This window comes from Streptomyces sp. Xyl84 (assembly GCF_059731885.1).
Map to the genome: position 1 here is coordinate 1 of NZ_AP029184.1, position 57,671 is coordinate 57,671.

Annotated in this window: 51 protein-coding genes and 3 pseudogenes (1 of these 54 running past the window's edge); 28 read left to right on the forward strand and 26 right to left on the reverse strand. The window is 68.5% G+C overall.

Annotated elements, in window-relative coordinates:
- Window positions 1-204 (forward strand): hypothetical protein (locus tag AC6I72_RS37965; protein WP_498006490.1); only part of this gene is annotated, 204 nt, incomplete at its 5' end.
- 1,380 nt (window positions 205-1,584) lie between these two features.
- On the opposite strand, the gene AC6I72_RS37970 is transcribed toward AC6I72_RS37965, so the two are convergent.
- The 5 genes and pseudogenes from AC6I72_RS37970 to AC6I72_RS37990 form a co-directional block, all read right to left on the reverse strand.
- Window positions 1,585-1,950 (reverse strand): hypothetical protein, encoded by a 366-nt coding sequence (locus tag AC6I72_RS37970; RefSeq protein WP_498006492.1) that lies wholly within the window; start codon window positions 1,948-1,950, stop codon window positions 1,585-1,587.
- 795 nt (window positions 1,951-2,745) lie between these two features.
- Complete coding sequence (locus AC6I72_RS37975) at window positions 2,746-3,384, reverse strand: AAA family ATPase (protein ID WP_498006494.1); 639 nt, start codon at window positions 3,382-3,384, stop codon at window positions 2,746-2,748.
- Window positions 3,385-3,521: 137 nt separating this feature from the next.
- A pseudogene (locus AC6I72_RS37980) lies at window positions 3,522-5,095 on the reverse strand (TnsB C-terminal domain-containing protein).
- Between the two features lie 715 nt (window positions 5,096-5,810).
- On the reverse strand, window positions 5,811-6,545 hold the full coding sequence (locus tag AC6I72_RS37985) for a hypothetical protein (RefSeq protein WP_498006495.1): 735 nt from the start codon (window positions 6,543-6,545) through the stop codon (window positions 5,811-5,813).
- Window positions 6,546-6,588: 43 nt separating this feature from the next.
- Window positions 6,589-7,077 carry a hypothetical protein gene (locus AC6I72_RS37990; protein WP_498006497.1) on the reverse strand — a complete coding sequence of 163 codons (489 nt, stop codon included), beginning with the start codon at window positions 7,075-7,077 and terminating at the stop codon, window positions 6,589-6,591.
- Between the two features lie 938 nt (window positions 7,078-8,015).
- Between AC6I72_RS37990 and AC6I72_RS37995 the strand changes: the two genes are divergently transcribed.
- From AC6I72_RS37995 to AC6I72_RS38015, 5 genes are all read left to right on the forward strand, one after another.
- Window positions 8,016-10,154 (forward strand): hypothetical protein, encoded by a 2,139-nt coding sequence (locus AC6I72_RS37995; RefSeq protein WP_498006499.1) that lies wholly within the window; start codon window positions 8,016-8,018, stop codon window positions 10,152-10,154.
- Window positions 10,151-10,636 carry a hypothetical protein gene (locus AC6I72_RS38000; protein ID WP_498006500.1) on the forward strand — a complete coding sequence of 162 codons (486 nt, stop codon included), beginning with the start codon at window positions 10,151-10,153 and terminating at the stop codon, window positions 10,634-10,636. Before AC6I72_RS37995 ends, AC6I72_RS38000 begins: the two co-directional genes overlap by 4 nt.
- A 530-nt stretch (window positions 10,637-11,166) precedes the next feature.
- Window positions 11,167-12,759, forward strand: coding sequence for a hypothetical protein (locus AC6I72_RS38005; RefSeq protein ID WP_498006866.1), 1,593 nt, complete (start codon window positions 11,167-11,169; stop codon window positions 12,757-12,759).
- A 215-nt stretch (window positions 12,760-12,974) separates the two neighbouring features.
- A complete protein-coding gene (locus AC6I72_RS38010; protein WP_498006867.1) occupies window positions 12,975-14,117 on the forward strand; it encodes a hypothetical protein in 1,143 nt (380 codons plus the stop codon).
- Between the two features lie 55 nt (window positions 14,118-14,172).
- Window positions 14,173-14,721 carry a hypothetical protein gene (locus AC6I72_RS38015; RefSeq protein WP_498006502.1) on the forward strand — a complete coding sequence of 183 codons (549 nt, stop codon included), beginning with the start codon at window positions 14,173-14,175 and terminating at the stop codon, window positions 14,719-14,721.
- On the opposite strand, the gene AC6I72_RS38020 is transcribed toward AC6I72_RS38015, so the two are convergent.
- A protein-coding gene (locus AC6I72_RS38020; protein ID WP_498006504.1) for an IS630 family transposase occupies window positions 14,713-15,791 on the reverse strand; the annotation gives its coding sequence in 2 pieces (ribosomal slippage) (window positions 14,713-15,290 and window positions 15,290-15,791; 1,080 coding nt in all). The genes AC6I72_RS38015 and AC6I72_RS38020 overlap by 9 nt on opposite strands.
- 88 nt (window positions 15,792-15,879) lie before the next feature.
- On the opposite strand from AC6I72_RS38020, the gene AC6I72_RS38025 reads away from it, so the two are divergent.
- The 3 genes from AC6I72_RS38025 (at window position 15,880) to AC6I72_RS38035 (ending at window position 17,210) form a co-directional block, all read left to right on the forward strand.
- Complete coding sequence (locus AC6I72_RS38025; RefSeq protein WP_498006505.1) at window positions 15,880-16,323, forward strand: hypothetical protein; 444 nt, start codon at window positions 15,880-15,882, stop codon at window positions 16,321-16,323.
- Between the two features lie 135 nt (window positions 16,324-16,458).
- On the forward strand, window positions 16,459-16,734 hold the full coding sequence (locus AC6I72_RS38030) for a hypothetical protein (protein WP_498006507.1): 276 nt from the start codon (window positions 16,459-16,461) through the stop codon (window positions 16,732-16,734).
- Between the two features lie 338 nt (window positions 16,735-17,072).
- Window positions 17,073-17,210, forward strand: a complete 138-nt coding sequence (locus AC6I72_RS38035; RefSeq protein ID WP_498006508.1) for a hypothetical protein — start codon at window positions 17,073-17,075, stop codon at window positions 17,208-17,210.
- 70 nt (window positions 17,211-17,280) lie between these two features.
- On the opposite strand, the gene AC6I72_RS38040 is transcribed toward AC6I72_RS38035, so the two are convergent.
- Window positions 17,281-18,107, reverse strand: a protein-coding gene (locus AC6I72_RS38040; RefSeq protein WP_498006868.1) for an IS5 family transposase whose coding sequence is annotated in 2 segments (ribosomal slippage) — window positions 17,281-17,756 and window positions 17,756-18,107 — 828 coding nt in all. Because the reading frame shifts where the segments join, the coding sequence is not laid out codon by codon here.
- A gap of 552 nt (window positions 18,108-18,659) precedes the next feature.
- Between AC6I72_RS38040 and AC6I72_RS38045 the strand changes: the two are divergent.
- Window positions 18,660-18,916 (forward strand): annotated as a pseudogene (locus AC6I72_RS38045) (helix-turn-helix domain-containing protein); the annotation flags it as partial.
- Between the two features lie 29 nt (window positions 18,917-18,945).
- Here AC6I72_RS38045 and AC6I72_RS38050 read toward each other — a convergent pair.
- Window positions 18,946-19,428, reverse strand: a complete 483-nt coding sequence (locus AC6I72_RS38050) for a transposase (protein WP_498006510.1) — start codon at window positions 19,426-19,428, stop codon at window positions 18,946-18,948.
- A gap of 82 nt (window positions 19,429-19,510) precedes the next feature.
- On the opposite strand from AC6I72_RS38050, the gene AC6I72_RS38055 reads away from it, so the two are divergent.
- Window positions 19,511-19,948: a GNAT family N-acetyltransferase gene (locus AC6I72_RS38055; RefSeq protein ID WP_498006511.1), complete on the forward strand. Its 438-nt coding sequence runs from the start codon at window positions 19,511-19,513 to the stop codon at window positions 19,946-19,948.
- Window positions 19,949-22,059: 2,111 nt separating this feature from the next.
- Here the strand turns inward: AC6I72_RS38055 and AC6I72_RS38060 are convergent.
- On the reverse strand, window positions 22,060-22,332 hold the full coding sequence (locus AC6I72_RS38060) for a YrhB domain-containing protein (protein ID WP_498006513.1): 273 nt from the start codon (window positions 22,330-22,332) through the stop codon (window positions 22,060-22,062).
- A 58-nt stretch (window positions 22,333-22,390) separates the two neighbouring features.
- On the opposite strand from AC6I72_RS38060, the gene AC6I72_RS38065 reads away from it, so the two are divergent.
- The 4 genes from AC6I72_RS38065 (at window position 22,391) to AC6I72_RS38080 (ending at window position 25,233) form a co-directional block, all read left to right on the forward strand.
- Window positions 22,391-23,161: a transposase gene (locus AC6I72_RS38065; RefSeq protein ID WP_498006515.1), complete on the forward strand. Its 771-nt coding sequence runs from the start codon at window positions 22,391-22,393 to the stop codon at window positions 23,159-23,161.
- Between the two features lie 197 nt (window positions 23,162-23,358).
- The gene (locus tag AC6I72_RS38070; RefSeq protein WP_498006516.1) at window positions 23,359-23,829 is read left to right on the forward strand and encodes a hypothetical protein; all 471 of its coding nucleotides are present in this window, start codon (window positions 23,359-23,361) and stop codon (window positions 23,827-23,829) included.
- A 187-nt stretch (window positions 23,830-24,016) separates the two neighbouring features.
- The gene (locus AC6I72_RS38075; protein WP_498006518.1) at window positions 24,017-24,214 is read left to right on the forward strand and encodes a DUF6207 family protein; all 198 of its coding nucleotides are present in this window, start codon (window positions 24,017-24,019) and stop codon (window positions 24,212-24,214) included.
- A 317-nt stretch (window positions 24,215-24,531) separates the two neighbouring features.
- Window positions 24,532-25,233 (forward strand): HNH endonuclease family protein, encoded by a 702-nt coding sequence (locus AC6I72_RS38080; protein WP_498006520.1) that lies wholly within the window; start codon window positions 24,532-24,534, stop codon window positions 25,231-25,233.
- Window positions 25,234-25,468: 235 nt separating this feature from the next.
- On the opposite strand, the gene AC6I72_RS38085 is transcribed toward AC6I72_RS38080, so the two are convergent.
- The 6 genes from AC6I72_RS38085 to ku form a co-directional block, all read right to left on the reverse strand.
- Window positions 25,469-25,972, reverse strand: a complete 504-nt coding sequence (locus AC6I72_RS38085; RefSeq protein WP_498006521.1) for a hypothetical protein — start codon at window positions 25,970-25,972, stop codon at window positions 25,469-25,471.
- 15 nt (window positions 25,973-25,987) lie between these two features.
- A complete protein-coding gene (locus AC6I72_RS38090) occupies window positions 25,988-30,472 on the reverse strand; it encodes an RICIN domain-containing protein (protein WP_498006523.1) in 4,485 nt (1,494 codons plus the stop codon).
- 800 nt (window positions 30,473-31,272) lie between these two features.
- Window positions 31,273-31,896: a hypothetical protein gene (locus tag AC6I72_RS38095; protein ID WP_498006525.1), complete on the reverse strand. Its 624-nt coding sequence runs from the start codon at window positions 31,894-31,896 to the stop codon at window positions 31,273-31,275.
- Between the two features lie 2 nt (window positions 31,897-31,898).
- Window positions 31,899-32,531, reverse strand: a complete 633-nt coding sequence (locus tag AC6I72_RS38100; RefSeq protein ID WP_498006527.1) for a sigma-70 family RNA polymerase sigma factor — start codon at window positions 32,529-32,531, stop codon at window positions 31,899-31,901.
- 3 nt (window positions 32,532-32,534) lie between these two features.
- Window positions 32,535-32,735 (reverse strand): hypothetical protein, encoded by a 201-nt coding sequence (locus AC6I72_RS38105; protein WP_498006528.1) that lies wholly within the window; start codon window positions 32,733-32,735, stop codon window positions 32,535-32,537.
- A gap of 614 nt (window positions 32,736-33,349) precedes the next feature.
- Window positions 33,350-34,252, reverse strand: a complete 903-nt coding sequence (gene ku, locus AC6I72_RS38110) for a non-homologous end joining protein Ku (RefSeq protein WP_498006530.1) — start codon at window positions 34,250-34,252, stop codon at window positions 33,350-33,352.
- A 182-nt stretch (window positions 34,253-34,434) separates the two neighbouring features.
- Here ku and AC6I72_RS38115 point away from each other — a divergent pair, with 182 nt between their 5' ends.
- Entirely contained in the window at window positions 34,435-34,974 is a 540-nt protein-coding gene (locus tag AC6I72_RS38115) for a DUF6233 domain-containing protein (protein ID WP_498006869.1), read from the forward strand.
- Window positions 34,975-35,026: 52 nt separating this feature from the next.
- Here AC6I72_RS38115 and AC6I72_RS38120 read toward each other — a convergent pair whose 3' ends face one another.
- The 3 genes from AC6I72_RS38120 to AC6I72_RS38130 all read right to left on the reverse strand — a co-directional run bounded on the left by AC6I72_RS38120 (window position 35,027) and on the right by AC6I72_RS38130 (window position 37,420).
- Window positions 35,027-35,224 (reverse strand): hypothetical protein, encoded by a 198-nt coding sequence (locus tag AC6I72_RS38120; RefSeq protein ID WP_498006532.1) that lies wholly within the window; start codon window positions 35,222-35,224, stop codon window positions 35,027-35,029.
- Window positions 35,217-35,633, reverse strand: a complete 417-nt coding sequence (locus AC6I72_RS38125) for a hypothetical protein (protein WP_498006534.1) — start codon at window positions 35,631-35,633, stop codon at window positions 35,217-35,219. Before AC6I72_RS38125 ends, AC6I72_RS38120 begins: the two co-directional genes overlap by 8 nt.
- A 185-nt stretch (window positions 35,634-35,818) precedes the next feature.
- On the reverse strand, window positions 35,819-37,420 hold the full coding sequence (locus tag AC6I72_RS38130) for an outer membrane protein assembly factor BamB family protein (RefSeq protein ID WP_498006536.1): 1,602 nt from the start codon (window positions 37,418-37,420) through the stop codon (window positions 35,819-35,821).
- Between the two features lie 97 nt (window positions 37,421-37,517).
- Here AC6I72_RS38130 and AC6I72_RS38135 point away from each other — a divergent pair.
- The 3 genes and pseudogenes from AC6I72_RS38135 (at window position 37,518) to AC6I72_RS38145 (ending at window position 39,710) form a co-directional block, all read left to right on the forward strand.
- A protein-coding gene (locus AC6I72_RS38135) for an IS630 family transposase (RefSeq protein WP_498006538.1) occupies window positions 37,518-38,602 on the forward strand; the annotation gives its coding sequence in 2 pieces (ribosomal slippage) (window positions 37,518-38,043 and window positions 38,043-38,602; 1,086 coding nt in all).
- Window positions 38,603-38,788: 186 nt separating this feature from the next.
- Window positions 38,789-39,393, forward strand: a pseudogene (locus tag AC6I72_RS38140) (winged helix-turn-helix domain-containing protein); the annotation flags it as partial.
- Entirely contained in the window at window positions 39,375-39,710 is a 336-nt protein-coding gene (locus tag AC6I72_RS38145) for a hypothetical protein (protein ID WP_498006540.1), read from the forward strand. The pseudogene AC6I72_RS38140 and the gene AC6I72_RS38145, both read left to right, overlap by 19 nt.
- Here AC6I72_RS38145 and AC6I72_RS38150 read toward each other — a convergent pair.
- Together AC6I72_RS38150 and AC6I72_RS38155 are read right to left on the reverse strand one after the other, a co-directional pair.
- Entirely contained in the window at window positions 39,686-40,558 is an 873-nt protein-coding gene (locus tag AC6I72_RS38150; RefSeq protein ID WP_498006541.1) for an IS3 family transposase, read from the reverse strand. The two genes, AC6I72_RS38145 and AC6I72_RS38150, sit on opposite strands and share 25 nt — an antisense overlap.
- Window positions 40,555-40,863, reverse strand: a complete 309-nt coding sequence (locus AC6I72_RS38155) for a transposase (protein ID WP_498006543.1) — start codon at window positions 40,861-40,863, stop codon at window positions 40,555-40,557. The genes AC6I72_RS38150 and AC6I72_RS38155 overlap by 4 nt, the downstream gene beginning before the upstream one ends.
- Between AC6I72_RS38155 and AC6I72_RS38160 the strand changes: the two genes are divergently transcribed.
- Window positions 40,862-41,191, forward strand: a complete 330-nt coding sequence (locus tag AC6I72_RS38160) for a hypothetical protein (RefSeq protein WP_498006545.1) — start codon at window positions 40,862-40,864, stop codon at window positions 41,189-41,191. The genes AC6I72_RS38155 and AC6I72_RS38160 overlap by 2 nt on opposite strands.
- A 489-nt stretch (window positions 41,192-41,680) precedes the next feature.
- On the opposite strand, the gene AC6I72_RS38165 is transcribed toward AC6I72_RS38160, so the two are convergent.
- Window positions 41,681-41,878, reverse strand: coding sequence for a hypothetical protein (locus AC6I72_RS38165; protein ID WP_498006546.1), 198 nt, complete (start codon window positions 41,876-41,878; stop codon window positions 41,681-41,683).
- 196 nt (window positions 41,879-42,074) lie between these two features.
- Between AC6I72_RS38165 and AC6I72_RS38170 the strand changes: the two genes are divergently transcribed.
- Entirely contained in the window at window positions 42,075-42,311 is a 237-nt protein-coding gene (locus AC6I72_RS38170; protein ID WP_498006548.1) for a hypothetical protein, read from the forward strand.
- 78 nt (window positions 42,312-42,389) lie between these two features.
- On the opposite strand, the gene AC6I72_RS38175 is transcribed toward AC6I72_RS38170, so the two are convergent.
- Window positions 42,390-42,599 (reverse strand): hypothetical protein, encoded by a 210-nt coding sequence (locus AC6I72_RS38175; RefSeq protein ID WP_498006550.1) that lies wholly within the window; start codon window positions 42,597-42,599, stop codon window positions 42,390-42,392.
- 855 nt (window positions 42,600-43,454) lie between these two features.
- Between AC6I72_RS38175 and AC6I72_RS38180 the strand changes: the two genes are divergently transcribed.
- Both AC6I72_RS38180 and AC6I72_RS38185 read left to right on the forward strand, forming a co-directional pair.
- Entirely contained in the window at window positions 43,455-44,696 is a 1,242-nt protein-coding gene (locus AC6I72_RS38180; protein WP_498006551.1) for an IS4 family transposase, read from the forward strand.
- 880 nt (window positions 44,697-45,576) lie between these two features.
- Window positions 45,577-46,500 (forward strand): ISL3 family transposase, encoded by a 924-nt coding sequence (locus AC6I72_RS38185; RefSeq protein ID WP_498006552.1) that lies wholly within the window; start codon window positions 45,577-45,579, stop codon window positions 46,498-46,500.
- Here the strand turns inward: AC6I72_RS38185 and AC6I72_RS38190 are convergent.
- A protein-coding gene (locus tag AC6I72_RS38190) for an IS630 family transposase (RefSeq protein WP_498006504.1) occupies window positions 46,492-47,570 on the reverse strand; the annotation gives its coding sequence in 2 pieces (ribosomal slippage) (window positions 46,492-47,069 and window positions 47,069-47,570; 1,080 coding nt in all). The genes AC6I72_RS38185 and AC6I72_RS38190 overlap by 9 nt on opposite strands.
- Before the next feature lie 184 nt (window positions 47,571-47,754).
- On the opposite strand from AC6I72_RS38190, the gene AC6I72_RS38195 reads away from it, so the two are divergent.
- Complete coding sequence (locus tag AC6I72_RS38195; RefSeq protein ID WP_498006554.1) at window positions 47,755-48,318, forward strand: transposase; 564 nt, start codon at window positions 47,755-47,757, stop codon at window positions 48,316-48,318.
- 44 nt (window positions 48,319-48,362) lie between these two features.
- Here AC6I72_RS38195 and AC6I72_RS38200 read toward each other — a convergent pair whose 3' ends face one another.
- A complete protein-coding gene (locus AC6I72_RS38200; protein WP_498006556.1) occupies window positions 48,363-48,950 on the reverse strand; it encodes a hypothetical protein in 588 nt (195 codons plus the stop codon).
- 374 nt (window positions 48,951-49,324) lie between these two features.
- Here AC6I72_RS38200 and AC6I72_RS38205 point away from each other — a divergent pair, with 374 nt between their 5' ends.
- The 4 genes from AC6I72_RS38205 to AC6I72_RS38220 all read left to right on the forward strand — a co-directional run bounded on the left by AC6I72_RS38205 (window position 49,325) and on the right by AC6I72_RS38220 (window position 53,501).
- Window positions 49,325-49,888 carry a DinB family protein gene (locus AC6I72_RS38205; RefSeq protein ID WP_498006558.1) on the forward strand — a complete coding sequence of 188 codons (564 nt, stop codon included), beginning with the start codon at window positions 49,325-49,327 and terminating at the stop codon, window positions 49,886-49,888.
- Between the two features lie 269 nt (window positions 49,889-50,157).
- A complete protein-coding gene (locus AC6I72_RS38210; RefSeq protein ID WP_498006559.1) occupies window positions 50,158-51,651 on the forward strand; it encodes an NF041680 family putative transposase in 1,494 nt (497 codons plus the stop codon).
- Window positions 51,652-51,672: 21 nt separating this feature from the next.
- On the forward strand, window positions 51,673-52,002 hold the full coding sequence (locus AC6I72_RS38215; RefSeq protein WP_498006561.1) for a hypothetical protein: 330 nt from the start codon (window positions 51,673-51,675) through the stop codon (window positions 52,000-52,002).
- A 122-nt stretch (window positions 52,003-52,124) separates the two neighbouring features.
- Complete coding sequence (locus AC6I72_RS38220) at window positions 52,125-53,501, forward strand: IS1380 family transposase (protein ID WP_498006563.1); 1,377 nt, start codon at window positions 52,125-52,127, stop codon at window positions 53,499-53,501.
- Between the two features lie 301 nt (window positions 53,502-53,802).
- Here the strand turns inward: AC6I72_RS38220 and AC6I72_RS38225 are convergent, their stop codons facing one another.
- Complete coding sequence (locus tag AC6I72_RS38225) at window positions 53,803-54,213, reverse strand: SCO4402 family protein (protein WP_498006565.1); 411 nt, start codon at window positions 54,211-54,213, stop codon at window positions 53,803-53,805.
- Window positions 54,180-57,671, reverse strand: partial view of an ALF repeat-containing protein gene (locus tag AC6I72_RS38230; protein WP_498006567.1) — the 3' portion only. Its footprint extends 15 nt past the window's final position; only the last 3,492 of its 3,507 coding nucleotides appear in the window; its start codon lies beyond the right edge, outside the window; the stop codon is at window positions 54,180-54,182. Before AC6I72_RS38230 ends, AC6I72_RS38225 begins: the two co-directional genes overlap by 34 nt.

The following is a 57,671-nucleotide window of genomic DNA, read 5'->3' on the forward strand; positions in this document are numbered from 1 at the left end:
GGCGGAACGACGCGCCGCCGCTACGCGGCGGATGGATCGCAGCGCTCCGCGCTGCTGGCCGGCGACTCCGTCGCCGGTGTGGCCAACTCCGTTGGCCCACGGCTCGAATTGCTCCGCAATTCGGCCTGCAGAAATTCGCTCCGCGAATTTCTGGGGCTGGCTACGGGACAGGACGGGGTCTGTCCGGGCAGGGATTCAATCTGAACGAATGTTCTGGCTCTTTGGTTCCTGGCCAACCTGATTGGTCATCAACTTCCTTGTAAATCGAGAGAGTTGAGAGGATCTCTGCGCGAGTTCTACCTCAAGGTACTTCTTTTCCTGGTCCCCTACTCGGCCCCAATTGATAGTGCGAAAAGCAGGTCTGGATGAAGCATCGGTCTCTGCGGAGTCGAGAGGGGGTCCAGCAGACGCCGCCCCGTGAGATCAGCCAGGAGGTCCTCGCTGACCGAAGCAAGTGGACGGCGGGGGTCGAGGTGATGCTGCAGGGTCTCCACAACGGGGACCGCCTGGTCGTGCGGCAGGGCGATGTCGGTCGGCGGACCGATCGCGGTGAGCAGATCGGCACGTTGGTGCGTGCTCAACAGGCTTGGCCGAGGGACGAGTTGAAGGTTCCCTTCGATGGGTGGGCGATGTTGGTCGGTCGATGCGGGCGGCGGGGTGGCATCGGCCCTCGGACGGGTGCAGCGGGCGCGGTGGTGCCAGTCGGGCCGGGCTGAAGGGGGCCGAGGGCGGGGACGTTCACCGCGGCATCATGGGCCAGATCTGTGAGCCGGGGACCGAAGGAGCTACTGAACAGCAGGAAGTGATCTTGTGCCTGCTCTGAGCGGCGGAAGCAGAGAGCGGTGCGCAGTGCGGGGCGGGCGCGGGGTGGGACGGCGTAGATCACGGCGTGGTGGTGGAGTGGGCGAACCGTGTTCGGGGTGCCAGACGTCGGGGACTGCTAGGCGTGTGCAGCGCTCGTCGAGGGCGGCGACGGGGGTGTTGTACAGGGCATCGGGGTGGGTTCCTGTGGTCAACAGAGCTGTCAGTGCGGCTAGTTGGGGTGGGCGAGGGATGCCCGGCTGATGCGGTGGGCCATATATGGAGTGAACGGGCGTGTGGTGATGCCCGGCCCCGTGGCCGTGTCGAGGCTGTCGGGCACGTCCAGGAGGAGACCGGCGCGTAGGAAACCGGCCTGGGCACCGCGCAGCCGGGTCAGGGTGTGGCGCGGGCTGGGGCTGCTGGTCGTCAGCCGGGACAGGAAGAACTCCAGGTCCGGCTGGGCGGGCAGACCGGATGGCGGGCGAGGTAGGTCCTGGCCGCGTACAGGCCGGCCCGGTACTGGGCATCGGCCCGGGCGAAGTCCGCGGTGGGCAGGCAGCGGCGCAGTTCGGCGCGGAAGTGGTGACCGGGAGGCGCGGCAGGTCGGGCAGGGGCGTGGTGCGGTCGGGGGCGGGCTGGGGGCGGTGTGGGGCGGGCGGGCCGAGGAGATCGAGGGCTTGGCAGCTGTCGGTGATCTGCTGCAGGTCGTGGTCGAGGTGGTGGCGGGCGAGCCGGGTGCGCAGCCGGGCGGCGACGGTACGGGTGGGCGGCTGGCGATCAGGATCAGGTGGATGCCGGTGTCCTGGCGTAGCTGGGCGATGTGGCGGGTGCGGGCCTCGGCGAGGTGGTGGGCGCGCAGGATGACGAGGTGGCGGATGCCCAGGACAGTGATCCAGCAGGCGCGGCCCGCCAGGCGGGTGCGGCGGTAATGGGCTCGGATGCGGTGGACTGGTAGTCGGTACGGCCCAGGGCGCGCAGGATGTCCCGCGGCAGGTAGGCGGTACGGGGCGTGTGCGGGGTGAGGTCGACCGTGACACGGCCGGCCTGGGGGTCGGAGCTGGCCCGGGCCGCCTGGAGCACGCGGGTGTCGTCGTCCACGTCGATGATCAGCGTGACGGGTGGCGGCGTCGGAGGTGTCGAGGGTGTCATCGAGGTCTTCGTGCGGCGGGAGACAGCTGTCGAGCGTCGTCTCCAGCAGGGCGCTTGCCGGGGCGAGGCGTGGCGTTCGAGGCGCAGGTGTGTGGTGGGTGATCTGGGCCCAGCGGCGGAAGTTGCCGTGCCCGTGACGGGCGTCGAGGCGGTCGAGGACGTCCTTGTCGCGTCGCGCCATCGCGGGTGGAGCTGCGGGATGGCGCGACGTACCTCGCCGGGGGTGAGCGGGTGGATCTGCAGCCAGCGGGTGGTGCGTGTGGCCAGCAGAGGCTGGCGGCGCAGCATGCGGAAGCCTTGGTGCTGGTAGCGAGGATGAGGGTGAGCTGGGTGGTGGGGTCGTCGAAGAGGTAGCAGAGGTACTCGACGCAGCCGGTGGTCAGGCGGCTGGCCTCGTCCACCACCAGCAGGTGCGGGTGCGCGGCGAGCTGGGTGCGCAAGGCGGTGTCCAGGACGCCTGGGTCCCGCGTCGGCGGGATGGGGAGACCGGCAGCGAGCAGCAGTTCGGCGCGCAGGACGGTTGGGGTCGGAGCAGGGCGTGGGCTGAGATGACAGATGCGTACGTCGCCGGGCAGTTCGGGGCGGGAAGGAGCGCAGTCTGCAGGGCGTGGGTCTTGCCGCAGCCTGCGTCGCCGTAGAGGCACATGGCGGCCTGTTCTGCCATGGTCTGCTCCACAGCGCGGGCGACCTCGTCGAGGGCGGGCACCGGGACGGTCCGGGCACCGGGGAGCGACAGGAAATGCTGCGGGCCGAGGTCTGGCGAGGCGGACCTGTGCGTGCTGCTGGCGGTGGGGGTCATGCCTCCCCCAGGCGGGCGAAGGCCCAGCGCAGCACCTCTTGGTCGACGCGTTGCCTGCCCAGGCGCTTGAGGCCGAGGCGTACCTGGGCGGTCAGCCAGGCCCAGTCGCGGAAGCTGCCGTGGGTGGCGTGCGTGTTGGCGAAGAGGATGTCGTCGGGTTCCGCGTTCTCCCACACCGGGTGGAACAGCGGGATGACCTCAAGGACTTCCTCGGGGGTGAGGCGGGAGAACTTCTGCCAGATGAAGATCCGCGAGGCGAGCATCGGCTCCTTGCGCAGCACGGTGTAGCAGCCCTGGCCGCCGACGAAGACGATGGCCAGCTGGGTGGCGTAGTCGTCCCACAGGTAGCGGAAGTACTCGAAGGCCTCGGAGTTGAGCCACTGGGCCTCGTCCACGATCAGTGTGCGCGGGCGGGCCGCGAGTGCGTCCTTGAGGAGGTGGTCGAACTCCGACGGGTGCGCGGGCGGGGTGCCGGCTAGGTCGAGCGCGGCGAAGATCTCGTGGCGCACCGCGCGGGCGGTAGGGCGGGAGCGGAACGCGATCCGGCGCACTTCCTCGTCGGGTTCGAGCTCGCGCAGGCAGGTGTTGACCGAGAGGGTCTTGCCGAAGCCCGCGCCGCCGTAGACGCACATCATCGCCCTCGCCTCGATGGTATCGGCGAGGTTCTCCCGTGCTCTGAGCAGGCGCGGGTGGCCACGATGTGCGCGCCGGGCAGCTTCAGGTACTGGTCGCCCTCGGCCGGGGGCAGGGTGGTGGTCACTGGTGTTCCTCCTTACGTTGGGTCGGGCCCGTTGGTGGGGCGTGGCGCAGCGGGGGTGCGCCAGTGGCTCGGCGCCGTGGGGGGTGGGATCAGGTCGGGCAGGGCGAGTTGCGCCGCATCGGTCAGGTGGGCTGTGGTCAGGGCTGGTCGGCCTCGGCCGAGGTGAGGGCGCCAGGCGTTTGGGCTGTTCGGCCCGGGTCACCGCCGCGTACTTCGGGCGGGTACGCCGCGAGGCCTGGGCCAGCGCGCGAGCCAGACGCCGCTTCTCGGCGTCCCTTGCTGCGGCGCAGCGCCCGGCGCTGCTCGTCGGTGGCCGCATCGGCCAGGTGGGCCGTGCCCAGGTGTTTGCCCGTAGTGGCGTCGAAGACCTCGATCTCGTGGTCGTGGTGCGGCAGGCAGCGCACCCGGACCTTCGTGCCCGCGTCCGCGCCGCCGGCCATCCACTCCCCACGTAGTATCGGTTGTTCCACCGCACACCGCTGGTGGTCAGCGTGCGGATACGGCCGTCGTCTTTCGAGGGTGAACGCCCACAGCAGGGAGCGATCGACGTCGTGGATCGGGGTGGGGTCCTGCTGCCACGCCTCAAGCGGCGTACGGCCGCCAGCGCCTGGGAGGAGTGTTCGGTGTTCCACCAGGCGATCCACTCCAGCAGCTGCTCGACGAACACGGAGAACTCCATCAACTCGCCCACCGGCACACGGCGCCCCGCGTGGTGTCCGGGCGTACCGAGGCGGTCGGGGCGTGGGTGTAGCCGGGCAGGGCGGCGAAGAACATGCGCTGGGCGCAGCGGTTCAGGTTCTCCACCGTGCCCTTCAGCTCCGGCCGGTAGGCGGGCAGATCCTGGATCGGCACAGCGAACGCGCCAGGGCCTGGGCGACGGTGTGGGAGAGGAAATCGGAACCGCGGTCGATGCGTACCAGGGCGGGCAGGCCCCCGATGGGGCCGAACGCGGTGTTCTCGTCGTTCTTGTCGCGTTGCAGGGCCATGCGCAGTGCGGCCAGGATCGCGTCCCTGGAGGGCTGTTGCGGAGTAATGGCCGCCCCCGTGATCGCCTTGGTGGCGCAGTCGATGAACCACGTCACCCACGGGAACACTCGCTGGCCGTCGAGGAGCACGGCGACGGGGATGTGTTTGTGATCGGCTTCCCAGCAGGCGTTCCGCCACTGCTTCGGGCGGCGCAGATGAACGTCATGCTGTCGCCTCGCGCGTTCTCCCCCGGCCAGGGCGGCGCGCTGGCCGGCGTTCAGGTCGAGGCGGATCGCACGGTGCAACGTCGCCAACGACGGCAGCTCGCTGGTTGCCCGGCCCTCGGTGATGGCTTGGGCATGCTCGGCCACCAGGTCCCGGTGCACCGCGGCCGCGTTCCCGCACCACGCGGCAAGACGGGCATGCAGCTCAGGCGTGACCGTGAAACGAGACCGCTTAGCCGGTCCCGTGCGTCCCTCGACGCGGGCGGCCTCAAGCCACCGCCACACCGTCCTCAGCGACACCCCCACCGACGACGCGACCAGCCGAGCGTGCTCGGTCGACAGCGAACCAGTCTTATCCAACGCCAACAACCTGGAGACGGCCTGCTCCCGGCCCAACAACCGCGACACCGGTGGGCGTCCTCCCGGCTACGGCTGGACCACCCAGGCCATGTGTCTGGTGGCTTCGATGCCCCGTGCTCGTTCATACCGGGCACTGTCACGGCTGGCTCGCCCTCAACACCATTGAAAACACCGGTAGTTCACGCCATCAGGGGGCACATAAAAGATCTTGAAGCGTGCAGGATCACCGAGCGCTACACTCCCCCGGCCCCGCTCAGCGAGCTGCAGCCCGACGACACCGGACAACCAGTGAAACTGCAGCAAGCCGTCACCGGTACGACGTCACCTCATCGACACCACTCACAGCCCGTCACCCCAGGCCAGACAGAGCACGCCCCCAAAAAGCGGCACCAGTGACATCACCTGCAGCCCCAGTGACACCCACACACACATTCACAGCCCCGGGCCCGAACTCGCTCCGCGATTCGGGCCAGAACGGGATTCGCTCCGCGAATCCCTCGGGCTGGCTGCATAGGGGCGAGGCAGTTTTCTATCTCCTTCTTGCACTCCTGAAGGGACGTCAGTAGCAGCGCGCTCCAGCCTGTTATCGCTCCCCCGGATCCGGGCTCGCTGGAATAGGTCCTCACTTTAAGGATCGTGAAGGCTGTAGCACAAGGGCTAAGGAAGCAAAAAACTATGGAACTTCCGAGAGATCGTCTCCCTCCTCCGTGGGCACGAGGCGTCTCGGGGAGATAGAGGCCGGCTCGTTCCATCAGGCCAGACCAGCCCAGTTCAGCCTCCAGGACCGAGGAGAGGGAGCGTCGCCCAGGTGAACCCAGGTGGCCGCCCTGGGTGCTGAGGCTCCCCAATCAATGCCAGGTGGTCTGGCCTTTGTCTGCGAACGGTGCGTCAATTTAGCTTTATGGAATTTCCTTTGATGCTGACGGGACGCGCTTCCTGTAGTCACGGTATTTGGGGTGTTTGGCTGCTTGTGGCATGTCGCCTTGCAGCTCCTGTCACGCTGGACGGCCGTCGGTGTCGGTGTGATGGGTGCGGCCAGCATGCGGTCCATGCGGTCTTGGTAGCGGTGGAGGTCTTCGGCCCAGTCAGGGACGAGGAGGTACTGCATCGTGCTCAGGGCGATCGCGGCCTCCCCCAGCCGACTGGTGGGGGCGAAGCCTCCGACACGCACCCACTGGTCCCACATCACGTCGTCCATCAGCACGGTCAGTATCTCGGCGTCGGCGCGTTCCAGGAGCAGCTTCATCAGGGTGGAGGAGGCCTTGGTGCATGCGCGGACCGCCTCGCACAGCAGGCGTGCGTCTACCCGTTCAAGGGCGCGGACCAGCCCGGGCAGTCCGTGTGCCAGCGGGGAGAGGCAGCGTAGGTCGGTTCCGGCTTGGTCGGCGGCGAGGTGGGCGGCGGTGATCCGGTCGAGGTGCTCGGGCGGGTCGGCCCATACGCTGCGCCAGGCATCGGTGAGTTCTTCGGGGCTGACGTCGGCCATGCCGCCGGTCAGCAACCGGGCACCGACGCGGATCAGCGTGGTGTCAAAGGGGTTGGGTACCGTGCGGGGTTCGGGCAGGGCGATGCCCGCGGTGGCGGCGTGGGGCGCGCAGGAGGCCGTCCAGGTCCCTTCCGATGGCGCGCCGCCCCTGCAGCATCCGGGTAGCGAGGTCCTGGCGGATTTCGAAGGCGGTGTCGCTGTCGCCCTGCGGGACCTGGAACAGGGCGATGCCCGCCTGACGCAGGGGCAGTTGGATGGTCCGGATCAGGGCCTGGCGCAGCAGTGCGGCGGTCTGTTCAGTGTCGTCGATCGCCCAGAACGTCCAGCCGACCCAGCTGATGCTGCGGCCTGGCCTGGAGAGAGCGGCGAGCCACGCAGCCCGGTGGACGATGTCGGGGCGCAGCGCGCCAGTTGCGGGGTCGGTCCACTGGCTGGTCGGAAGTAGCCAGCATCTGGCGCGCCAGCGTTCGAACTGGTGGGGGGTGGCAGTCAGTCCGCAGCGGCCGACTTCGGCGGCCAGGGCGAGTTCCACGGCGGTGGGCGGAGTGCGGGTCACAGCCGGCTCCCGCCGTCCGGGCCGGCGACGGCGTAGACGGCGGTCGCCGTGGTGAGAGCGCTGGCCCACTGCTGGCTCCGGGCGGCCAGCAGGGCTGTGGCGGTCATGAGCAGCCACAGTAGGGCCCGGTGGGTGGGCCTCCGGCCCGGGCCGCCGCATTCTGTTCACGGTCCAACTCCCTTCCTGCCGGTCCCGGGGCGGGAGCGGCAGTTCTATCTGGTCATACCGGTCGGGCGGGGACGGGAAGAACCTCGCGGGGCACGCCGGTGCCGGGGTTCGCCGCGCTGTGGGACAGATCCGCGCGCTGGATGAACTTGGGTCGCGCAGCGGGGCTAACCGACAACATCACGGTGGTGCCGGGACTTCGGGGTGTGGGACACGGGCGGGCGGAGGCAGAACAAGGTGGATCCTGCCAGGGCGTTCGCCGGGATCGCGCTGGGCTTGCCGTGTCTGATGAACCGGCCCCCGGACAATTGGTCTAGACCCTGACTTGAGTTGGAGACGGCGTTGCTGAACTGACCGGACGGTCCTGGTGGTTGTGATCGGTGCTTTCGAAATCCGTTTGGTCCAAGCGGAGATGGGCGTAGTATCGGATGCTGCCGGCGCGGCTTGCTGTCGTCGGCTGCGCACCGCTCTGGCTACATGGAACTGCATGCCGCAGGGTTCGAACTGAGGCATGAAGAGCGGCTGGCACCCGTCGTCGACGGGAGTTCGGTCCCCTGGGGATCCGACTGACCAGCAGCTCGCCTAGGACCGTGGAACGCCGGTCGGCACGGGACATCGCGGAGACATGAGCCGCTGGTGGAGCGTGACGGCGCTCGCCGCCCCCTGTGGACGGCGCGCAGTGGAGGCAGTGGCTCACGCTCTGCCCGCGGGTATTTCCTGCTGCGCGCGATGCCCAGGAGGGCAAGATCGTGACTTCTTCGTTCGACGATTTCGACGGCCTGGACGGGCAGGAGCCCGACGAGGACCTGCCTCCCCTGCTGCGCCGCCCCGAGCTGGTCGCGGACCCGCTGCCGGTGACCAAGCTCCGCAGCACCCGCAAGGAGCTGCTCGCGAACCCCGAGGCCTCGCTGGACGAGGCCGCGGCGAACGCCGTCACCTCGGGTGCGGTGGACCCGGAGCGGCTGCAGGCCCTCGTGGCCCATGAGCCGATCAACCTGCTGACGGCCAAGCCGGTCGTCGGCGGGATGCTGTACGTGACGGCACCGCACTACCGCTACCTCGACCTCGACGTCCTGCCGGACTTCATCAACCAGCGGTGGGCGGACCAGTTGCACACGGCCATGGACGTGGCGCCGTCCACGTCGGTGGTGCCGACGTACGAGACCGTGGCCGACCCGAAGACCGGCAAGCCGCTCGCGGTCTTCACGGTCCGCATGCCGGACCGCAAGGCGCTGGCCAAGGCTGTCGGCGAGAGCATGCGGAAGACGTACGGGGCCCAGAAGGGCGACAACGTCTACACGTCGAGTGTGCTGCAGCAGGGAGTGAAGGAGCCGCTGACGCTGTTCGTCATGCGGGTGGTGTTCGATGACGGCACCGGGGACACCTTCCTGGTCGCGGGCGACGGCAACAGCCGGCTAGTGAGCATGTGGCTGGCGCGCACCGGCGGCGACATCGAGAAGGCGATCTCGGCCTGCACCGCCTCCGTCATCGGCTCCACCGAGCGGTCCGGCGGGCGCAGCCGCGCGGAGCAGGCGGCCGCGCGGCGGCGGGTGAAGGATCTGACGGAGCGGACCCGTAAGAACCTGGCGGTGCCCACGCTGACCGAGGCGACGCGCCGCGATGGCCATACGCTGGTTTTCCCCGCCACCGTCGTGGTCGGCGCGCAGGCGGACGGGGGTGGGCCGCTGGCGGATCTGGTGGCGGCGCGGGACGACCTGCTGGCCACCCTGCACGTCCGCGTCACCGCCTGGACGCTGGGGGCGCAGAACACGCAGGGCATGCAGCGGGTCTACCGGCACGCCCTGCGCGAGGGCCTGGTCACCCCGGACGTGCACCGGGTGCTGTCGGGGACGGTGGGTACGCCGGCTATGCATGAGCTGCTCGGGGTGCCGGCGCACCGGCTGTGGTCGGCTGCCGTCCACCAGCACGCGGTGCTCGCCGGACCGCACGCGGACGCCATGAACCTGCTGATCAAGCAGGAGTTCGGGATGCGCAAGGCCTTCCGTCAGCAGATCAGCGAGCGGCTGGCGCCTATGGCGCTGTCGGCCTACCGCAGCAAGGAGGGCATCGAGCAGTCGCTGCGGGCCTTCGGCAACGGCGGCACGATCACCGACCGGGTGTGGAAGCAGCCGTGGGAGCTGACCAAGGGCGACGACGCCTTCGAGGTGCTCGACGACGTCCTCAAGCGTGCCCTGGTCGGCGAGGAGGACGCCGTCGCGGAGCTGACCGTGCTCGGCGGGACCGCCGCGATCCTCGACGGGTACATCACGCGGGACCGCGGCTCGAAGGAGGGCACCGACCGCGACAGCCGCACGGCGCCCTTCCGGGCGACGCCGGTCAAGCTCCTGACGCTGCTGTCGAAGACCTCCGGCGGACTGAAGATGCTGCACTCCATCGCCGTCGCCCACGTCGCCGCCGACCCGACCGTGCTGCCGAAGCTGTTCCACACCCAGGACCGCAAGGTCGAGGGCGTGGTGGTCCACGACGGCGAGCCCATGCGGGACAAGTCCGGTGTGCAGGAGATCCTCGACTACGAGTGGGACCTCGTCCACGCCGCCGACCCGGTCAAGGCTCTGGAGACCATCGCCACGAACCGCGTCAAGGCCAAGGCCAAGACGAACGTCACGTCGGAGGCGCCGGAGGCCGAGGACGCGCGGCAGCGCCGGCTCCTTGAGCAGGGCATCACTGGCGCGGCCAAGGCCGGGCGGGCCCTGGCCCGTATGAGCCAGAAGCGCGGCAACCAGGTCTTCGGTGCCTTCGAGGCCGTCGCGGCGCTGCGGGTGCAGCTGGGCCAGCTCGACGGGATCCTCTCGAAGTTCGGGCCGGCCGATCCCTCGATCTTCGTGGTCGACGAGGACATCGACGGGGACGAGGAGGACGCCGAGTGAGCACGGCTCTGACTGTGCCGGCGGCGATCGGCCAGGCGCTGCGGCCGGTCCTGCGGCTGCTGAGCCCGGTGCTCGACCTCCCCGCGGACGCAGAGGGCCGCACGGGCTCGCCGGTGGTGGTGTGCCGGGCCAGCCCGCCTGTGGTGCGCCGCCGGGTGGCGGCGAACTGCGCGGTGTATGTCGCGTGGGACAACCGCCGTGGGTGCCGGTACGTGGGCAGTGTGTGCCGCCAGGGCCCGGGCGCGGTCGGCGACCGGCTGGCCGAGCACTACGCCCACCGCACGGCCGGGGCGTCCCGGCGGACCTCCTGGTGCCTGCTGACCGTGCTCCCGCTGTCGGACGGGACCGGCCTGGAGGCGGTCCGCGTCGCCGAGGGGTGGACGGCCCGACTGCTGAACCCGGCGGACGGCTCGGCCCACCCGGGGGTGGATCTCACGCAGACGCCCGCGACGCTGATCTCCGTGCCCGTCCGGGCACGGTAGGAGACAGCCGCTGTCCTGCGGTGGCCGGCTTGGAGGGCCAGGCGCCGTCAGTGAAGGGATGCCTCCCGGCCCGCTGCTTCCAGGCGGCCCGGGAGGCATCCCGAACGGCCTACGCGGCCGCGCTCGCCTCCAGCCCGGACCGCTGGCGGACGAGCAGGCCGTCCGTGAGCAGCTCGCGCACCACAAGCTCACCGGCGACCGGTTCTCACCGCCTACGCCGAACCCGTGTCCCCCTCCTGACACCGTCCCCCGGCCGCGGAGGGCCCCGGCCCGCCTTGTCTTCTGGCGGGCCCGTCCCGGTCGGCGGCGACAGGTGTGGCCGCTCTTTCGACGTCCCGGTGGACAGCCGGCCGGCGGCTGCCGACGCGGTGGCGCCCTTGGCCAAAAGGGGCGTCTGGATGGTGAGTTCGACGCGCTGGGCAGGGTGTGGTGTCAGTGGGGGTTCGTAGGGTGGGCCTGTGGTGAGAGTTCCGTGGGAGAGGCTGGCCGAGAACGCCCGGCTGTCGGAGTCCTTGGTGACCTTGCTGGTGATGCGGCTACGGGAGCAGGCGCAGCCGGTCGACGGGACGGGCGGTGACGGCGGCCGGGATTTGTTCGAGTACACCGACGACGACAAGTTGGTCGTGTACGAGGCAAAGTCGTTTACCGGCCGCATGACGCCCGGCCGCCGCCAGCAGGTACGGAAGTCTCTGGTGTCGGCGGCCCGTCACCAGCCGGATCACTGGGATCTGCTCGTACCGATCGATCCGAACCCTGCCGAGCAGGCCTGGTTCGACGGCCTGCGCGGCGAGTTCGAATTCGTGCGGCACTGGCGGGGACGCAGCTGGCTGGACGAGAAGTGCGCGGCTCATCCCGATCTGGTGCGCTACGCGTTGCAGGAATCGGCCGACTACATCCTGGAGCGGATCGCCCAGGCGCGTGCCGAGCGCGACGTGCTGCACGGCGGGATCAGCGACTACCTCGAGCGGGCCCGCGCCCTGCACGGGAGAGTCCAGGAAATCTCCCCGCACTACGCGGTGCACACCTTTCTGGATGCCGACGGCCGCACGGTCGTGCACCTGTCGCCCCGCGGGCCCGACCCGGACGGGCAGGGCGCGATCCGGCTCACCGGCCCGGTCCGTTTCGCCGAGGACGACCCGCAGGAGGCCCGCCGAAGGCAGCGGTTCGAGGAGGTCATGCGCTTCGGCGGAGAGGTGGAGCTGAGCGCGGACAATCTCGCCGAGTCCACGCTGTCGGGTCCCGCAGAGCTGGGGCTGGAGCGCGTCACGGTGGGTGGTGTGCGCATCTCCTCGGCCCGGCAGGAGGTGACACCGCCGCTGCAGGGGCAGGTCGCGGTCCAACTACCCTCGGGTGTTCCGCTCGCTTCCCTGCCCGTGCGCTTCACACAGCGGGTGAGCGGCTCGGACGGCGGCATCCTGTACGGCAGCGACATGACCGGGGTGATGCGCGTGCGGCTGCGCTACAGCCATCGCGACCGCTCCGCCCAGCTGAAGTTCACCTTCCAGCCGCCTGAGGCGGCGATGCCGCAGACGCTGGTGCCCGCGCTCAGACTGCTCAGCCAGGCCACGGCCGGTCATGTCATGGAGCTCGCCTTCGCCGGCGAGCCGGCAGACCGGGTGCGGGCACCGGTCAGCACCGGGATGACGCCTGCGGGCTGGGATGCGGGCGAAGCCCGACTGTGGGCCGACGCCTTCGACGACCTGAGCCAGCTGCAGAGCAGGACGGGCCGCTTCTTCCCGGTCCCCGACAACTTCACCCGACACGATGCGCGCGAGGTCAAAGACATTCTCGCCCTTCTCGACGGTGAGAAAACTGTGCTGCGGGGCAGCACCGTGTCCGTGGGAGTCGACAGCATCGACGCCCTCGACGAACTGGGCGACATCCGCGCCGGGATGTTCCGCGTCACCGCCGACTACCAGGGCATGCTCTTCACCCTCGGCGAGCAGCAGATCGACCTCGGGCCCTGCACCGAGATCTACACGATGGACAAGATCCTCAACATGAAGGAGGCGCGGCGGGACCTCGCCGTGCACGGGCACGCGACCGTGACGATGCGCGTCGCCAAGCGCTTCCCGCCCGTGCGCTATCTCGGGCCCCTGCGCGACAGCGGCGCCGAAGGCTGACAGGCGAGACCGCCGCGCCGGCCCACGGGTACGAACGGGGAGTGGTCGTGGCGGCCCGGCACTCGTACGGGACGCGGCCATGGCGGGCAAGCCCTCCCACCGCTTCCAGGCGAACGGTGGCGCGGGAGGCAGATGAGAAGACCGCGGGAGACGGACTCTGGCGGCCGCGTTGTCGGCGGCCGACGTTGTCCTGGAGGATCACGACAGGGGTGGACATGGAGCTGACGGCGTTCTTCAGCAGCGGCGACGGGTGGGCGCAGCCCTGGGTGCTCGACATCGAACTGGTCGAATCCTTGCGGTTCGGTCCGCCGGCCGGGCACACCGACCTAGACGTAGCGATCGCGCTGACCCAGCTGCTGCACCACGACTTCGTCTCGCACGGCACCGACGGCCAGGGCTGGCATCTGAACGACGAGAACGTGCCCCTGATCATCAAGGCGCACCGCGCCGTCCTGGAGCGCCTGGCCCTCGAGCCGCCCGCCTGGCCGTTCCGTACCTTCGACGGACCGCGCGGGTTCGGCACCTACTGGCGCGCCAACGATATGAGCGGCAGCGGCGGTTGGAAGGCCCGCCGGGACTGCATCGAGCAGATCCTCGGCCCCACGCGGGACGCACTGGAGAACCTGCAGGAGCTGGAGTACGAAGCCCAGTTCACCAGGGGGCCGTCGGGCAGCTTCAAGAACCTGATCTTCGCAGCCGACGGGGTGAAGCCGGAGATCGTGCTGCGGGACGCGGTGAACAACGAGGTCGAGATCGTCCGTCACGCCGACACGTGCCTGGTGTTCACCGACCCCCTGCCCCCTCACGGGCTCACCTGGCGGCAGATGGTCGCCTGGTGGCAGAAAAACCACCAGCCCGGCGCCGACGAGAAGACTGCCGCCGACGGCCTGTACCGGCGTCTGTACCGGTCGCTGGACTCGAAGCCCGAGCAGCTCCTCATGATCACCTACTGTGCCCGGTACGCCGAGGAAGGTGGCCTCGACCTGCCCGCGCTGATCCCCCAGGTCTACCTCCACTACGACCCCTACACGCGCAAGAGCGGCAAGCAGTCAGGCGCGCTGTACCGGCAGCGGATGGACTTCCTGCTCCTGGCCCCGGACCGCTCCCGCATTGTCATCGAGGTCGACGGCGTCCAGCACTACGGCCGGCCCAACGCGCCCGACGAGCAAGGGCGCATCACGCATACCGCGGCGCCGCGGCTGTACGCGGAGATGGTCGCCGAGGACCGTCGGCTGAGGCTCGCCGGATACGAGATCTACCGCTTCGGCGGCTGGGAGCTGAAGGAACCGGGCGGCCGGCAGCTCTTGGAGTCCTTCTTCACCAGCCTCCTCGCACGGCACCAGAAGCCGGCCCTGTGACGCGGGCCCGCCGCGGTGAAGCTGCCCCTTCGGGGGGACGTGTACGGTCGCCAAGGTGAATCCAGATGCAGCATCCGATCCGCGTCGGCTCGGCGTGCCCAAGGAAGTGGTGGACGAGGGCGCGCGTACGCTGCGGCATGCCGCTCAGTCCCTCGACGCCTTCGTCGCGAGCCTCACCGGGGGCACCGTGGTCGAGGGGATGTCGTCCGCCGATGCCGGCTGGGTCAGTTCCTCACATCACCGGCACCGCACGGCACGTTCCCGGTTGTGGGCGTGGGCGGGCTGGAGCACTCAGCTCACCCTCGGGAACATTCTCGATCACGTCCAGGCGATCGAGCGGACTCTGGTGGGCGAGCCCGTGGCCGTATGGTCGCTCGTCTCGCTCTCCCGCGTCGTGCAGGAGGGCGCCATCCGCGTCTGCCACCTCTACGAGCCCGGGCTCAGCCCGGAGCAGCGTGCGGTGCGCATCGCGGCCGCGTGGCTCAACGGGGCCCGGCAGCACCAGGTCGCGGCCAAGGACGTCGGCGTGCAGGCGGTCCCGGAAGCGGAGAAGATCTGGCAGGTGGCCGAGCGGACCGTTACTGACTTCGGCTGGTCAAGGTGACGCGGGTTCGTCGAGGGTCAGGCCGGTGCCGGCTATGAAACCGTCGAGGGTGCCGGGCCGGTACTGAAGGCGCTTGAGCCGGTTGCGGACGAGGGCTTCGAGCCGGTCGAGCGCGACCACGGCGAGGTTGGCCAGGCTGCGCTTGACATGTGCCCATACCCACTCGACGGGGTTGAGGTCGGGCGAATAGGCGGGCAGCAGGAACACCGTCAGCCACTCACGCTCGGCGATGAGCTCGCGCATGGCGTGGGAGACGTGGGTGTTCAGCCGGTCCCAGACCAGCACGATCGGTGCCTTGACGAGTTGGTGGACGCCGTCGACGAGCGCGATGAAGTCCCGCTCGCCCATGCTGCGGCGTGCGCTGCTGCCCGTTCGGTGAGTGCGCAGACGGTGGCACAGCCGGGTGCGCGAGCCCGGCCGTACCGCGATCAGCCCGGCCACCGACAGACGCCCCGAGCGGCGCCCGCTGACGGTCACGACCGGGGTGCTCCCTCGCCGGCCCCAGGTTCGTCCCCGGGGCGGCTTCCGGGTGAACCCTGCTTCGTCCTCGAAGCAGATGTAGCCCCCGCAGGCCGCCCGGGCCCTTTTACCTCCGCCCAGGTCCCCTCCTTCCACGCGGTCACGGCCTGCTCGTCGCGCTCGGCGACCCTGCGTGCGGGGACCTGCGGGCTGAAGCCGAGCCGGTGCATCAGCCTCGTCGCGCCGGAGACGCTGTAGGAGACGTGGAACTTCCTGCCGATCAGCGTGGCCACCCTCGATGCGGTCCACACCTGGTCCTCCACCCAGCCGTGTGCAGCCGGGCCCTCATCGAGGTACGCAGCCAGTTTCTCCAGGCAGCGCGGGGACAGCCGGCAACGGGATCCGCTCGGGCCGCGAGAAGCAAGTGCTTCACGACCGCCATCCCGCCATAACTGGTGCCAGTGGTACGCCGACTTCACGCTCACCCGCAGCCGCCGTGCCACCCCCGGCGGCTTGATCTTCTGCTCGAACAGCTCGGCCGCCTGCATTCGCACCGATTCCCGGCGCCGACGTCCCGCAGCGGTCAGCCCGCCCCCATCCGCATATCTCACACACCACGGAATACAGGCACCGCTCCAGGCCCTTCAGAAACTTCGTCAAGATTCACCCTGATGAGCTGAAGTCAGTAAGCGCGCCGGAATGAGCATCGGCCTGGACAAGCGGGGTCATCCGAGCTCGGCCGTGCTGGGGGCGGTCAAGGCTCCGTTCAAGGTGGACCTCACCAGCATCGCCGCGAAGCGGCCTACGCATCTTCCTGCCTGGTACCGCATATCCTCCGCGGCCTCCCACAGCACCGTGTGGATGGTCGCTCAGGCCTTCGCCTCCGACGAGGACGACCAGCCGGTCATGCGGGCCGACCCGGAGATCGTCACCGCGGCGGTGCTGGCCGTTCTGGGAGCGTTCGAGGACTTGGTGCAGACGCTGGGCGACTACCACGGCAAGGACTCCCACCAAGCGCTGCTGACCGTCCGCCGGCGCACCGTGGCGGTCCTCGACCGTCAGCGGACGTGGCGGCGGCGAGCACAGGACGATGCACGCCTCCTGCTCGGCGACTTGTCACCGAGGCCTCGCAGCGGATCCTGAAGGAGCTGCCGGCAGGTCCGCACCCGCGTACGCAGCCGCTGCCGGAAGCGGTCACACGCCTGATTCTGGGACTGGAATCGGGAGACCCTCACCTGGGCCGCCCTGAAGGCACAACTGGGCCCTGCCCTGACCGACATGACGGACCGAGAGCACCAGCGTCTGATCGCCCTGGTGGATGCGGCGTCGCATCGGGATGAACCGCTGCTCTCCAGTGTCCTTACGGTCGGCGATCCCCAGCTGGCCGAGGCGTACCGGCTGTCCGCGAACCTCTTCGGCGGCTATCTGCCCGCAGACGATCGCGAGGTGTGGTTGCGGATGTCCACCGACCGTTCCAGCGTCGCCGTGTGGACCATTGAGCAGTGGTGGGCCTTCTCCGGAGAGTTGCCCGGCGCGACGCCGCCGCCGGTCTGAGACACGAAGCCCCACGACAGATTCGCCCGGCGCACGGACTGCAGAGGGCGGGGTGGCTCCGGCGGGCCCGGGTAGTTGAGCATCCGGCCGCACCGCAGGCCCGGTGGCGGGGCGCTGACCGACGTGCCAACAGCAGCGGGCAGCCCGGACACAGTGACCAGCCCAGGGTGGGGCGACCACAACCACCGGTCGCCCCACCCTCCCGGAGCCACAGCCACCAGAGAGGGGACCTGCTGGAGACGCTCGGGCTTGAGCCCGCACCGGCCCTGGAAGCGGGACCAGGCCCGCGCGGTCAGCCTCGCCGGCGCGCGGCAGTTCCATGAGCGGGAGGGGCATCTGTGCGCAAGCACGTGGAGGTGCTGCCGGACGGGACCGAGGTGAAGCTCGGCGCTGCGGTCGACAACACCCACCGGCGCGCCGCCGCCCTGAGCGACGAGCAGCGCGCGGCCTGGACCGCCCTCGGCATGCGCGGGTAGGCGGGTAGGCCAGCGAGGGCGGCCCAGTCGTTTGATGACCGCGCCGCCCTCGCTGTGCTAAGAGGTTGTCTCACGTGGTGAGTTTGGCGAGCTTCTTGTAGCAGGTCAGGGCTGCTGCAAGGCCGAGGAAGGCGAGGAAGTGGTCTCCCTTGCGTTCGTAGCGGACAGTGAGGCGGCGGTAGCCGAAGAGCCAGGCGATCGACCTCTCGATCTTCCAGCGGTGGCGGCCGAGGCGTTCGCCGGACTCGATGCCCGGCCGGGCGATGCGCGGCACGATGCCTCGTTTCCGCAGCCAGGCCAGATGCGCGGCGGAGTGGTAGGCCTTGTCCGCCCGGAGCCGGCCTGGTTTTCTGCGGCGCGGTCCGCGCCGGGAGCGGATCGCCGGTATCCCCGTCACCAGCGGCCGCAGGGCGTGGGTGTCATGGACGTTCGCGCCGGAGACGCCGACAGCGAGAGGGATGCCCTGAGCGTCGGACAGCACGTGCAGTTTGCTGCCCTTCTTGCCGCGGTCAACCGGGTTCGGCCCGGTCAGCGGACCCCCCTTTTCGCCCGCACGCTCGCCGCGTCCACGATCGCCGACGTCCAGTCGATCTCGCCCTTCGCGCCGAGTTCGTCCAGCACCGCACGGTGCAGCCGCCTCCATACGCCCGCCTTCGTCCAGGCCGCGAACCGGCGGTGCGCGGTGGCCGGCGAGACTCCGAACTCGCCCGGCAGGTGCTGCCAGGCACAGCCACTGGTCAGCACGTACACCACCGCGGCGAACGCCGCTCGCTCGTCCACCGGCGCCGTACCTCCGCCCTGCGGACGGGGCTTGAACACCGGCAGCAACGGAGCGACAAGCTCCCACCACCCGTCCGGCACCAGCCGGCTCGATAGATCAACCCCCACAGCCCACATCATGCCGCAACCGGCTCACCCCACGTGAGACAACCTCTAAAGCTCTGCTGAATGCTGATCTATGAATTCGGGGGGACCCATTGCGTCGAACCGTTTGTGCCTGCGCTGTGGCCGTCATTGTGCTTACCTCCTGCTCGTCTTCGGCCTCCGCCGAGAAGGCGCGTGCAGACTCGGGGGTGCCCATGTCGAAGGCCTTGAAGTTCACCGGCGCAGTTCGGGGCTCCCTGACGACTGGGTTGAACTCTCAGGGCGTCATCACAGGGGAGCCCATCCCGACCGCCGGCGAGGACAAAGTGTTCGCCCAGACCAGCTGTGCCGAATTCAAGGTGGGCGACGACAACGAGAGCGTCCAGGCGTGGGAGGCGGACGTCTACGGCAAGGTAGGGGGGGCAAGAGGTCAACGTCCGTCTGTACTTGGAGGACAAGGTGAAGCCGGGGACGTACAGCGTCTTCAACAGTTCCCTGCCCCCCGGAACCGCCTTCGCGTACTTGGAGACAGCCACCGCTAAGCGTTGTCCCGTAACTGCTGGTCACAGGTGAGATGATCTTGGTGTGGCTGGTGTGATCACGGCGTCGGAGCCCTCCTGGATAGCCCCGTTCACCGGGCTGAGTCCGCGGCAGTTCGGCAAGCTCGTCACCGCGCTGCGGCGCGAGGGTGCGGACCTGGTGCGCAGGGGCCGACCGTGGAGCCTGCCGCTGGAAGACCGCGTGCTGCTGGTCGCCGCTTACTGGCGGACCAACCTCACCCTGCGCCAACTGGCCCCGCTGTTCTCGGGGTGTCCAAATCCGCGGCCGACCGCATCATTGAAGTTTCCCCATGATCTCGGACACGTGATCGTTATGCCGCAAGGACGTGCTGATGCCGCTGCCTGGTCTCGGCCGGGGTGAGGTAGCCGAAAGTCCGATGCTTGCGCAGGCGGCGGCGGTTGTAGAAGGTCTCGATGAAGGAGATGACCTCGGCTCGGGCGGTGGCCCGGTCGGGCCAGGTGCGGGTGCCGACCTCTTCTTTGAGCAGGGCCCAGAAGCTCTCCGCGGCGGCGTTGTCGAAGCATGATCCGGTTCGTCCGCAGCTCTGCCGCAGCCCCAACTCTCTTATCCTCTCTCGGAACTGGGTCGACGTATATTCGCTGCCGCGATCGCTGTGGATCACGCAGCCGGGTTCCAGTCCGCCCCGGCCGTGGGCCATGTCGAGGGCGTCGACGACGAGCTCGGCGCGGTGGTGGCCGGCCGTCGCGTAGCCGACGACCTCACGGGTGGCCAGGTCCAGCCGCGGACGGCGGGCGGAGGTGGGACAACACCCGGCGGGGGGCGACAAGCTCACCCCCGAACGACGCGATGCGCTGGACCAGCTGGGCATGCGCTGGTAACCCCGACCGGACATGGAATCGAGAAGGAGGTAACAGGTGGTTGACCGGGTACGTCTGGTCCGGGTCAGCGCAGACGCGCCGCGTCTGGTCTGGGAGTTGCACACGCAGACCGAGCGGGTCGCTTACCTCGACGCCCTGGACGGCGACCTGCTGTGGGTGAGCCACATCGGAGTCGATCCGCGCTACCGGCGCCTTGGGTACGCCACCCGGCTGCTGCACGCCGTGCTGGCGCACGCGCCAGCCACACCCGTTGGGCTGGCGGCAGCCCCCTTTCCCTCCTGGCGGGAGCCAGGACTGCTGCACGACGACCTGCGCACTTGGTACACACGACACGGCTTTCACCCCGAGCCCAGCTCGCAGGATCCCTACCGCATGATCCGGCCCGCCATGTCGCCTGGGGCGGCGCGCGACGGTTGCGGCTGCGGCGAGAAAGAACGCATCGAACTTCGGGCCGGGGAGCGAGGGCGGGCGTAAGCCGCCGGGCATCGCGGTGCGCGCCGACCGACGCGCGACGCGGACGGGACAGCGGTTTGGCCGGCAGCCGGGGCGCGGCCCGGCAGGCCGCGGGCACGGACGGGCAGCCGCAGGACGACGGCCAGGAGCCGGCCTGATATGAAGGCGCGGTCGAAGCGGCGGGCGCGGGCCAGGAGCAGCGGGCGGCCGGGGCACGGCGGACGGACGGCGGCGCCCAGGGAGGCGGGGGCGGACGGTGGAGGGGCCGGACCGTACGCGGCACGGCCTCCCGGCACGACACCGCACGCCCCGCCCGGCACAGCGCGGGCGGGACAGCGGCACACGGCCCGGCCGGCGAGCGCAGACGCGGGCACAGCGGCCGGACGGCGGGGGGCGGGCAACCGGGCGACGGCCGACGGGGCCGGTCAACGACCAGCAACGGAGCAAGCACCAAGGGAGCGGCGCGTCCTGGGTGTGCACACTCGGGTGCCCCCTCCTCGCGGCCCTCCGGGCAGACCCGCACAGCCGGCGCGTGCCAGCGCCTGCCGGCGAGCGCTCCTGATCGGGTCCGAAGACGTCACCGAGCGCAGAGGAACAGCGCCCGGCCCGGGCCGCAGCCGATGCCGTCCGCGGCGGCGGGCGCGCGCGGGGACCGCGGATGAGGCCACCGCCCGCCCGGGCCTGCGGAGCTCACGCGGCCGCACGACCGACTGCGGGCGGCAAAGGGGCGGCCCACCTTCTACTCCATCGCACGACCAGACGACCCCCGGGGCCACGGGCCAGACCCAGCTTGCCAGAGACGGCCGGGTGCCCCCGGCGGGCGGCCGGGGCCGGGACGTCAGCGCGCGGGGCGCACGACGAGCAGCCAGATGGGCGCGGGCGGCCCGACCGCAAAGCCCATCCCGGCGGGACGAGGCGCGCGGGCCGGCACAACGCGGCAGCGACACTGCGGCCCGGGCGCGGCCGGATGCGAGGCGCGGGCACGACGACCGGGCGCGGGGCGCGGGCGGGCCTGGCGCGAGCGCGGCGTGGCCGGGGGGCGACAGGACGGCAGGCACGGGAAGTACGGGAAGTACGGCGGCGGGCGCGAACGCGGCCGGGCCGGGCAACGGGCGGCCTCCGGGCACCGCACCGCACCGCACGGCCACCGGGCGCAACGGGGGCGGGGTCAGGACACGCGCGAGCCCCGGCCGTGATCACCGTGCGCGTCTGATACGACCCCTGTGACCCTCCGCCAGCAGCCCAAGTACCTCGCGGGCACCGGGAAACCCGTCCCGTCAGGGCGGCACTACTGGACCAAGCACCGAAGCCGCCGACGACGCCGCCTCCCACACTGACGCTGCCGCCACGGACTGCGTCGCGAAAGTCGTCTCGGCAGCGTAGGCGGTCCGGGCCTCGACCGCCGCCCCTCCCGCACGGTCACTCCGCCGAACCCAGCTCGATCGCTGGGCGTTCCGCTGCTGTGCTGGCGCATCGCTCTTGTACGACGATCCCCGACCCGCACGGCGCCCTGACCAGCGGCACCTAGTCGAGGGGCAGGCCCGATCCAGCCCTGGCACCCTCTTCGCTTCGCTACACAGGAGGTCCCGCCCGAGTTTCATGGGCGAAGCGGGTTGTTCATCGCGACGGGACAGGTGCGTCTCCGTCGCCAGCAGGTGTAGGGCTGCGGCCCGCTGCCGCGCGAATGACAGAAGGCAGGGTGCGGCCCCCTGCGCTCGCACGGGCCCGCGAGGTGGCCCAGCAACGATGATCGACAGGGAGAAAGAAGCATGGGCTTTACAGAGCTTACGAGCGACGCCCGCCGCGCGTCGACGCCACGTTTTACGAGCAGGGAAGAGCTGCCAGCTTCAGTGGCCTCGTCCCGAAGCGGATCTCCCGCTGCCCCTCCCGCCGCCAGGCGACAGCGGTATCTGCGGTCACTGAGCCGCACGGCAAGCCACGGACTGGTCTACGGGCTGGCGTCAGCAACGGGCGGAGCCATCGTGACCGGGCTCGTCTGGTGGGGCCAGCGATAGCCGTCGGGCCCGCCGCCCCGGTGGGCGGCGGGCCCTGGTCTCTTGGATCCGCTGGACAGTGAAGCAGCCAGGCTAAGGGCTGTCCCGTAACTGCGCTTGCGGGCAGCCGCGGCCTCGTCAGGTGCTTGGGTTTTTCCACAGGTGTCGCTCCTCCAGGGTCCCGAATCGCACGTCTCCGCGTTCCAGGTCGACGAGGATGGGCCAGCAGTCCAGCAGCTGCTCTCTCGGATCACGTGAGGCGAGGTACTGCACAGAGTTGTAGGGCACGATGAGGAGCCCGTTGCTCTCCCGGACCCGCTCTGCGTCGATGGCGAGAGGCGGCTCGTTTTCACGCTGGCTCTGCACGAGGAACGCCACCGCGAGCTGCAGGGCCTGGTCCTGCTCCATCATCCGTCTCCAGTCCGTTGGCTCGAAGAATGCACCCTAACTGGCCTGGGATGATCTTGGTGTGGCTGGTGTGATCACGGCGTCGGAGCCGTCCTGGATAACCCCGTTCACCGGGCTGAGCCCGCGTGCTTTCGGGAAGCTGGTGACGGTGCTGCGGCGCGAGGGTGCGGACGCGGTCCGCAAGGGCCGGCCGTGGAGCCTTCCGCTGGAGGACCGCGCCTTGCTGGTCGCGGCGTACTGGCGCACGAACCTCACCATGCGGCAGCTCGCCCCTCTGTTCGGGGTGTCGAAGTCGGCGGCAGACCGGATCATCGACCACCTCGGGCCGATGCTCGCACTCCAGCCCCGCAAGCGGTTCGCCAAGGACGCCGTGCTCATCGTGGACGGCACCCTGGTGCCCACCCGCGACCACACGATCGCCGAGCGATCGAAAAACTATCGGTACTCCACCAACCACCAGGTCGTCATCGACGCTGACACGCGCCTGGTCGTCGTGGTCGGCCGGCCGCTCGCTGGGAACCGCAACGACTGCAAGGCGTGGGAGGAGTCCGGCGCCAAGGCCGCTGTTGGCAAGACCCTCACGATCGCCGACGGCGGCTACCTGGGCACCGGACTTGTCATCCCGCACCGTCGCGAGCGCGGCCAGAGCGCACTCACGGCCTGGAAAGAAGAACACAACAAGTCCCACAAGCAGGTCCGAGCCCGCGTCGAGCACGTCTTCGCCCGTATGAAGACCTGGAAGATCCTCCGCGACTGCCGCCTCAAAGGCGACGGCGTCCACCACGCCATGCTCGGCATCGCCCGGATGTACAACCTCGCCCTCGCCGGATAGCTGGGCGGGGCTGAACGATAACCCACCACGTCCGAGGCGACCCAGAGATCATTTACGGGACAGCCCTTAAGGAGATCCGCCGAGTTATCACCCACCGGGCTCGGGCGGGGGGGGCTCGCGCCCTCTTTTTGTCCGCGTCGACGCCAGTTCAACGGAATCCGTCCCACTGCTCCCGCTGGTCCGCTAGAAGAAGGGGCATGACGAACCCGAGTGATCCTTTGCTGGTCGACGCGATGTGGCGGGCGGCGGACCTGACGCGGGCCTACCTCGCCCAGGACCGCGCCCGGGTCGCGGACTGCCTCACCGGCCTGGACACCGGCCTACTGGAACGGATCGGGTCCTGGCTGGTCCTCGACCACGACCAGCTCTTCACCAAGCTGGGAAAGCCGGCCATGTCGGTGTCCCGGCTCAAAGCCGTGGCAGCCCTGGCACCGGCCGAGACCGAGTTCGCGACAAGCACCGCCATCCACCGGGTCGCCGCAGGAGAAACCGGGCTCACTCGCGCGCTGGAGAGCCTGGCGCTGCCGGACCAGATCCACGCCCTCACGATCTGCATCGTGGTCATTCTGCTGGAGACCTACGGGCGCACCCGGTCCCTGGCAGAGATCGACGACATGACCACCGACTACGAGCAGAGGGGATATCCCCGGCCCTACCCGGTCCTCTGACCGGACCAGCTGACACCGCCCGGCGGCGGCAGGTTGCACGGCTTCGCCTTGACAGCCTCGCGCCGCAAGGAGCCACACCCGACCACCACTCCGGTCACCCGGCACGCCACGGCAGGGGCCGTTCGGGTGAAACGCCACCGCTCGCAGAACTCCCGCCCGCCCCGAGCACGTCGTGTGACCCGTGGACGTGATCAACGAAGTACACGTGTCAGAACCCGGCCTCGTCGTCGTGGACGTGGCAGCAGCCGACGACCAGACAGCCTTCGCCTTCCAGACCGCGCTCGCATCGATGTGGGCCACCACCCTCGTCGAACGCTCCACCCGCGACCCCGGCCAGCCCGGCGTACGACTGCGCTGCTACCTCGACATGCGCCAACAGCCATAACCCCCGGACCGCAGCGTCCGATCACGTGCCGGACCCGGCACTCCCCCCTTCAGGAGACCGCTCCCCCGCGTCCGAGTCCGTTCCCTCGACCGCCACCACCGCCCGTGGCCCCACACGCTGCGGGCAACCGGCCGGCGCCGAACTCCGCTCCACCACGTGACGGTTCGACGTTGCGTGGGGGTGAGGGGCGGCCGGGACCTGCCAGTGCGATTTACCCGCCCCGAGGGTGACAGGGAGCTGGTTCCCGGGCGTGCCGCATCAAGGCAGCGCTACGAAGATCACGGCCTGTCCGTGACCCTCAAAGGGGGAAGTTCCTCATGCGTCTTGCCCGTAGCGCTGCCCTGCTCGCCTCGCTCACCGGTCTCCTCCTGGCCGCGCCCGCCACCGCTGCCACCAGCCCCGGCACCACTGCGGTGCCGCACCACCAGGTGCGGGTGCCAGGACAGACGGTGACCCTGCCCGTCCGCGACGCCCTGGCCCAATTGCCCGTGCGCGAGGAGAACCGGACCGGGTATGAGCGCTCGAAGTTCAAGCACTGGATCGACGCCGACCACGACGGCTGCAACACCCGCGCCGAAGTCCTCAAAGCCGAAGCCGTCACCGCCCCCGAGCAGGGCCCGAACTGCCGCCTCACCGGAGGCGTCTGGTACTCCCCCTACGACGACCGCTACATCGAAGGGCCCAGCGGCCTGGACATCGACCACCTCGTCCCCCTCGCCGAAGCCTGGGACTCCGGCGCCAGCACCTGGACCCCAGCGGAGCGCGAGGCCTACGCCAACGACCTCGGAGACCCCCGCGACCTCATCGCCGTCTCCGCCGCCTCCAACCGGTCCAAAGCCGACCAGGACCCCTCCACCTGGCTCCCCCCGGCCGCCGGCTACCACTGCACCTACGCCACCGACTGGATCGCCGACAAAACCCGCTGGAATCTGACCATCGACACCCCCGAGCAGACCGCGCTGGCCGAGGTCCTCGAACAGTGCCCCGACACCCCGATCACCGTCACCCTCGCCCGGTAGAAACCCCGGACACCTGCCACCCTGCGGGTGCCCCGGCACACCCATGCCGGGGGCCTGCAGCACGATATGCGCTGTTCACACGCCACATACGCTGGACGCCGCCCAGCTCGTCAGGCACTGTCTGACTGGGGCGGCACCAGCAGAGGTGGCCTGGCCTTCAAGGCGTTCGGACGACGCCTACAGGCCCTTTTCAAGTGGCTTCTCTACGGCGCACTCTTGTGAGTCAGTTCCGATTTCACCGTGCATGAAATGTCGGCCTTAGCGCGGGAGGCAGATCAGACATCGCACCGAACACCAGGATATGGTCCGGGTTATCCGCATCGTTTTCTATTGTTGCGACAATCCCCTCTGACAGGAGAATCTTGATCAGCGCAGCCTGCATGTGGCGAGCGATTTCCCCGGGATAACGGACAACCGGCGAGTCGGAGACGCCAGCAGTCAGGCTGTCTACCGCGGCTTGAAGGGCGCCGGGGGCGCATCTCCATCCTACGGAGACGGGCGCTGAGGCTGTCTCAGCATCGCGGTCGACGTAAACCACCGCACCTGAACCATCCTCAGTACCAGGTTCTCCTTCACAGAAGGCGGGCAGCCCAGCGCGCAGAAGTGCCTGAATCACCTTGTCCGCTAGCTTTTTCCTGATGGCGAGAACTTCGTCTGTCGCACCAACAAAACCGTACTCTGACACGACGTTTCCCTTTTCCTGGTCGGGTGTGGTGGACACAATGATAGAGCCCACCACACCCGAACCTGCTTGTTACTCCTCAGTGGACCGAAGGGCTGCCCTTCCTCCGAATGCGTGGATCATCCTGTAGAGGAGATCCGCGGAGCCGGGCCCGTCGGGGACAGACCAGGATATCGGAGTCCCCGGGGAGAGATTGTCCTCCAGCAATGGCGTGCACACCCCGCACGGCTTTCGCTCGCTGTACAGTTCGGTGATTTGGGACGGCTTGAACCCTTTTGCAGCCAGCTGGTCGAGAATGTGATTTTCCGAGTGATAGCCGCTTCCCTTGCTGAAGCCGACCACCAGGTCGCCAGTCTTAGGGTCATTCCAGCCAGGAACCCTTGCAACCGCCACGTTCCGGCCGGACGTGAATCCAGCTGCCGTTCTCGCCCTATATGCTGTGCGGCCGAGCTCGGTGCTTCCGTAGACGATCATCCCTTCACAGGGATTACTGTTAACGACTCGCATGTGAAAAGCTGCGGCCCTGCAAGATTTGACCAGGCCATCCAAGATCCTGGCGCCGACGCCTTCAATGGCAACCTCAGTAAGGCCAGCGGCGCGCAAGGCTTTCCATGCGTCGTCGACCCCAATTCCGGTCTTCACGGCGGCATCGAGGGACTTTACCGCGTCCGCGATGGGCCTGATGATCTTGCCCGCGAAGAGCGAAGCGACGTCTACGGCTGCCCAGGCGCATCCGCCCCAGCTGCCGTCCTGGCCGCCCGGGACGATCTTCTGGATGCACTTGATCCAGCTCCCGAAGAGGATGTCCACCGGGTCGATGCCCTGGTTGAACTCCGCCATGGAGATGGTGTCGGTGACCTCGCTGGTGAGTTCTTTGGTCGGGTAGGCGCCGAGGTACAGCGTCGAGCCGGCGGGGCAGGTGAACTTCGACAGATCCAGGTCCTGAGCGGTGCACATGTACAGGTCGAGGACTGCTGTGAAATGGATCCGGGCGGTGATCTTGCAGTCGCCGGTGTGGATGATCGGGTTGCAGTTCTCCTTCTTGATCACCTCCGGATCACCGGTCGTCTCCGTCTTGTCGACGACGTAGAACACACCGCCGATGGCAGTCCCGTTCTCGTCCGGGACGGTTCCCGTCTCGATCTGCTGCGCCTTGTCCTGCTTCTCGGCTCGCTCGGCTGCTGCCTGCGCGTCCTGGGCTGCCTGTGCGGCGTCCTTGGCCGCTTGTTCGGCTTCTGTGGCAGCGGTGTCGGCGCGGTCGGCTGCGGCGCGGGCGTCCTGGGCGGCCTGTTCGGCCTCGGCGGCGGCTGCGCGGGCGGCTGAGGCGTCGAGGGCTGCCTGGTCGGCGGAGTCGCGGGCGTCCTTGGCGTAGCCTTCGGCGCGGCCGGCGGCCTGGTCGGCTGCTGCGGCGTCCGCGGTCGCCTGGCGGTCGTATTCGACGGTGCGGGCCTGGGAGGCGGCTGCCTTGGCGGCGGCGGTGGCCGCCTGGGCGGCGTAGGTCAGGGCGTCCTTGGCGTAGGTGCGGGCGTCGGCGGCGTAGCCGGCGGCGTTCGCGGCGTGCTGGTAGGCCTCCTTGGCGTCGCCCTGGGCCTGTTCGGCGAGGGCTTTGGCGGCGGCTGCTTCTTCCTGGGCGTTCTTGGCGTGGGCGTCGGCGACGGCTTTTTGTTGTTCGGCGATCGTCTTGGAGCTCTGGGCCGTGAGGACGACGAGGCCGGCGGCGGAGTCGGTGGTGATGTAGGGGGAGCCGAGCTGTATGGCGTCGTTGGCCGGGTCGGCGACCTGTTCGGCGGCGTGGCCGGCGTCGACGGCGGCCTGGGCGGTGACGTGGGCGAAACCCGCGGCCTTGGCAGAGGCAGCGAGGGCCTTGCCAGCTTCGGTGTTGGCCTGGTCTGCCTGGGACTTGGCGTCCTTGGCGTGTGCTTCGGCCTCGTCGGCCAGTTCGACCGCTGTCTTTGCTTCTCCGGCGGCGTCCTTGGAGGCCTGGATGGCGTCGGCGGCGGCGCTGGTCGCGGTCGTGACGGCGGCGTCGGTCTTCAGCTTGGCCGCCTGTGCGGCATCGGCGTCGGAGCGGGCTCGTTTGGCGGCCGCCTCCGCGCGTGTCGCTGCAGCGTCGGCGTCGGCTGCCGCCTTGGTCGCCGCGTCGGCTTCGGAGCGTGCCTTGGCGGCGGCCGTTTCGGCTGCGGTGGCGTGCTGGTCGGCCTCGTCGGCAGCGGCGCGGGCTGCGGTCGCCGCGTCGCCGGCGTCGAGGGAGTCGGCGTAGGCGGCTTTCGCGTCGGCCTTGGCGCGGGCCGCGTCGGCTTTCTGTTCGGCCTCCCAGGCGTCGTCGCGTTTGGCTGTGGCGTCGTCGCGGGCCTTGACCGCTGCGTCGCGTCTGCTCTGGGCGGTCTTCTCCGCGGCCTCGGCCTTGTCCTGAGCGTCCTTGGCTGCTGATGCCTGGGTTTCGGCGTTCTTCTTGTGCTGGGCGGCCTCGGCCTGTTTCGCGGCGGCGGTCTCCTTCTCCGCCTTCGCCGTCTTCTCCTCGGCCTCCGCGGCGAGCCGCTTGGCGTGTGCGTCGGCGGCGGCCGCCTTCGCGTCCGCCTCGGCCTTCACCGCGACCGAGAGCTTGGCCTCCGCGGTCTCCTTGTCCTTCTTCGCGTTGTCCCGGTGGATCTTCGCAGCGTCCGCGGCGGCCTTCGCCTGCAACTCGGCCGCTTCCGCGGCCTCCTTGCGGAACTCCGCCTTCGACTGCGCTGCCTGCGCCAGCGCACGCTGAGCGATCGTGGCACTGTCACCGGCGGAGGCACGGGTGGCGGCCAATGCCGTCTCCCCCGCCTTCACCATCGCATCCAGCGCTGCCACCGCACCCTTGGTGACCTGCGCCTTCTGCTGCCCCACCAGCAGACCCCGGCCCCGCGGCGCACCATTGGTGTCCGCGATCGCATAGGCGGCCTGCTCCGCACTGTCCGAAGCAGCAGCGGCCCGCTTCGCGGCGTCCCGGTAGCCAGTGAGGCTTACCAGCGCCCTGGCTGCAGCGTTCTGGGATACGAGGAGCCCGGTGCGCGCTTTGTCGAACTGGTCCTTGGTCGGGTAATCCGGGTTGTCGGTGCCGTGGTGGCCGGTGGTGACAATGTCGAACTTCTGCGTGTCCGTGTCGTTGCAGGTCTGCAGCAGGGCGTCCTGGCTGTTGTCAGGAGTGTGCAGATCGACGCACTTGCCGGTCCCCGGGTTGAACAGCCTCGTCGTGCCGCGCGTGGCGTATTCCCACCGCTGGCCCGGGCTCTGGTTGCAGGTCCAGATCCGGATGATCGTGCCGTCCGCGGAGTTGCCGCCCCGAACGTCCAGGCACTTGCCCGAGTGGACGTTGACCAGCGTGTCTCCTCTGATTTCCCACTGCTGCCCGGCGCTGTCGTGGCAGTCGTAGATCTGGACCAGCGCGCCGTCCTTGTCGCTGCCGCCAGCAACTTCCAGGCACTTGCCCTTGTCAGCATGCAGATGCACGATCAGCGGGCTGTCGCCGATCCAGCCTCCACCGCCGGCAGTCCACCAGTCCTGCCAGCGCGTGAGGTGGTCGGCAACCCAGGAGTTGCCCAGCATCTGGCCGAGAACCTTCGCTCCGGTGGCGAGGGCCCGGGTCGCGTCTCTGTTGGCGTCCAGAATCTGGTTGCGCTGTGTGGCCTGCGAGGTGATCTCCCGCTGCCACTCGGTGGCAGCGGTAGCAGTGGCATCGGCCAGTGCCGTATCCGGGTCGAGGGGGTCCCGCCATGCGCAAGCCGCGAAACGGTTTTTCACGTCCTCGACGGCGATGCGGTACTCCGCCGTGCCTGGTTGCGGGACTGTGCGGGGGAAGCCGCCCGAGGAGAGGAAGATGCGGGCGTCGTCGGCGCCGGCGTTCGCGCCAGGGACACCGTGCATCCACGTGAATGCGTCGTGCTCGGCGAGTATGCGCCCCCACTCTTCCGGTGTCGTCCCGACCGGGTCGGGCTCTTTACCGTAGAGCGGCGCGCCTTGCTCGTCGACTGCCTTCAGCGTTCGGTCGTCGGTCTTCGGAGTGGGATCTTGGTAAAAGTCGCTCTCGTGCTTCCAGAACCGATCGGCGACCCAGTCGACCAGGCCCGTCTGCTCGTAGAAGTTCTTCCTGTCGTCACCTGGCACGCCCGGCGGCTGGTAGAAGTCCCCGTCGGGGAACCCGCCCGGGATCGGCAAGCCCTTCAGCGGCTCCGCCCAGCTGTCCCTCAACGCGAACAGGTCGTCCAGTTCCCTACCTGCCGCGTCCTGGTCCTGCTGAAAGGCGGTGGCAAGCGGTGAGTCCTCCCAGTGCTGCCGGTTGGCCAGGGCATGCAGCTGGTCGGGAGTCTGGTTGAGGCCGTTCTGCGCGACTGCGGCCATAGAGGAGCCGCCCAGACGCAGGACGTCGGACATGAGGCACTGGTCCTGCCGCAGCTGCTCAGCGGCCGTGTCGGTGTACCAATCGTAGGAATTAGCTGCGGGCTTCGCTGACAGGTCATGGGCAGGCCCGGACTGGACCGCCAAACCACCCAGGACGGACAACACCACGAGGGAGGTGACCGACGAGGTCATAGCCCGTGATCTTCGTGAACCGATCGTGCCGAGCCGCGATCTGAGACGGGGTCGCAAAGGAGCATCCCTTTCTTCGTTCCACCAGAAGGGAGCGACCCAGGAACATGGTCACAGCCACGCAAGGCAGGTCCCACTGGCGGAACTCAGAAGGCAGCCCCCTCCATGAGCCCGTCTATCGAAGCGGCCGGTAGAACCGCATGACGAAGCAACCCTCCCCACGAGCGACACTGTTCCCCCGGCCGCCCAATGACGCACGCAGACCAGAACGGTCAAGATCTAACCCGCGCGGCGACACCCTAGGTACACACCGTTGGCGTCGGCCAAGGATTCGGTTTCTGTGGAGGGAATCCGTGGCTTGAACTGAGCCACCGCCCAGCCTGCCAGCAGATCATCCCAACTCGCACACAACACGAGGAATCTGTGCGCTTCCTGTATGCCCGAGCGTTCAGACTGGCGCCAGAGCGGCTCGGCAGAAGTTGGCTGAGTTGTACTCCCGACCGACACAGACTCAGCCGGGACCACCGCGTACTTGCCCCGTCCGGTGGGAGAGAGTCCGCGCTCCCACCGGGGACCGGACCTCGACCTGTGCCCCACGATGTGACCAGCTCACAGGGCAAGACGCCCTCACCGGGCCTCGGACACGGGCTCCACACTCCGATCACCGTTTCGCCGCTGGCACCCCCAGCCCAGCTGGCCTGCCCACGCCGGCGACTACACAATCAGCCACCACAGCGCGGAGAAGCAGCCGCGGCCGCGTCCTGGCTGCACCCCAGTCGGCAGGCCGCCATAGCAGTGGAGGGTCAGCAGGGGGCCGCGAGTTCCTCGATCTGGTCGGCCAGCCGCTGGTCGGGATGGTGGAACTCGCCGCAGACCTCTTCGACTTTGAGGCGCTCCACGGCTTGGCGCAGAGTGGCCACCTGGGGGGCCCGCGGCCTGTTCGGCCGGGTGCGGTGGTGGGCGTGGACGATGTCGAAGTCCAGGTCGAGGGCCTGGCGCATCCAGTGGTCGGCGTCGCGGAGTTCGCCGCGGCGCAGGTGGAACAGGTGGAGGCAGTAGGCGGCGGTGGCATTGCCCGCGCCTGCGGCGTACTGCCACCACCACAGTGCTCCCTCCGGCTTCATGGCCAGGCTGAGCAGACAGCCGAAGTGGAGGGCGCCGTCGATGTCGACTGGGTCGTCCGCGATGCCGGCCAGGTGCTCGGCGGCCTGGCTGCTGCGCAGGAGATGGCACGAGAGCGCCTTCAGGGACGTGTCGGCGCTCTCCATGCGGGTGGGGTGGTGGCCTTGCGGCGCGGGTTGGGCGCCGAACATGAGGGCGGCGGTGACGTCGCGGACGATCTCCTGCTTGAGGTCGTCGAGTTCGTCGTCGGTGACGGTGTCGGGGATGGCCGCCTGGCCGAGGATCCTGTCGATGTGGCGTGGCACGTCTACTCCTTCTCCTCGTCGTCACTCAGGTCGATACCGAGTTTGGCGGCGATGCTCTGGCGGGCCACACGCCGGTGCGTGCGCACCGTCCCTTCGTGAATCCCCATGATCTTGGAGACCTTCTTCACCGGGTAGCCCAGAACGAACAGCAGGATGATCACGTCGAACTGGCGCTCCGGGAGGGCGGCTATGGCCGTGTAGAGGCCGATCGGCGATTCCAGGTCCGCCATCTGGGTCCGCATGACTGACAGCGTGGCACGGACCGCCTCGTAGACGGCGGTGGTTCGGTCATTCGCTGACGTGGTCGTGGAACGGCCGTCGGCGGTCGGGGTGGTCGTCATGCGGGCATGGGTCTCCACCCGCAGCTTCAGCTCCCGCCACGCGTACGCCTCGGGACCGCCTTCCTCGAGGAGGATGGTCTCCCAGTTCAGGGCCAGGTGGCTGTAGAGGTGGCGCACCACCGCCTTGGCGGCTTCCTTGCTGCCCAGGATGGTGGCGGCGTAGCGCACCTGCGGCCGGGCGTACATGCGGTAGAAGGCGTCCAGGGCGGTGGGCATCTCGTAGTGGATGCCGTGCAAGGCGTTGAGTTCCTCGAAGGTGGTGGGAAGGGTGTGGGCGTCGCTGTCGTCGTTCATCGGTCAGGCCTCCGTGTCCCGGGCGGCGACCGTGGTGGACGGCTCGCCGGCGGCCAGGTGGCTCTGCTGGGTGTGCAGGAGTTCGGCTACGCCGACCCGGGCGCTGGCGCGCAGCAGGCGGCGCATCCCCGTACGCAGGTCGGGGAGGAAGACGCGGATCGCGGTGATCACCGCCGTCAGCGCGAACAGAGTGTGGTGGGACACGGGCCCTTTTGTCCTTCCTGCCAACGCAGCGTCAACCCGCCCTGCCTCAGGGGGAGTCGCGCTGGAGAGCACTACGGTGTGCTCTGGGCGGCAGCATTTCGGATCAGGTGCCCCAAACGCACAGTGCCGCCTCGTTCATTTTTTGACCCAAGGTGATCACGCGTGTACGAACAGATATTTACCTGCCGGTAAGTTACCGTTCAGGCACAGTGCGTGATCAGCGGGTTCACTCTTCGGGCGCCGCCGCAAGGGGGTGCGGGAAACGCTATGAACTGCCTATCTGGCGATCGAACGTGTGATGGACGTCACATACGTGCATCGTTTCGCCTGTGAACGCCGGACGCTTCAACTCCGTATCCCGCCAGCCAGCCTGCACACTTCGCCGGACCGTCGCCAGGAGCCACACGCCCAGCCGGCAGTCGACCGCCGCCCGCAGGGAGGCGCGCAGGCAGCTTCGCCCCCGGCGCAGCACCGCGCACCCCGGTCCGCCCGCCAACCCACCCGCCCGACAGGACCTGCTCCGACGTACTCCGTCCGCACGATCCCCCGCCCGGCGGATAGCGGCCAGGAACAGCGCTCCGCCACGGCCGTGCCCCGCCCCGCTGGCCCGCGGCCTATGCGCTGCGGGGCTGGCGGCCGGACGGCTTCCTCCCGGCCTTCCTGGCTGTCTGTTTCTTCGCGGTCTTCTTCGGCGGGCGTATCTCGTGCACGTCCGCCTCCCCCTTGTCCTCGCCGCGGCTGTGCCGGGCGCGGGCCACCGATTCGTTCAGCGCGGCCATCAGGTCCAGCACCTGGCTCGGCTCGGCCTCCGGCTCGGGCGCTTCGACCGGCTCACGATGCTCGCGCTTGGCCTCGATGATCTTCTCCAGGGCCTCGGTGTAGGTGTCGCGGAACTCGTCGCCCTCCAGATCCTCGCAGGCCATGGTGTCCATGAGGGCGAGGGCGCCCTCAATCTCCTGCTCCGAAACCGCGACGGCAGGCGGGGCCACTTCGGCCGCATCCCGTATCTCATCGGGCCAGCGCATCATCTGGAGCACGAGCACGTCGTCCTTCACCCGCAGGATCCCCAGGCGTTCCCGACCGTGCCACGCCCACTTCGCGACCGCCACCCGCGACGAGCGGCCCAACGCCTGCAGCAACAGCTTGTACGGCTTCGCGGCCACCTGCCCGTCCGGTGCCAGGTAGTAGCCGTCCCCCAGCCGGATCGGATCGATCGAATCCAGCGGCACGAACGCATCGATCTCCACCGCACGGGCGGTCGGCAGCGGCAGATGGTCCAGCTCGGCGTCACTGATCGGGATCACCTGATCCCGGCTGACCTCGTAGCCCTTGCCGATCTCCGACTGCTGGACCTCCCGGTCCTCCAGCTCGCACACCTTCCGGTACCGGACCCGGCCGCCGTCGGCCAGGTGGTACTGATGGAAATGGACCGAGTGGTCCTCGGTCGCCGACTGGACATGGATAGGGACCGTGACCAGGCCGAACGAGATGGCACCGGACCAGATCGTCCGAGGCATACAGACAGCCCTCTCTCATCAGCCCCGAGCACCTCCAGGCTACGAGCCCACCCGCCCCACGGCACCCAGACACCTCCCCCTCGCAAAGGGCGGCTGCTGACATGGGCGGCACACACGGCCCGGGAACGGCTGCGTACGGTGAGAACGTGACAACGCCCCCTGACCCTGGTGCGCCCGGCCCCGTGCCGGTGCGAGTCGTGCTGCCTGCCGACCCGGTCCTGGGACATCCCGAGCAGGAGATCACGGCGCGGCTGTGGAGGCGGCGGCAGACCCAGACCGGCTGGGTGTTCCAGGTGGGCCTGCCGTCCTACGAGGGCAGCGAGGACGGAACGGTGCAGGCCGCGGAGTACCGGGTGTGGGTCCGGGCCCCGGAGCATGTGCGGCCGGTCGACGGCGTCGACTACGACCAGGTCCCCACCGACCGTCTGGAACCGCCGGCGCCACCGTCAGCCGTCCGCGAGATCCTCGGAGAGCGCCGGCCCACCGGATGGGTCGTGCAGAAGGTCCGAATCCGGCGAGGCCCCGGCCGGCGCGTCCTGCACGCCCCCGACTGCACCGAGGCGCCGCAGGATGCGCCGGTCCTGGACCTGGAGCACGCCCTGGACGTCGCGGAGAACCCGGCGACGACCTTGTGCACCCTGTGCGGGGCCGCGCAGGAGATCACGCCGGTGCTGCGCGGATTCGACCACACCGGAGACGAGACGGACCCTTCCGGCACGTAGGGCGGAGGGTCTGCGTCCCGTGCCTGTAACGCGGTCCCGTCCGGAGAGGCGGTCACGGCTCCTTGGGCCAGGCCGTCACCACGGCGCCCGTGGTCTCGTCGACGAGGGAGACGCGGGCCTGGGGCAGGCTGCCGTACTCGCCCACCCAGACGGTGAACTTCCGCCGCGCGGTCTCCTCACTCGCCCACCAACCGTGCGCGGCCGGGCGGCCCCCGGTGATCAGGGTGAGGTGGAAACGCTGGTCAGACACGCCCCCAGGATGACAGACCGGCACCATGCTGCGCCCTCCCCGCCTCCCCACCACCCAGCGGGATCCGCTCCACCAGCTCCCAGGTGATCGTCTTCCCGCTGGCGGTCGTGGTGGCGGTCACGTCGACCAGATCCACCGCGGTGACCCACAGCGGGGCATGGCCGGGACGGACGCGGCGCAGGAGCCGCTGGGCCTGGTCGGAGTCGGCCTCACCGTGGGCGTAGGCGGTAGTGAGGTGGGGCACGCCGAACGGGTACCGCCAGGCATCCTCCCCCAGTACGGCGCGGGTCGCGCTGCGCGCGAGCCGGTGGAGAGCGTCCAGGTCCTCGTCGGGGTGGAGGTCTGCGATTACACCCGTCGGGTAGGACAGCAGACTGCCCACCATCACCGTGAACGTCGGCAGTGCCATCGTGGCGTACGGCGGCGTCTGGCTGAACGCTCGCTGAGGCCTCCGTTCAGCGTCGGCGATCAGAGGTTACGCATGGAGGCCAGGCGACGCTCGGAGTAGTGCTGGGCGAGGCGGCAGGTGCGCCTTTGCTACCACAAAATTCGCCGCTGTGGTGAGCCGAGGATCCACTGATGCCGATAGACGATTTAGCGGCGCAGGGCGTACAGGTGGCCCTTACCCGAGAGGCTGTCGTCTCCCTCGTCGCCGTTACTGCAGGTGGCGATGAAGACGGTGTCCTTACTGACGGCCGGACTGCCCACTACTTCGCCCTCACTGGTGTACGTCCAGTGTTTCCTGCCGGTAGCTGCGTCGACGGCGCGCAGTTTGCCGTCCCAGCTGCCGAAGTAGACGACGCCGTTGGACAGGGCGGGTGAGGAGGAGATGAAGTCGCCGGTGGACACGGACCAGCGCTTCGTGCCGGTGGACGCATTGAGAGCATAGAATTTCGTGTCGTGGCTGCCGAAGTAGACCAGGCCGCCGGAGACCACGGGCGTGGAGGAGATTTCCTCTCCGGTGCCCTCGGTCCGGAACTTCCAACGTTCCGATCCGTCGGCGCTGTTCACCGCGAAGAAGGTGCCTTTGGTGCCGCCGATGAAGACTGTGCCCTCGGACACGACGGGCGAGGAGCTGTAGAACGGCTCACCGCCGGGAAATGCCCACAGCTGTTTTCCGGTTGCCTCGTCCAGCGCGTAGAGGTGGCCATCGCGGCTGCCTACGTAGACGACGCCGTTGCTGACAGCTGGAGATGAGACGATGCGGTCCTTGGCGGTGAACGACCAGCGCTTCGTTCCGGTGTCAGCGTCCACGGCGTGGAGGACGTGGTCCCAGCCGCCGACGAACACCATGCCATCAGCAGCCGTGGGCGCCCCGAGCGGTTCCTGAAGAGGGCCGCCGGTGGGGTATTCCCAGAGCATTCCCTTGGCGTTGCCGGCGTGGAGAACGCCGTCGCCGTCGATGAGATAGAAGGTCCCGCCGGATACGGCCAGAGCACTGGGCGGCCCGATCAAATCATCCATGTGCAGCGTGGACTCAACGGTTTTGCCGGAGGCGTCGACCACCGACAGGTCAATCTCGCCCGTCGAGTGGCTGGAGCTCAGGTAGTAGACCTTGCCCTCGCTAACGACGGGAGAGGCGAACGCCCATGGCCTCTTGGGAATCGACCACAGCACGGCTGCTGTCGACGCCGCAGTCGGCGCGGACGACGGCCTGTTGGCCGGGCCCCCGTGGCCGTCGGCAGTGCTGCCGGGGGCCTCGCCGGTCATCCCCTTCCCGCTCGTCGACGGGGAGTCCCTGCCGATGACGAGATGCACACCGCCATAGCCGGCGAGTGCCAGAACAAGGATGACCAGGGCGAGCAACGTCAGCGTCCGTGCATCGCCCTTGCGAATGTTGTTGATGATCTGGTCGCGGCCGGCGAAGTTTCCCCGGGCCTTGTTGCCCGTTCCTTGAATGGTGACGCCCCCACCGGAGGCGAAGTTGGTAGCCGGAGCCGGGCTGGGCTGAGGAGCCCCTTCAGCGGCAGGCATGGCGCTGGTGAGCTGGACGACGAAGGTCTGGTCGGTGGCCATCACGGATACGAGGGCGCTGTGGAGGCCGGCACGGGCTGCAGGCTCCTGCGGGGCCGCGTCGAACGTGTCCACAGTCGCGCTTTGCCCGGCGCCCGTGAGCCGGTTGCGAACCAGGTCGCCTACCGACGAGGCGGCGGCGCTGCCTACGCCGGTGGCAGCCGCTGTGGCGGCGGTTGCCATCAGTTGGACCACGGCTGAGGCGAGATCGTCTACTGAGTTTGTTGGCGTGTTGTCGTTGGGGGCTGACGGGGTGTGATCGTCGCGGTATGCCGGTTGTATGAGGTATCCGCAGGGTGGTGGGCTGACGCCTGAACGGCAGGCGTTTCGTGAGCGGATCCGGATGGAGGCCGCCGAACGGTTCGGCGCCGGCGCCTCCAACGCCGAGGTCGCCAAGGACTTACGGGTGAGCGTGCGCTCCGTTCAGCGGTGGCGCCTGGCCTGGCAGGACGCAGGCGCGGGCGGTCTTCGCTCGATGGGTCCGGTGTCGCTGCCCAAACTGAGCGAGCAGCTGTTCGCGGTACTGGAACAGGAGCTGGCCAGGGGCCCGGTCGCACACGGCTGGCCGGACCAGATCTGGACGCTGACGCGGATCAAGACGCTGATCGGGCGCCGGTTCCACAAGAGCATGTCCCTCTCGGCCATCGCGAAGATGCTGCACCGGCACGGCTTCAGCCACCAGGTCCCCGCCCGCCGCGCTGTGGAGCGCAACGAAGAAGCCGTCACAGGCTGGGTGAAGGAGACCTGGCCCCACGTGGAAACACCGCGGCGGCGCTCGGGGCCTGGCTGTGCTTCGAAGACGAAGCCGGCTTCTCGATGACGCCGCCCACCACGCGAACCTGGGCCCAGCGCGGTCACACACCCCTCATCCGCGTGCGGGGACGCTCCCAGCGCCGCTTCTCCATCGCGGCCCTGGCCTGCTACAAGCCGGGCGAACGCTCACGCCTGATCTACCGGCCCAAGCGGCACGTCGATCACAAGCGGGGCGGCAGACGCAGTTTCACCTGGACCGATTACCGCGACCTGCTCATCGCCGCCCACCAGCAGCTCGGTGCCCCCATCGTGCTCGTCTGGGACAACCTGAACGTCCACAAGGACGCCCGGCTGAGAGCGTTCATCGACGCTCACGACTGGATCACCTGCTACTTCCTGCCGGCCTACGCCCCCGACCTCAACCCGGTCGAGGGCCTCTGGTCACTGCTACGACGCACCAGCCAGGCCAACACCGCCTTCACCGACCCAGACCACCTGATACGCACCCTCCGGCATGGCCTCCGCCAGATCCAGTACCGCAGCAACCTCATCGACGGATGCCTCGCCGAAACCGGCCTCACCCTGACGACACCACGCCAACAAGCTCAGTAACGCGCTCATACAGAGGCCCCCCTGGGACGGCGATAGTCATGTCCATGGTCCCAGGAGGGCCGGTGGATCAAGTTGGCAGAAACCCAATCGCAACCTGCACAGCTCCGTCCTCGCTGCTGAACTTGATTGAGTGATGTCGGTGCCGTTCGTCTGACAGCTGGCCGTCGGCACCGATAGTCGTTGGGTGTGAGGTATGCGCAGGGCGGCGGGCTGACCGACGCCGAGAGGACCACGCGGGAGCGGTTACGGCTCCAGGCCGTGGAGCGTTTTGAGAGCGGGCAGAAGAACGCAGAGATTGCCGCTGCCCTGCGGATCAGCGTGCGGTCGGTCGAGCGGTGGCGCCGGGCCTGGCGCGAGGGCGGCGAGGCGGGAGTCCTGTCGAAGGGGTCGCCGGGAAGACCTCGGCTCAGTGACGCCCAGATCGTCAGGCTAGAGCGGGAGTTGGAGCGTGGTCCACTGGCTCACGGCTGGGCGGACCAACGGTGGACACTGGCGCGGATCAAGACGCTGATCGGCCGGCTCTTCCACGTCTCCTACACGGTCGAGGGCACCTGGCGGCTGCTGAAGCGCCACGGCTGGAGCTGGCAGGAGCCCACCATGCGCGCGATCGAGCGCGATGACGAGGCGGTCGAGGTGTGGAAGAAGGAGACATGGCCGCGGGTAAGAGCACCGCGGCGGAGCGTGGGGCTTGGATCGCCTTCGAGGACGAGGCCGGGCACCGGCCGGCGGCGCAGGGCGGGCGCACAAGTCGACGCTGCCCAATCTGCCCACCGTGTCGTTCGCGCGGAAGGAACTGGCCGGGCTGAAGACGGCGGCACCGGCCTCGATGCGCGGCTACTCGCGGGCGAAGTTCCCGCACTGGGCCGAGCATGGCGAGCACTGCGACACCCGCGAGACCATCCTCAACCGCGACGGCACCCACGTGAAACGCGACGCCCAGTGCCGGGCCATATCCGGCCACCGGGTCTCCGTCTACGACGGCAAAAAGGCGACCGCAGCCTCCCAGCTCGACCTCGACCACACCGTCCCCCTCGCCAACGCCTTGAGCTTGTTCCGCTTTGACGGACACCAGCGGTGTGGTGGTCAGGCTGCGAGTGCGGCCTCGTAGTCGGCGGGGCTGCGGTAGTCGAGGCTGCTGTGGAGTCGGTGCAAGTTGTACCAGCTTTCGATCCACTCAAAGATCGCGGTGTGGGCGGCGGACCTGCTCGGCCAGGGCTGGGTGGCGATCAGCTCGTTCTTCAAGGTGGCGAAGAACGACTCGGCCAGCGCGTTGTCCCAGCACTGGCCAGTGCGACCAACGAATAGCCGGACATCCAACTCGTCCGCCAGCAAGGTGAGTTCACGGCTGGTGTATTGACAGCCGCGGTCGGAGTGGAAGATCACGGAACCTGCGGGGCGGCGCTGGTGGCAGGCGGCTCGCAGTGCGTCGGCGACCAGTTCGGTGCGCAGGTGGTCGGCGGTGGCCCAGCCGACCACTCGCCGGGATGCGATGTCGATGACGGTGGCCAGGTAGAGCCAGCCCTCGTCGGTAGGGATGTAGGTGATGTCGCCGCACCAGCGGGTGTCGACCGCGGTCGGGTCGGGTCGGAAGTCGCGCAGAACCAGGTCCGGGCGGGTGGCCGCGTGCGGGTCGGGGATCGTGGTGCGGTGTCGTCGTCTACGGTGCCGGCCGGCGAGCCCCGCGGCCCGCATCAGCCGGGCGATGCGTCTGCGGCCACAGCTCGTCCCCTCACGCTTGAGGACGGCGTGGATGCGCGGGGCCCCGTAGGTGCCCCGGGACCGGGCGTGGACCGTGGTGATCTGCTCGGTCAGCTCCGCGTCCTGCACGGTCCGGGGACCGGGGGTGCCGGCGCGGCGGGCGTAGAAGGCGGCACGGGAGACCTTGAGCAGTTCACATGCCCGTTTGACGCTGTGACCTGCCTGCTTCTCCGCCTCGATGAACGGGTGCACCGTCACCGGGTCTCCTTCGCGAAGAAAGCCGTGGCCCGCTCGAGGATCTCCACGTCCTCCCGCAGCCGGCGGTTCTCCCGCCGCAACTGGGCCAGTTCCTCGCGTTCGCTGCTGGTCAGACCGTCACGCTCGCCGGCATCGACCTCGGCCTGCCTGACCCAGTCACGCACCGCGGTCTCGGTCAGGTCGAAGTCCTTGGCGACCTGACCGACCGAGCGGTCACCGCGTCGGCACAGCTCGACGATCTCGGCCTTGAACTCCGGCGTGAACGAGCGGCGAGGACGCGGCTTCTTCGTCCCCATGCTCTCCATGATGGACATCATCCTTCTGGGACCGAAGCCCCTGATTTGCGATGTCCGTCAAAGCGGATCAAGCCCAAACCCGCATCTGTTCGTCACGCAGGTCACCCGCCTTGACCCGGAGGGGCCACCGGTCGCCAAGTACGGCATCCAGCCGCTCTTCACGCAACTTGACCTACAGCCAGAAAAGTTGAGGATCGACCGGATCCTCGACGAGGCACACGAGACCGCCGACCCCGTTCACCTCATGCGTGTCTTTGGGATCGCTCCCGATACGGCGGTGAAGTACGTCAAAGCGGCCCACCCCCACCGCTTCATCAAGGACCCGACTCGGGCATGAGCGGCTGGCTCTGTTCGCGAGTTTCGGAGAGTAGTCGTTCACTGTCTTGGGAGGCAGCCGGATCGTCCTGGGACGATGTTCACGAGAACGGAGACATCGGATGGCCCGGTCTCTTGAGGTCGCCTCGCTGGTTCACGGCCCTTCCACCGGTCGCTGGAGCGCCCGCCAGCGCGGGGCGTCGTCGTCAGGGATGTCTGGAGAAGCAAAGTGGAACGGCACACCAAGGTGGCTGGCCAGCGTCCGGCCGGCTTTGGTGGCGGCGTCGCCAGGAGCAGCACCGCCTGGGCGTCGGTAGACGTCGCCAGGTGACCCTCCCCCTCTGGGGCATCCAAGACCGCGAGCAGGACAACGAACCAGTCATGCACGGTATCGCCGTCCCACAGCGCCTCCACCGCCGCCACGCGACCTGGGAGAGCCGCGGCGCGAGCCGCAAGTGAGGGGAGGTCGAGCGGATCCGGAAGTGTGTGCTGCACTCGGTCACCAAGAGCCTCATACCCGCGCGTGGACCACCCGCTCGGCCTCGTGCAGCCCTACCCCCAGAGGACGCAGCGCCTCCCAAACGGACCTGACCGCCGACAGTCGACGATCGCGCAGTACATCGGCATCGACCTGTCGGCAGGTCCGTTCGTCCAGATAGGTCCACCAGCCGCTCATGCGGCCACCGGCCGGGGGCTCAGGGATCGTCATAGGCCCGAACGTACGTGAGGGCGCAGCGCGCCACCCAGCCGCCCCCCGCTGTCGAATCTCAGGAACGAAGCCAACCGACATCCCGGAACTCACGGGCTACTCTGCCTTCCGATGCACATCCACCCTTCAGTTCCGTGGATTTCCCCTCCAGGAATCCGCGAACCCGTCGGCTTGACGCCGTGCCGACTTCGACCACATGGTCCGGCTCGGCTGGGTCCGCTCACCGCAGTCGATCGAGGTCCGCTTCGGCACCAGCCGGGCCGGGGCCGTCGACGTCGCGCTCTACACCACGGCATCCGTCGACGCGATCGTCCCCGCCCACCCCGAGGTCGACTGGGAGCAGCTGCGCGCCGCCCAGACCAGCCTCAGGTGGTCCGGGGTGAACCGAGGGCCGGGTAGGCCGCCCGGTGTGATCGTCGCGATGAGGTCGTAGACCCTGAGGGCGAGGTTGCAGTAGTACAGCGCCATGAAATCGAGAACAAGAACGCCACAGCCCACACGAAATGCAGCATCACATCTCCTGTTCCCAGGGCTTCGCCGGGTCGTGCGGGCCCCCGACCACCCGGCCGCCTCGCACCGCCCAGGAATCGACCTGCGGGCTCTTCCGGTAAAAGGTATTGAATTGCATCGGATCGCAGACAGCGACAAATACATCTCCTGGGCCGAGCTCCACAGCCATCCAGAACGAGCTGGTCCTGCTCGACCGCAGGCGAATCACCATGAATGCGAGCTTATGAACCCCAGGTTCGAGCTCGACGAACTTCGGTGCCCTGGTGCTGTTGTCCCGAAAACAGAGTTCGACTCCATCCTCCCGGATGGATACAACGCCCGATTTGCGCGTCAAGCTACGGACTGGTTCTCTGATCTCGGCGAACAGCAGGACTCCCGTCCTTCCCCTCAGCCGCTCTCTCCGCAGAAGTCGCCCGGCTCGCCAGGGCAGCCGTTTCGCTCCGTAAAGAGCCTACACGGAAAATGCGCCCCTGTATCCTTTGAACACCCGGCACCCGCTGACGTCGTCTCGGACCCCTCACTACTGCAAGTGTCGAACCCCACGTAATGCTCGCCTGCCAGCTTTCAGAATGGGCCCAACTCTAAAGCGTTCGAAAGAATGGGGTACGCAAAAAATAGTCCATCTCCGCCCATTCAAAAAGGCAAACGCTGAGAGTGGCGCCTACGGAAGCACCTTCCAGTTCCCAGTTTCCCGACCGCCTCAACGCCACCCGGCTTCCGCTCTCACGGAGTTCCACACTCAATCCCCCCGGAGTGAAGACGATACCCAACCCTTGCATTGTCACGTTCCTGCTCGAGCGGAGCAGAGCGGAGGATACGTCGATCTCGAAGTGACTGCCATTCAAGGATCCGGATGTGCCCCGTTGGAGAATCCTCCGAGAGACCACGCCCGGCGCTCCGAAATCAGGGATCTCCATAATGTGACCGACAGACGTCTTGAGCGTCCAGCGCTCGTGTCGCTCTGCAGCCGAGACAGGGTCGGTACGCGCGCCTGGAGACCGAACCAGGAAAACCTCTCCTAAGGGCAATACCGGTGACTTTGGTGGGTTCTGGTCGTTGATGGGTTGTGCCAAGGCCGGGTCAGGTGAAGTCGTCGGGGGTTGGTCGGTTCTCGGATCGGATCGCGTTGGGTGTGCTGACGCGGGCGTTTCCGCCGGAGCTGGTCGACGAGGTGGTCGCCGAGTGCGGCAGAGTCGAGCAGCGGACGCGGTTGCTGCCGGCGCGGGTGGTGGTCTACTTCGTCCTGGCGATGTGCTTGTTCTTCGGGCAGGGCTATGAAGAGGTGGCCCGGCTTCTGGTTCAGGGGCTGGAGCGTGAGGGCCGGTGGGCGACCGCTTGGCGGGTGCCCACGACGGCGGCGATCGGGCGGGCCAGGTTGCGGCTCGGGCCGGAGCCGTTGCGGGCCCTGTTCGGCCGGGTGTGCCGGCCGGTGGCGAACGCGCGAACGCAGGGGGCCTGGTACCGGCGATGGCGGCTGGTCGCGGTGGACAGCACGGTCTTCGACGTTCCGGACACCGCGGCGAACGCGCAGTTCTTCGGGCGTCCCGGGACCAGTCGTGGGCAGGGCCGCAGTGCGTATCCGCAGGCGAGGGTGGCGGCCCTGGCGGAGTGCGGCACCCATGCCGTCTTCGCGGCCGAGGTCGGACCGCTCAGGGTCCACGAGACCGACCTGTCCCGGCGGCTGTTTTCCGCGCTGACAAAGGGCATGCTTGTGCTCGCCGACCGGGGCTTTTGCGGCCTCGACCTGTGGCGGGCCGCGAAGGCGGGCGGTGCGGACCTGCTGTGGCGGGTCCGCAGCGTCGTGGTGCTGCCGGTCCTGGAGACCCTCGCGGACGGCTCCTACCTGTCGGAGATCGTCGCCGCGCGGGACCATCACCGACGCGCGGACCCCGAGCGGGTGCGGGTGATCGAGTACGCCCTTGGCCCATCCGGCGGTGACGGCACCGTCTACCGGCTGATCACCACCATCCTCGACCCCGAGCAGGCACCGGCCCAGGAGCTTGCCGCCCTCTACGCCCAGCGGTGGGAGATCGAGAACACCCTGGACGAGATCAAGAACCACCAGGGTGCCCCAGGGATGGTGCTGCGTTCCCAGCACCCACGCGGCGTCGAACAGGAGATCTTCGCGTTCCTGCTGGTCCACCACGCGCTGCGGGACCTGATGCACCAGGCCGCTCTCCACGCCGGGCACGATCCTGACCGGCTCTCCTTCACCCGAACCCTTCGCGTCGTCCGCCGCCACGTCACCGGGCAGGCGGCGCTTTCCCCCCTCGCGACTGGCCCGGTGCATCGCTCAGAGCCTGCGTGAGATCACCGAACGACTGCTGCCCGCAAGGCGGTTGCGTTCCAACCCGCGTGTGATCAAACGCAAGATGTCCAACTGGGCCCTCAAGCGAGTCGAGCACCACAGCCCACCACGGCCAGACACTCCGGTGGTCCGGCTGGTCGGGCCAACCAAGGCCACCTCAACCAGCCGGAAAGCAAACTAAATCACCGGTATTGCTCCTAAGGGCTGTCCCGCAACTCTGGAGACGGTTTACCAGCGTCCGGTTCGACCTGTTTGGCCGGGATTCCGTTGAGGCTGTGAGTCGGGACGGAAGCGGGCAAGTCGATCCGGCTGTGGTGGCCCATCAGCCTTCGCCCCGAGTTACGGGACAACGTTTAGGGGCGTGGACGCTTGTCCATAGACGGCTTCTTGCTCAGCAGGGTCTCTCCATTTACCGAGTTTAACAGTTCTCGCGAAATTCACTGGCGTTACCTTTCACGCCTCAAGTAGACGAGAGTGCGGGATGCCCCATAACGACGCATCCCGCACACCGCCTCAACGACGATCGCGTCCTCTGATTACCACTCGCCCAGCGGTTGCCAGTCCGCGGACGATAGCTCCGCCGATGACAGTCGCCGGGCCACCGCCGTATCTCTGCCTGTACCCACCCTGGAATCCACCAGTCATGGCAGACCCTGCAGCATACTTGATCGCCTCTCGCCCGGTGGTTTCGTGCCCCATCGCCTTGTCAGCGATCAGGTGCGCTGGCGTGCCAATAAGAGCCCTTGTGGGTGGGGAATCTCGCCGAGCAGGTCTGTCCCACGAGCACCGGGTGGGGAGATTCAGGGTTCTGACCGCGATTCCGTGAAAGTCCAGAGCAGGGCGTGAATGCAGGAACGTTCACTCGGGGCGGCTCTCGATCATGGGGACCTCTTCGATCGAAGACGTGCTGTTTCCCGGGATCGACGTGCGACTGGAGGGTGTAATGGTCACCGGTGCGCTGCTGTTCGTCGATGCCGCAGCGTGCGGGCGACCACCGTGCTGCCCGAACTGCCGGTGGCAGGGGCGCAGAATCCACTCGACCTACTGCCGCAGCTTGTCCGAACGCCCCTCGGCTGGGCACAAGTTGGTCTTGCGTCTGCGGGTTCGGCGCTTCTTCTGCGACCGGAAGTCATGCTCCCGCAGGACCTTCGTCGAGCAGGTCGAACGGCTGACGGAACGTTACCGCCGCTCCAGCCTCGGGCTGAAGGAATGGCTGGCGACGATAGCTGTCGAGCTCGGCGGCCGGCGCGGGGAACGGGTGTGCCGGAAGCTGAACCTGGCGGCGGGTCGGACCCGCCTGGTGGGGCTCCTGGAGGAGCCGCCGGTGCCAGGGCAGGCGCCACGGGTCCTCGGGGTGAACGAGTTCGCCTTCCGCCGCGGGCGCCGGTACGGCACCATCCTGGTCGACGTCGAGGCCGGACGGGTGATCGATGTCCTGCCCGACCGCACCTCGGAGACCTTCGCCGCCTGGCTGACGGCCCACCCTGGAGCGGAGATCATCTGCCGCGACCGAGCCAGCAGCTACACGAAGGCGATCAAGGAGGCCGCCCCGGCCGCGCTGGAGATCGCCGACCGCTGGCACCTGCTCCAGAACCTCTCCGACGCCGTTGAGAAGACGTGCCATCAGCACCGGCCATGCTTGAAGAAGCACGCGGAGCGGGGAGGCGACCGCCCCACCCAGATGCCGCTGGTGGACGCCCTGCCGCCCACGCGCATCATCCAACGCGTTCTCCACCACCACGCCGAAGTCACGCGCATGATTGCCGCCGGTCACCCGCTTACTGACTTCGGCTGGTCAAGGTGACGCGGGTTCGTCGAGGGTCAGGCCGGTGCCGGCTATGAAACCGTCGAGGGTGCCGGGCCGGTACTGAAGGCGCTTGAGCCGGTTGCGGACGAGGGCTTCGAGCCGGTCGAGCGCGACCACGGCGAGGTTGGCCAGGCTGCGCTTGACATGTGCCCATACCCACTCGACGGGGTTGAGGTCGGGCGAATAGGCGGGCAGCAGGAACACCGTCAGCCACTCACGCTCGGCGATGAGCTCGCGCATGGCGTGGGAGACGTGGGTGTTCAGCCGGTCCCAGACCAGCACGATCGGTGCCTTGACGAGTTGGTGGACGCCGTCGACGAGCGCGATGAAGTCCCGCTCGCCCATGCTGCGGCGTGCGCTGCTGCCCGTTCGGTGAGTGCGCAGACGGTGGCACAGCCGGGTGCGCGAGCCCGGCCGTACCGCGATCAGCCCGGCCACCGACAGACGCCCCGAGCGGCGCCCGCTGACGGTCACGACCGGGGTGCTCCCTCGCCGGCCCCAGGTTCGTCCCCGGGGCGGCTTCCGGGTGAACCCTGCTTCGTCCTCGAAGCAGATGTAGCCCCCGCAGGCCGCCCGGGCCCTTTTACCTCCGCCCAGGTCCCCTCCTTCCACGCGGTCACGGCCTGCTCGTCGCGCTCGGCGACCCTGCGTGCGGGGACCTGCGGGCTGAAGCCGAGCCGGTGCATCAGCCTCGTCGCGCCGGAGACGCTGTAGGAGACGTGGAACTTCCTGCCGATCAGCGTGGCCACCCTCGATGCGGTCCACACCTGGTCCTCCACCCAGCCGTGTGCAGCCGGGCCCTCATCGAGGTACGCAGCCAGTTTCTCCAGGCAGCGCGGGGACAGCCGGCAACGGGATCCGCTCGGGCCGCGAGAAGCAAGTGCTTCACGACCGCCATCCCGCCATAACTGGTGCCAGTGGTACGCCGACTTCACGCTCACCCGCAGCCGCCGTGCCACCCCCGGCGGCTTGATCTTCTGCTCGAACAGCTCGGCCGCCTGCATTCGCACCGATTCCCGGCGCCGACGTCCCGCAGCGGTCAGCCCGCCCCCATCCGCATATCTCACACACCACGGAATACAGGCACCGCTCCAGGCCCTTCAGAAACTTCGTCAAGATTCACCCTGATGAGCTGAAGTCAGTAGCGACATCGCGCGCCGCCTCCGCCTCGACCGAAAGACGGTCCGCCGCTACCGCGACACCAGCCTCGACCACCTCCTCAACAGCGCCCGAGACCGCCGCCCCGAGAAGTTGGATGCATTCAAGCCGTACCTGCAGCAGCAGTACGCCGCAGGCATCACCCACGGACGCGTGCTGTTCCGCCAGATCCGCGAACGCGGATTCCGCGGCGGCTACTCGACACTCACCCCCTACCTACGAACCCTGAAAGCCGGCACGGCCTTGGCCGCACCAGCGGAGATTCCGAGCCCGCGCCGGATCACCTCATGGATCATGCGCAACCGCAACCGCCTCAGCACCCAGGAGATCGAGCACCTCGTCCAGGCCCGCCTCGCCTGCCCGGATATCGCGCGGGCCTGCGACCTCGCCCGGGTCTTCACAGATCTCGTCCGCAACCGCCGAGGCCAACTGCTGTCCGTCTGGATCCGCCAGGCCGAACGGTCCGACGTTGTCCCGGTTGCCAAGTTCGCCGCATTCCTCCGCCAGGACTTCGACGCAGTCACCGCCGGACTCACCTACGAATGGAGCTCCGGCAAGGTCAAAGGCCACGTCAATCGCGTGAAAACGATCAAGAGAGCCATGTACGGCCGGGCCCCATTCCGCCATCTGCGGACCCGGATCCTCACTCAGCCGTGATCTTCACAACCTCCGAGCCGAGCTCATCGAGAGAGCGACTCGGACTAGAAAGGCGGCTGCCAACCATGCCAGTTCGGCGTGTGCCCAGGTGGAGGCCAGTGCTCTGAATGGCCTGGGTACGTCCACTGACGGCCCACCCATTCGCACTCCGGGATCGCGCCTTCCCAGTCGTCGGTGCACCGGTCGGCCCAGGACCGGCTCACCATGACCGGCCGGGTCACCACGCCGTCGGCGACCTCCTGCACCCGCACGACCAGACCCAGCCCATTGGTTCCCGGGTTCCCCCGCGGCCCGTACGACACCTCGATCACCCCGCAGTCATGAGCATGCAAGAGGAACCGCTCAAGGTCAGCTGGCACACAGCCGGTCAACTCTTCTCCCCAGAGCATCACCTGGGGCCCGCGGGCCGCGTCGACGGCGACGCAAAACATCTGGCCTTCGACGAGGTAGGCGTACACGGCAGGCTCCGCCGGCCCCGTGCCGAACTCCAGGCCCAGGATCTCCCGAAATGATGGATCAGCCTGGAACCGATTCAGTTCGGTCATGCCCGACAGCGCTGCGGCGACCTCGGTGATACCCATGCCAAAACACAGCGGCCCGACGCCTTCCAGGGGGATCAGCTCCCAGCCCACTCGGTCCGGCCCCATCACAGCACCCGAGGTTCTGCTGCCGCCATCTCTCCACCTGCCCCCACCCACAACCGAGCCACCCCAGCTCCGGCGTTCGACATCACCCCGGCATTACACCAGACCAAGATCGTTCACGGAATCGCGGTCAGAACCAGATTCAAAAGTCGCCACCAGCAGTGCCGCCGAGAAGTCACCGGGCCCTCAAGTCAGCCCAATTCTCGCACCATCACGACGACTTCATCAGCGCAACCGGCAACATCGAGACCGGTGTCCTGTTGCCCAGAAATCCCAGGTCGCGCTGTCGGACGGCATAGCCGGAGTCTTCCTGCGGCCACCAGGCCGGCACGCTCTGTTCGACGGGTCTGTAGTGTGCGGCAATGACAAGAAGCGAGCGGCTCGCGGAGCAGTTGGACTGGTACTGGCGCAAGAACCTGCGGCCACGGCTGGACGGTCTTACCGACGAGGAGTACTTCTGGGAGCCGGTGCGCGGCTGCTGGAACATCCGCCCACGCGGCACGTCGGCCACACCGATGTCGGCGGGCTCAGGGGACTGGACGATGGACTTCGCGTCCCCGGCCCCAGAGCCGGCGCCGGTGACCACGATTGCCTGGCGGCTGGCGCACATCATCGTCTCGTGCCTGGCCTATCGGGTCGAGTGGTACTTCGACGGCCAGGACTTCGACGCCGAGGCGTTCGCCTACGCGGGAACCGCTGACGAGGCGCTAAAACAGCTCGATGAGATGTACGGGAGATGGAACGCGGGGGTCCGCGAACTCTCGGACGCCGACCTGGACAATCCGCCCGCGATGGGGCCCGAGCCGTTACCCATGGAGAACAGGGTCCTGCACGTCAACAGGGAGCTGATCCATCACGGCTCCGAAATTTCCCTGCTGCGCGACCTCTACCGCTGGCAGGACGGAGCCGCACCGCACCGAATATGAGCCGGGTGCGGTGCCAAGCAGCAGTCGACCAGCCAACCCCGCCACCCAGACCCCGCCGTTCGAACTCTGAGCTGGGCAAACGCCCAGACACCATGGGTGGTGGCCATGTCATGCCCGGATCAAAAACAGACACTAAGCTTGTCGTTTAACGTCCTGCATCGAACGCGGTTCGAACTTGATCAGCGTTTTCGCAGTTCGGCGGACGTGTAGGTGGCCTTCGTCTGATCCTGTGCTCCGTCACAGAGTGGATCAGCGCGAGGGCCGTGATCGTGAGTTTGGTGCATCAGGGCGTCCTGCGGGATGCGTTCGCGGAAGTGTCACACTTCCGGTCGGAGCTGTACGCGTGTCTGACCGCACGGGGGGACGCGCTGTTCGAGTTATGCGACGCATTGCTGTGTACGGAGGGGCCGGTGCGGACGCTGGTCAATCTTGCGCTCGCGCCCGAACATCGCCGTGGGCACGGGGCTCTGTACGGCGGGCTCAACCAGGGCCGGATCGACGTCGCCCGGCTGCGTCGGGCGCTGGCCGGGGTGCCGTCGCCGAGGGCTGCGGACGGTCGGCTGGTATTGGCGGTGGATGTCTCGCCGTGGCTGCGCCCGGACGCCAACACATGTGCTGACCGGTCCTTTTGCCACACGTTCGGGCGGGGAGAGGGCAAGCATCAGATGGTGCCTGGCTGGCCGTACTCGGTGGTGGCCGCCCTGGAGACCGGCCGCACCTCGTGGACGGCGGTGCTGGACGCGGTCCGCCTGGAGCCCGGCGCGGACGTCGCCGCGGTGACCACGGTGCAGATCCGCGAGGTCGTCGAGCGGCTCGTCGCCGCCGGCCAGTGGCGGCCGGGTGATCCGGAGGTCCTGGTCGTGCTGGACGCGGGATACGACGCCCCGCGCATCGCCCACCTGCTGGAGGAGCTGCCCGTCGAGATCCTGGGCCGGCTCCGGTCCGATCGCGTGATGCGGCGTCCGACACCCTCCCGTGAAGAGTTTCATCTGGCCAACCTCAAGGGCGGTCGGCCGCCCAAGCACGGCGGCGAGTTCGTCTTCGGCGACTCCGCGACCTGGGGCGCCGATCAGGCCGTGACTGTCGCGGACACCCGGCTCTACGGGAAGGCGACCGCACAGGCATGGGACCGGCTGCACCCGCGGCTCACCCGACGGGCCGCATGGCTCGACCACGACGGGCCGCTGCCCCTCATCGAGGGCACCGTCATCCGCCTGGTCGTGGAGAAGCTGCCCAGCGGCGGAGTCAACAAGCCGGTCTGGCTGTGGTGGTCGCGCACCGGCGCCACCGAAGCAGACATCGACCGCTGCTGGCAGTCCTTCCTCCGCCGCTTCGACATCGAGCACACATTCCGCCTGTTCAAGCAGACCCTCGGCTGGACCAAGCCCCGGCTCCGCAGCTCGGAAGCGGCCGACCGATGGACCTGGCTCGTGATCGCCGCCTATGCCCAGCTCCGGCTCGCCCGACCGCTGGCCACCGACCCCTGCAGGCCCTGGGAGAAACCGACCGAGCCGAACAAACTGACACCCGCCCGCGTCCGCAGAGGGTTCAGGAACCTGCACGTGAAATCCGGCTCACCAGCCGGTGCACCGAAACCTTCCCGTCCCGGCCCAGGCAGGCCGCCGGGTTCGATGAACCGCCGCCCAGCCACCCGGCATGACGTGGGCAGAGTCCTCGCCACCGGCGAGGCGTTCAGCCGCCCCGCCCACCACAAGGTCGGCACCAAGCCCCGCCGCGGGGCACCTGAAGTCCCGCCCGCCTGAAACGTCAGGAAGCCGACCAGGTTGGATGGCTCCATGGTGAGACGGAAACGGGAGACAAAGAGGCAACTGCCCTTCGGCCTGCCGAAGGGCATCGTCCTGCTCGCGACGCCGGAAGGCTGGCGCCACAGCGTCCTCACCGTGGACGGCGGGATGCACTGCGGGCGCCTCACCGACGTTCCGGTTAACGCCGACCCAGCCGAGGCACGGGCCGCCGCAGCGGCCATGGTGATCGGACTCGCGCATGACTTCCACGAAACGCGGGTCGACGTGACCTGGGATCCGCCCCGGGAGCCCGGGTCCTGGAACGCCCAGGTGACCGTTGCCGCGTCCCCGCCGAACACCTTTGGTTAACCTCGCGCTTTCATGAAGCGGGCCGTCCGGCAGGCGGTCAGGAAAGCAGAAAGTGCCTCTGACCAGCAAGAATGAGGATTGTCGAGGTCCTTGTTCCTGCCATCGCCGGAGGCACTTCCCAGGTGAAGCACTCTATCGGGTCCTATCCCCGTGTCCGCGTCCAGGACGACGGCCGCCAGGTCGTCTCCCAGGCCGGGTCGGTCCTGCTGGTCGAAACGGTCCGCAAGAGCGGTCTTGACCAGGTCGTATCGGCATCTCTGGCGCCGTGGCGCAAGCCGCGGGCCGTCCACGATCCCGGCAAGGTCCTCCTGGATGTCGCCCTGGCGGTCGCACTGGGCGGGGACTGCCTCGCGGACGTCGCGATGCTGCGGGCCGAGCCGGCCGTCTTCGGTCCGGTCGCCTCCGACCCGACCGTCTCCCGCCTGATCGACACCCTCGCCGCCTCCGGCGAGAAAGCTCTGCAGGCGATCCGGTCCGCACGCTCCGAAGTCCGTGACCGTGTCTGGTCGTTGGCCGGTGAGAATGCCCCGGACGCCGACGGTCAGATCACCGTCGACCTCGACGGTGTCCTCGTGATCGCGCACTCCGACAAACAGGACGCGGCCGCGACCTGGAAGAAGACCTACGGCCACCATCCGCTGACGGCCTTCGTCGACCACGGCCCGGGCGGAACCGGTGAGCCCGTCGCGGCCCTCCTCAGACCGGGAAACGCGGGCTCCAACACGGCCGCCGACCACATCACCACCACCCAGCTCGCCCTGGCCCAGCTGCCGAAGAAGTACCGGCAAGGGCGGCAGACGCTGATCCGCACGGACTCCGCCGGCGGCACCCACGACTTCGTGTCCTGGCTCGCGAAGCGAGGACGCTGGCTGTCCTACTCGGTCGGCATGGTGATCACCGAGACCATTCACCAGCACCTCCTGAGGATCCCGACCTCGGCTTGGACACCGGCCGTCGAGGCCGATGGCACGGTCCGTGACGGGGCCTGGGTCGCCGAGCTCACCGGCAGCCTGCTGGACGGCTGGCCGAAGGGAATGCGGCTGATCGTCCGCAAGGAACGGCCACATCCCGGTGCCCAGTTGAGGATCACCGACGCGGACGGCATGCGGATCACCTGCTTCGCGACCAACACCCCGGACCGGCCGATCGCCGAGCTCGAGCTCCGCCACCGGCTGCGGGCCCGCGCCGAGGACCGGATCCGGGCCGCCCGCGCGACTGGACTGCGCAACCTGCCCCTGCATCACACCGCGCAGAACAAGGTCTGGCTGGAGATCGTCCAGATCGCGCTTGACCTGCTGGCCTGGCTGCCCATGCTCGCTCTGACCGGCCAGGCCCGTCTCTGGGAACCCCGCCGTCTGCGGTTCCGCCTGTTCTCCGCAGCCGCCCAGCTCGTCACCACCGGCCGACGCCGCATCCTCCGCCTCGCCCGCCACTGGCCCTGGACCGGCGAGATATCCGCCGCCCTTGAACGACTTGCGCTCCTGCCGAACCCCGGCTGACCAGCGGATTCGCCTGTCCCTACAAGAAGAGGAACCAGCCCGGAGCAGTGGGACCCGGCGTCCACCCGAGGCGACACTCGGGCCCTCGGAATGCCCGCCATCAGCCACCGAAAGCGAAACGATCCACCGACTCCGTCAGCGGACCGTCATGCAAGATCGAGGCTAAAGTGCTCTTCACGTGCCGCCGCCGAGCGGATTGCAGAACTGCGCAAGCCTTGGACCCTCGTAACCGCTATTGACCCGGTCGAGCTCCCGTCGGCCCGGCTATGGGTGTGGCTGGGCCGACGGGAGTGCCAGCGGGTTATTGAGTAAGGGCGGCGTATGCCTGTGTCGCGGCTTCGACGATGCCTGGCCACAGGGGGTGTCGAAGGTAGGCGGAGTCCTCCGCCTCGGGGTCCACGGCGTCCAGGACCTCGTTGAGGCGGTCGGCGAGGCGTTGCATTACCTGTGCCTCTGAGGTGCTGCGGAGCGTGGTGCCGATCGCCGCGGAAGGGTCGTCCAGTACGGCGGTGTCGTCGTAGAGGATGTTGATGTTCAGGGTGAGGTCGTCGAAGTAGCCCGGGTGCGGGTACTGTCGCTCAATCCAGACGCGTCGCTGGTGATCGGGGTCGGCGAGCGCGTGGAGGGCGGAGACGATCTGCTCACGCATTTGCGGCAGACTCACCGCCGGTGTCTGGTTCACGGCTTGTCCCATTCCTTCCAGCGGAGCCATTCCTCCAACGGTATGTGGGCATCCTCGGCGTGATCTTTGATCGAGCCGTCTATGGGCTTTCCGTTGCGGCCAATGATCTTACCACCCGAGTTGATGACGACATGGTCGACCTGCTGGAACACCTGGGAGTTGTTGGGGTTTCCCTGGTCGATACGGACGCCGTTCCCCTTGCCGTCGTTCCAGCGATAGCCGACGCCCTTCTTGTTTCCCTTCATGAAGGGCTTGAGGGAGTCCGGCACCTTATCGACGGCGTCCTGCGGGAGCCAGCCGTCGACTGTTCTGCTGACCCGGCTGGCCTCGGCGACGCCTTCGACGCCCTCTTCGATCTTCTTGGCTGCCTTCAGTTCACCGACGCCGGGGATGACGACCATGGCGGCGAAGACGCACTCGCCGAGGGTGGGGTTCTTGATGCAGTTCTGGAGGTCCTTGCCGCCGGAGAGCGTCCACAGTCCTTCGTAGATCGTGGCCGCCTCTTGGGGGTCCACATCGATCGGCGGGTCCATGGTGCCGCCGTCCTTGAGGCAGTTCGGGTAGTAGCCGAGGCGTGGGACGTAGTGGCAGTGCTTGGTCTTCTTCTTGTTGGCTTCAGCTTGAGCCTTGCGCCTTTCCTCGTCCTGGCGGCGGGCTTCGGCTTCCTCGGCCCGGAGTTTGTCCATCGTTATCTGCCATGCCTGGGAAGCCTGTTCCTGGGCTTCCTTGGAGCTCTTGCCAGCGGCGATAGCGGAGTCGTGGGCGTCGGCGGCGGACTGGTCGGCCTGGGCGGCGGAGGTGCGCGCGTAGTTGGCGTTGAACTCGGCCTGGGCGGCCGATGTGACGGCGTCGGCAGCGTCGCGGTCGGCGGCGTCGGCGGCGGCACGTGCGGTGGCCGCGGACTTGCGGGCCTGGGCAGCGGAGTTCTCGGCGCTGGTGGCGGCTACGTCGGCGTCATGAGCGTAACCCTGAGCCTCTTGCGCGGAGTCGGCCGCCTGGCTGGCCGCCGTCTGGGCGTCGGCGGATGCCTTATGTGCATCGGCGGCTTCCTTGGCGGCCAGCCAGCTGTTCTTGCGCGCTGTGGCCGCGATGCTGGAGGCTTCGGCGATCAGGCGCTGCATTTGGGCATTGTGGGTGTCGGCGAGTTTGTCTTGGCGGTCCGCCATGTACTGGCCGACGTTGAGAAAAGCTTCGAGCTGGTCGGCGGGACCGGCCAAAGCGATCTTGGCTGCTGCCTTGACCTCTGGCCCGCCGTCGTTGACGAGTTTCGAGGCGGTGACGCGTTCGTCGTCACTGCGGGCGGAGTACTGACCGGTGGAGATGAAGGCGGCCAGGGTTTTGGGGTCGTTGGTGGCCAAGGCCGCCTTGGAGGCTTCCTTGACCCCTGGTCCGCCGGCGTTGTTGATCTGGGAGACCTTCACCCGCAGGTCGTCGTTGGCCACGGTGTACTGGCCCGTGGTGTAGAAGTCGGCGACCATCTGGTCGCTGCCCTTGAGTGCGTCGGCGGCCGCGGTGCGCACCGCAGCGTAGGGGCTGTCGGTGGTGAGTTCGAAGACCTTCTCGCGTACTTCCTGGGTCTTGGCAGTCTGCCACCCGGTGCGCAGGTAGTTGATGACGTCGGCGTCGGTGCCGGACAGGGCCGTGGTGGCCGCCTGCTGGCTCAGCGGGCCGAGTTTCTGAAGCGCCTTGAGGGCGAGCTGGCGTCCCTTGGCGACCAGTGCAGTGGTGTCTGTATCGGGCTTGGCGGCTTCGGCAGCCAAGGCCTGTGCGGTGTCATCCAGGCCGCGTGCCTCAAGCACGCTCGCGGCGGTCTGGGAGGTGAGGGTGTCAGTCTGGTTCTTATGACTGCGCGCCCGTTCGATAGCGGCGTTGGTGCGGTTGGTAAGATCTTCGGCTTCCGTCTTGCGAGCGATGGCGAAGACCTTCTTGGCAGTCGTCACCGCCAGTGCAGCAGTGTCGGCTGCCTTCTTGGCTGCATCCGCCTGCTGATCGGCCTGCTTCGCCGCGTCCGCCGCCTGCCCTGCGTGCTCGGCAGCGTCTTCAGCAGCGTCGGCTGCTTTGTTTGCGTGATCGGCGGCGGAGTTGGCCGCGTCCCGTGCAGCGTAGGCGGCATCCGCTGACTCCTGGGCCAGTGCCTGGGCGGCATTGGCTGCGCGGTTGGCCTCGGCGGCGTGCCGACGCGTCTCGGCTGCCGCCTGCGCGGCCTCCTCGGAGTGGACCCCGGCCGCATTCGCAGCCGCATTGGCCTCGTCCGCGGCGTCGGCTGCGGCGTTGGCGTCAGCGCCAGCAGCCAGCGAGTCAGCTGCTGCGGCCTTGGCGGCCCGGGAGGCGTCACCAGCGGCTTGAGCGGCCTGGGCGGACTTGGCCGCTAGCAGCGCGACCGCCCGCGCGTTGGCCGCAGCGTTTTTGGCGTCTTCGGCCTTGCTGGCGTTGTTCGCGGCCGAGGCGGCCGCGCTGTAGGCCCGGGATGCGGCATCGGCCGCAGCGGCGGCTGCGTTCGCGGTCTGCGCGGCGGCCGCTGCGGCTACCCGCGCCGACTCGTTTGCCGCGTTGGCCGCCCCGATCGCCTCCTGCGCAGCGCCGGCGGCGGCCCGAGCAGCGTCGGCTGCCTGCCGCGCCCGAGCTGCGGCGACCTGCGAGTCATCCTTGGCCGCCTGCGTCTCCTTGGCCGCCCGGATGGCGTCTTGCTTGGCCAGTGCTGAGGCGGCCTTGGCCCTCGCGGAGGCCGCTTTGGCATGCTCAGTAGCCGCCTGCGCGCGAACCCCGGCTTTCTGTGCCTGGTCCAGCAACTGCTGAATGGTCGCGTGTTCCTGATCCTTGTTGCGGGCCACGAACTGCCCGACCTCAAGGAACTCCACCACGTCATCCGGCGTGCCTTGCAAGGCGAGCTTGCCGGCCGCCTTTACTGCCTGCCCCCCGCTATAAATGATCTTGGAGACCTCGACACGGTCGTCGGACTCCTGAGCCTCGTACTGGCCCGTGGCCAGGAAGTTGGCGACATCCTCTGGGCTTCCCCCCAAGGCTGCCATGCCAGCCTGTTTGACCCCCGGCCCACCAAAGTTGATGACCCGTGACGCCTCGACCCGCTGGTCGTCCTGCAATGGCGCCTTCCAGCCGTCCTTCAGGAAGGCACGCACAGCACCCGGGCCGGTGGACATCAACGCAATTTTGGCCGCTTCCTGCACCGCTGGGCCGCCCACGGCCACCATGCGGCTGGCGGCGACGCGCTCGTCGTCGCTGCCAATGGCGTCCTTGGCGGCGAGGAACTTCTCGATGTCTTCGTCCGAGCCGACCAGGGCCTGCTCTGCCGCCGCCTTCACACCGGGGCCGCCCCATGTCCAGGCGTCGACGACGAGGCGACGATCCGTGATCGGATATCCGCCGTCGTCCGATTCGTCGTCCGCTGCGGCCGGGCTGGCACCGAGCAGGCTGGCGGCGAGCGTGACCGGCAGCAATACGGCGCAGGCGCCGAGAAGTGCGTGGCGCCG

Coding starts and splice junctions, on each gene's coding strand:
- AC6I72_RS37970 (WP_498006492.1), bottom strand. CDS start 1,950: ATGACACCCTCGACACCTCCGACGCCGCCACCCGTCACGCTGATCATC.
- AC6I72_RS37975 (WP_498006494.1), bottom strand. CDS start 3,384: ATGATGTGCGTCTACGGCGGCGCGGGCTTCGGCAAGACCCTCTCGGTC.
- AC6I72_RS37985 (WP_498006495.1), bottom strand. CDS start 6,545: ATGGCCGACGTCAGCCCCGAAGAACTCACCGATGCCTGGCGCAGCGTA.
- AC6I72_RS38005 (WP_498006866.1), top strand. CDS start 11,167: ATGCGGCTACGGGAGCAGGCGCAGCCGGTCGACGGGACGGGCGGTGAC.
- AC6I72_RS38010 (WP_498006867.1), top strand. CDS start 12,975: ATGGAGCTGACGGCGTTCTTCAGCAGCGGCGACGGGTGGGCGCAGCCC.
- AC6I72_RS38025 (WP_498006505.1), top strand. CDS start 15,880: ATGAGCATCGGCCTGGACAAGCGGGGTCATCCGAGCTCGGCCGTGCTG.
- AC6I72_RS38030 (WP_498006507.1), top strand. CDS start 16,459: ATGACGGACCGAGAGCACCAGCGTCTGATCGCCCTGGTGGATGCGGCG.
- AC6I72_RS38060 (WP_498006513.1), bottom strand. CDS start 22,332: ATGATGGAGCAGGACCAGGCCCTGCAGCTCGCGGTGGCGTTCCTCGTG.
- AC6I72_RS38070 (WP_498006516.1), top strand. CDS start 23,359: ATGACGAACCCGAGTGATCCTTTGCTGGTCGACGCGATGTGGCGGGCG.
- AC6I72_RS38080 (WP_498006520.1), top strand. CDS start 24,532: ATGCGTCTTGCCCGTAGCGCTGCCCTGCTCGCCTCGCTCACCGGTCTC.
- AC6I72_RS38090 (WP_498006523.1), bottom strand. CDS start 30,472: ATGACCTCGTCGGTCACCTCCCTCGTGGTGTTGTCCGTCCTGGGTGGT.
- AC6I72_RS38100 (WP_498006527.1), bottom strand. CDS start 32,531: ATGAACGACGACAGCGACGCCCACACCCTTCCCACCACCTTCGAGGAA.
- ku (WP_498006530.1), bottom strand. CDS start 34,252: ATGCCTCGGACGATCTGGTCCGGTGCCATCTCGTTCGGCCTGGTCACG.
- AC6I72_RS38125 (WP_498006534.1), bottom strand. CDS start 35,633: ATGGCACTGCCGACGTTCACGGTGATGGTGGGCAGTCTGCTGTCCTAC.
- AC6I72_RS38130 (WP_498006536.1), bottom strand. CDS start 37,420: ATGGCAACCGCCGCCACAGCGGCTGCCACCGGCGTAGGCAGCGCCGCC.
- AC6I72_RS38160 (WP_498006545.1), top strand. CDS start 40,862: ATGATGGACATCATCCTTCTGGGACCGAAGCCCCTGATTTGCGATGTC.
- AC6I72_RS38155 (WP_498006543.1), bottom strand. CDS start 40,863: ATGGAGAGCATGGGGACGAAGAAGCCGCGTCCTCGCCGCTCGTTCACG.
- AC6I72_RS38165 (WP_498006546.1), bottom strand. CDS start 41,878: ATGACGATCCCTGAGCCCCCGGCCGGTGGCCGCATGAGCGGCTGGTGG.
- AC6I72_RS38170 (WP_498006548.1), top strand. CDS start 42,075: ATGGTCCGGCTCGGCTGGGTCCGCTCACCGCAGTCGATCGAGGTCCGC.
- AC6I72_RS38175 (WP_498006550.1), bottom strand. CDS start 42,599: ATGGTGATTCGCCTGCGGTCGAGCAGGACCAGCTCGTTCTGGATGGCT.
- AC6I72_RS38185 (WP_498006552.1), top strand. CDS start 45,577: ATGGGGACCTCTTCGATCGAAGACGTGCTGTTTCCCGGGATCGACGTG.
- AC6I72_RS38205 (WP_498006558.1), top strand. CDS start 49,325: ATGACAAGAAGCGAGCGGCTCGCGGAGCAGTTGGACTGGTACTGGCGC.
- AC6I72_RS38225 (WP_498006565.1), bottom strand. CDS start 54,213: ATGGCTCCGCTGGAAGGAATGGGACAAGCCGTGAACCAGACACCGGCG.